The organism is Acinetobacter pseudolwoffii (assembly GCF_002803605.1).
Classification (GTDB): domain Bacteria; phylum Pseudomonadota; class Gammaproteobacteria; order Pseudomonadales; family Moraxellaceae; genus Acinetobacter; species Acinetobacter pseudolwoffii.
In genome coordinates this window covers 402603-452618 of the sequence record NZ_PHRG01000002.1, presented here as the reverse complement: position 1 = coordinate 452618, position 50016 = coordinate 402603, and the positions used below count along the sequence as shown (strand labels likewise).

At 43.4% G+C, this 50016-nt stretch carries 49 protein-coding genes (1 of these 49 cut by a window edge); 34 read left to right on the top strand and 15 right to left on the bottom strand.

Annotated elements, in window-relative coordinates:
- The first annotated feature begins 183 nt into the window (after nt 1–183).
- Nucleotides 184–597, top strand: coding sequence for a TM2 domain-containing protein (locus CWI32_RS06845; protein ID WP_005169598.1), 414 nt, complete (start codon nt 184–186; stop codon nt 595–597).
- A 47-nt stretch (nt 598–644) separates the two neighbouring features.
- On the opposite strand, the gene CWI32_RS06840 is transcribed toward CWI32_RS06845, so the two are convergent.
- From CWI32_RS06840 to CWI32_RS06830, 4 genes are all read right to left on the bottom strand, one after another.
- Nucleotides 645–1253 carry a DUF805 domain-containing protein gene (locus CWI32_RS06840; protein WP_100534929.1) on the bottom strand — a complete coding sequence of 203 codons (609 nt, stop codon included), beginning with the start codon at nt 1251–1253 and terminating at the stop codon, nt 645–647.
- Between the two features lie 201 nt (nt 1254–1454).
- On the bottom strand, nt 1455–2738 hold the full coding sequence (locus CWI32_RS06835) for a ribonucleotide-diphosphate reductase subunit beta (protein WP_004645882.1): 1284 nt from the start codon (nt 2736–2738) through the stop codon (nt 1455–1457).
- Nucleotides 2739–2878: 140 nt separating this feature from the next.
- Entirely contained in the window at nt 2879–3007 is a 129-nt protein-coding gene (locus tag CWI32_RS15550; protein WP_005169615.1) for a hypothetical protein, read from the bottom strand.
- 532 nt (nt 3008–3539) lie between these two features.
- Nucleotides 3540–6377: a ribonucleoside-diphosphate reductase subunit alpha gene (locus tag CWI32_RS06830; RefSeq protein WP_100534928.1), complete on the bottom strand. Its 2838-nt coding sequence runs from the start codon at nt 6375–6377 to the stop codon at nt 3540–3542.
- A 566-nt stretch (nt 6378–6943) separates the two neighbouring features.
- Here CWI32_RS06830 and bfmR point away from each other — a divergent pair.
- Nucleotides 6944–7660, top strand: coding sequence for a response regulator transcription factor BfmR (bfmR, locus tag CWI32_RS06825; protein WP_005097931.1), 717 nt, complete (start codon nt 6944–6946; stop codon nt 7658–7660).
- Between the two features lie 42 nt (nt 7661–7702).
- Complete coding sequence (gene bfmS / locus CWI32_RS06820) at nt 7703–9370, top strand: sensor histidine kinase BfmS (protein ID WP_005097929.1); 1668 nt, start codon at nt 7703–7705, stop codon at nt 9368–9370.
- A gap of 70 nt (nt 9371–9440) precedes the next feature.
- Here the strand turns inward: bfmS and CWI32_RS06815 are convergent, their stop codons facing one another.
- Nucleotides 9441–9797, bottom strand: coding sequence for a hypothetical protein (locus CWI32_RS06815; RefSeq protein WP_005097927.1), 357 nt, complete (start codon nt 9795–9797; stop codon nt 9441–9443).
- A 572-nt stretch (nt 9798–10369) separates the two neighbouring features.
- Here CWI32_RS06815 and ndhC point away from each other — a divergent pair.
- The 17 genes from ndhC (at nt 10370) to CWI32_RS06730 (ending at nt 28046) form a co-directional block, all read left to right on the top strand.
- Nucleotides 10370–10915, top strand: coding sequence for an NADH-quinone oxidoreductase subunit A (ndhC, locus tag CWI32_RS06810; RefSeq protein ID WP_005097926.1), 546 nt, complete (start codon nt 10370–10372; stop codon nt 10913–10915).
- Between the two features lie 6 nt (nt 10916–10921).
- On the top strand, nt 10922–11602 hold the full coding sequence (locus tag CWI32_RS06805) for a NuoB/complex I 20 kDa subunit family protein (protein WP_005097925.1): 681 nt from the start codon (nt 10922–10924) through the stop codon (nt 11600–11602).
- Nucleotides 11603–11692: 90 nt separating this feature from the next.
- Nucleotides 11693–13480 carry an NADH-quinone oxidoreductase subunit C/D gene (nuoC, locus tag CWI32_RS06800; RefSeq protein ID WP_005097924.1) on the top strand — a complete coding sequence of 596 codons (1788 nt, stop codon included), beginning with the start codon at nt 11693–11695 and terminating at the stop codon, nt 13478–13480.
- Nucleotides 13481–13494: 14 nt separating this feature from the next.
- The gene (gene nuoE / locus CWI32_RS06795; protein WP_004280775.1) at nt 13495–14004 is read left to right on the top strand and encodes an NADH-quinone oxidoreductase subunit NuoE; all 510 of its coding nucleotides are present in this window, start codon (nt 13495–13497) and stop codon (nt 14002–14004) included.
- The gene (gene nuoF / locus CWI32_RS06790) at nt 14001–15332 is read left to right on the top strand and encodes an NADH-quinone oxidoreductase subunit NuoF (RefSeq protein WP_074383464.1); all 1332 of its coding nucleotides are present in this window, start codon (nt 14001–14003) and stop codon (nt 15330–15332) included. The genes nuoE and nuoF overlap by 4 nt, the downstream gene beginning before the upstream one ends.
- Nucleotides 15333–15343: 11 nt before the next feature.
- Entirely contained in the window at nt 15344–18022 is a 2679-nt protein-coding gene (nuoG, locus tag CWI32_RS06785) for an NADH-quinone oxidoreductase subunit NuoG (protein ID WP_100534927.1), read from the top strand.
- 3 nt (nt 18023–18025) lie between these two features.
- Nucleotides 18026–19033 carry an NADH-quinone oxidoreductase subunit NuoH gene (gene nuoH / locus CWI32_RS06780; protein ID WP_100534926.1) on the top strand — a complete coding sequence of 336 codons (1008 nt, stop codon included), beginning with the start codon at nt 18026–18028 and terminating at the stop codon, nt 19031–19033.
- A 16-nt stretch (nt 19034–19049) separates the two neighbouring features.
- The gene (gene nuoI, locus CWI32_RS06775; protein ID WP_005097919.1) at nt 19050–19592 is read left to right on the top strand and encodes an NADH-quinone oxidoreductase subunit NuoI; all 543 of its coding nucleotides are present in this window, start codon (nt 19050–19052) and stop codon (nt 19590–19592) included.
- Nucleotides 19592–20110 (top strand): NADH-quinone oxidoreductase subunit J, encoded by a 519-nt coding sequence (gene nuoJ, locus CWI32_RS06770; protein ID WP_171063341.1) that lies wholly within the window; start codon nt 19592–19594, stop codon nt 20108–20110. The genes nuoI and nuoJ overlap by 1 nt, the downstream gene beginning before the upstream one ends.
- Nucleotides 20110–20418, top strand: coding sequence for an NADH-quinone oxidoreductase subunit NuoK (gene nuoK / locus CWI32_RS06765; protein WP_004280769.1), 309 nt, complete (start codon nt 20110–20112; stop codon nt 20416–20418). The genes nuoJ and nuoK overlap by 1 nt, the downstream gene beginning before the upstream one ends.
- Complete coding sequence (gene nuoL / locus CWI32_RS06760; protein WP_100534925.1) at nt 20415–22310, top strand: NADH-quinone oxidoreductase subunit L; 1896 nt, start codon at nt 20415–20417, stop codon at nt 22308–22310. The genes nuoK and nuoL overlap by 4 nt, the downstream gene beginning before the upstream one ends.
- 1 nt (nt 22311) lies before the next feature.
- Nucleotides 22312–23925 (top strand): NADH-quinone oxidoreductase subunit M, encoded by a 1614-nt coding sequence (gene nuoM / locus CWI32_RS06755; RefSeq protein ID WP_100534924.1) that lies wholly within the window; start codon nt 22312–22314, stop codon nt 23923–23925.
- Between the two features lie 3 nt (nt 23926–23928).
- On the top strand, nt 23929–25473 hold the full coding sequence (gene nuoN, locus CWI32_RS06750; protein ID WP_100534923.1) for an NADH-quinone oxidoreductase subunit NuoN: 1545 nt from the start codon (nt 23929–23931) through the stop codon (nt 25471–25473).
- Nucleotides 25474–25596: 123 nt separating this feature from the next.
- The gene (upp, locus tag CWI32_RS06745) at nt 25597–26232 is read left to right on the top strand and encodes a uracil phosphoribosyltransferase (RefSeq protein ID WP_005097912.1); all 636 of its coding nucleotides are present in this window, start codon (nt 25597–25599) and stop codon (nt 26230–26232) included.
- An 84-nt stretch (nt 26233–26316) separates the two neighbouring features.
- Nucleotides 26317–26610 (top strand): cold shock domain-containing protein, encoded by a 294-nt coding sequence (locus CWI32_RS06740; RefSeq protein ID WP_005097911.1) that lies wholly within the window; start codon nt 26317–26319, stop codon nt 26608–26610.
- Nucleotides 26611–26812: 202 nt separating this feature from the next.
- Nucleotides 26813–27172: a hypothetical protein gene (locus tag CWI32_RS06735; protein ID WP_100534922.1), complete on the top strand. Its 360-nt coding sequence runs from the start codon at nt 26813–26815 to the stop codon at nt 27170–27172.
- A gap of 172 nt (nt 27173–27344) precedes the next feature.
- On the top strand, nt 27345–28046 hold the full coding sequence (locus CWI32_RS06730; RefSeq protein WP_100534921.1) for a cold shock domain-containing protein: 702 nt from the start codon (nt 27345–27347) through the stop codon (nt 28044–28046).
- 46 nt (nt 28047–28092) lie between these two features.
- Here the strand turns inward: CWI32_RS06730 and gigC are convergent, their stop codons facing one another.
- Complete coding sequence (gene gigC / locus CWI32_RS06725) at nt 28093–28971, bottom strand: LysR family transcriptional regulator GigC (RefSeq protein ID WP_005169640.1); 879 nt, start codon at nt 28969–28971, stop codon at nt 28093–28095.
- A gap of 85 nt (nt 28972–29056) precedes the next feature.
- Here gigC and CWI32_RS06720 point away from each other — a divergent pair, with 85 nt between their 5' ends.
- Entirely contained in the window at nt 29057–29818 is a 762-nt protein-coding gene (locus CWI32_RS06720) for a ferredoxin--NADP reductase (RefSeq protein ID WP_100534920.1), read from the top strand.
- A 69-nt stretch (nt 29819–29887) separates the two neighbouring features.
- Here the strand turns inward: CWI32_RS06720 and CWI32_RS06715 are convergent, their stop codons facing one another.
- The 5 genes from CWI32_RS06715 to CWI32_RS06695 all read right to left on the bottom strand — a co-directional run bounded on the left by CWI32_RS06715 (nt 29888) and on the right by CWI32_RS06695 (nt 33762).
- A complete protein-coding gene (locus tag CWI32_RS06715; protein WP_171063342.1) occupies nt 29888–30613 on the bottom strand; it encodes an amino acid ABC transporter ATP-binding protein in 726 nt (241 codons plus the stop codon).
- Nucleotides 30614–30627: 14 nt separating this feature from the next.
- The gene (locus CWI32_RS06710) at nt 30628–31311 is read right to left on the bottom strand and encodes an ABC transporter permease subunit (RefSeq protein WP_100329146.1); all 684 of its coding nucleotides are present in this window, start codon (nt 31309–31311) and stop codon (nt 30628–30630) included.
- The gene (locus CWI32_RS06705; protein ID WP_100358013.1) at nt 31311–32054 is read right to left on the bottom strand and encodes an amino acid ABC transporter permease; all 744 of its coding nucleotides are present in this window, start codon (nt 32052–32054) and stop codon (nt 31311–31313) included. The genes CWI32_RS06710 and CWI32_RS06705 overlap by 1 nt, the downstream gene beginning before the upstream one ends.
- 59 nt (nt 32055–32113) lie before the next feature.
- Complete coding sequence (locus tag CWI32_RS06700; protein WP_005169644.1) at nt 32114–33046, bottom strand: transporter substrate-binding domain-containing protein; 933 nt, start codon at nt 33044–33046, stop codon at nt 32114–32116.
- A 293-nt stretch (nt 33047–33339) separates the two neighbouring features.
- Complete coding sequence (locus tag CWI32_RS06695) at nt 33340–33762, bottom strand: hypothetical protein (RefSeq protein ID WP_100534919.1); 423 nt, start codon at nt 33760–33762, stop codon at nt 33340–33342.
- A gap of 567 nt (nt 33763–34329) precedes the next feature.
- Here CWI32_RS06695 and CWI32_RS06690 point away from each other — a divergent pair.
- From CWI32_RS06690 to CWI32_RS15170, 4 genes are all read left to right on the top strand, one after another.
- The gene (locus tag CWI32_RS06690) at nt 34330–34635 is read left to right on the top strand and encodes a hypothetical protein (RefSeq protein WP_005097890.1); all 306 of its coding nucleotides are present in this window, start codon (nt 34330–34332) and stop codon (nt 34633–34635) included.
- Between the two features lie 203 nt (nt 34636–34838).
- A complete protein-coding gene (locus CWI32_RS06685; protein WP_074383455.1) occupies nt 34839–36788 on the top strand; it encodes a mechanosensitive ion channel in 1950 nt (649 codons plus the stop codon).
- A 68-nt stretch (nt 36789–36856) separates the two neighbouring features.
- Nucleotides 36857–37024: a hypothetical protein gene (locus CWI32_RS15175; RefSeq protein ID WP_167381269.1), complete on the top strand. Its 168-nt coding sequence runs from the start codon at nt 36857–36859 to the stop codon at nt 37022–37024.
- A 125-nt stretch (nt 37025–37149) separates the two neighbouring features.
- Nucleotides 37150–37302 (top strand): hypothetical protein, encoded by a 153-nt coding sequence (locus CWI32_RS15170; RefSeq protein ID WP_167381268.1) that lies wholly within the window; start codon nt 37150–37152, stop codon nt 37300–37302.
- Nucleotides 37303–37331: 29 nt separating this feature from the next.
- Here CWI32_RS15170 and CWI32_RS06680 read toward each other — a convergent pair whose 3' ends face one another.
- Complete coding sequence (locus CWI32_RS06680; RefSeq protein WP_100534918.1) at nt 37332–38531, bottom strand: BaiN/RdsA family NAD(P)/FAD-dependent oxidoreductase; 1200 nt, start codon at nt 38529–38531, stop codon at nt 37332–37334.
- Nucleotides 38532–38722: 191 nt separating this feature from the next.
- Here CWI32_RS06680 and CWI32_RS06675 point away from each other — a divergent pair, with 191 nt between their 5' ends.
- Nucleotides 38723–39046, top strand: coding sequence for a DUF4870 family protein (locus CWI32_RS06675; RefSeq protein WP_005169649.1), 324 nt, complete (start codon nt 38723–38725; stop codon nt 39044–39046).
- Here the strand turns inward: CWI32_RS06675 and CWI32_RS06670 are convergent.
- Entirely contained in the window at nt 39043–39924 is an 882-nt protein-coding gene (locus tag CWI32_RS06670; protein WP_100534917.1) for a 1-aminocyclopropane-1-carboxylate deaminase/D-cysteine desulfhydrase, read from the bottom strand. The two genes, CWI32_RS06675 and CWI32_RS06670, sit on opposite strands and share 4 nt — an antisense overlap.
- A 178-nt stretch (nt 39925–40102) precedes the next feature.
- Here CWI32_RS06670 and CWI32_RS06665 point away from each other — a divergent pair, with 178 nt between their 5' ends.
- Both CWI32_RS06665 and CWI32_RS06660 read left to right on the top strand, forming a co-directional pair.
- Nucleotides 40103–40285, top strand: coding sequence for an NF038215 family lipoprotein (locus tag CWI32_RS06665; RefSeq protein WP_005169654.1), 183 nt, complete (start codon nt 40103–40105; stop codon nt 40283–40285).
- A 103-nt stretch (nt 40286–40388) separates the two neighbouring features.
- Entirely contained in the window at nt 40389–41012 is a 624-nt protein-coding gene (locus tag CWI32_RS06660; protein WP_100534916.1) for a LysE family translocator, read from the top strand.
- Nucleotides 41013–41089: 77 nt separating this feature from the next.
- Here CWI32_RS06660 and CWI32_RS06655 read toward each other — a convergent pair whose 3' ends face one another.
- Nucleotides 41090–42070: an MBL fold metallo-hydrolase gene (locus CWI32_RS06655; RefSeq protein ID WP_100534915.1), complete on the bottom strand. Its 981-nt coding sequence runs from the start codon at nt 42068–42070 to the stop codon at nt 41090–41092.
- 268 nt (nt 42071–42338) lie between these two features.
- Between CWI32_RS06655 and CWI32_RS15545 the strand changes: the two genes are divergently transcribed.
- Nucleotides 42339–42455, top strand: coding sequence for a hypothetical protein (locus CWI32_RS15545; RefSeq protein ID WP_086044934.1), 117 nt, complete (start codon nt 42339–42341; stop codon nt 42453–42455).
- A 91-nt stretch (nt 42456–42546) separates the two neighbouring features.
- Nucleotides 42547–43611, top strand: coding sequence for a hypothetical protein (locus CWI32_RS06650; protein WP_100534914.1), 1065 nt, complete (start codon nt 42547–42549; stop codon nt 43609–43611).
- Nucleotides 43612–43917: 306 nt separating this feature from the next.
- On the opposite strand, the gene metG is transcribed toward CWI32_RS06650, so the two are convergent.
- Nucleotides 43918–45978 carry a methionine--tRNA ligase gene (metG, locus tag CWI32_RS06645; protein ID WP_100534913.1) on the bottom strand — a complete coding sequence of 687 codons (2061 nt, stop codon included), beginning with the start codon at nt 45976–45978 and terminating at the stop codon, nt 43918–43920.
- A 225-nt stretch (nt 45979–46203) separates the two neighbouring features.
- On the opposite strand from metG, the gene CWI32_RS06640 reads away from it, so the two are divergent.
- The 4 genes from CWI32_RS06640 to CWI32_RS06625 all read left to right on the top strand — a co-directional run.
- Nucleotides 46204–47007: a hypothetical protein gene (locus CWI32_RS06640; RefSeq protein WP_100534912.1), complete on the top strand. Its 804-nt coding sequence runs from the start codon at nt 46204–46206 to the stop codon at nt 47005–47007.
- Nucleotides 47008–47383: 376 nt separating this feature from the next.
- A complete protein-coding gene (locus CWI32_RS06635; protein ID WP_100534911.1) occupies nt 47384–48214 on the top strand; it encodes a putative sodium/potassium/calcium exchanger in 831 nt (276 codons plus the stop codon).
- Nucleotides 48215–48490: 276 nt separating this feature from the next.
- A complete protein-coding gene (gene apbC, locus CWI32_RS06630; protein ID WP_100534910.1) occupies nt 48491–49750 on the top strand; it encodes an iron-sulfur cluster carrier protein ApbC in 1260 nt (419 codons plus the stop codon).
- Between the two features lie 265 nt (nt 49751–50015).
- Nucleotide 50016, top strand: partial view of a LysE family translocator gene (locus CWI32_RS06625; RefSeq protein WP_100329137.1) — a 1-nt sliver only. 593 nt of this gene lie beyond the right edge of the window; just 1 of its 594 coding nucleotides falls inside the window; only part of the start codon is in view: it crosses the right edge, with 1 base visible at nt 50016; its stop codon lies off the right edge, out of view.

Here is a 50016-nt window from a genome sequence, read left to right as displayed (position 1 = left end):
AATAATAAAAAAAAAAAACCGCCATTAATGGCGGTTTTTTTATTCATAATATTTAATTAAAGTAGAGAAGAAGTAAGTAAATAGAAAATCTTTTTATTTCAATAGTCATTTGAAATATAGTATTTTTTCTATAGTGGAATGCTTATAATTTAACATGTAAATAACACGTAAAAAGAGATAATAATGCAAGGATCTATTTTAGATTATTCAGTGCAGCATAATACCGGTATTATTAGTGGGGATGATCAGAATCGTTATCAATTTACTGGTAGTGAATGGAGAGGCCAAGCGCTACCAGCACGTGGACAACGTGTAGATTTTGAGGTGTTAGGGCAGGGACAAGCCAAAGACGTTTATTTAGTATCGGCTCCTAATCCCTTTACCAATCAAGTCGGGCAAAAAAATCGAATTGTTGCGGCATTGCTCGCATTTTTCTTGGGTGGATTTGGTATACATAAGTTTTATCTAGGTCGTATCGGTTGGGGAATTGTCTATCTAATTTTCTTCTGGACATTTATTCCGGCAATCATTGCATTTATTGAGTTTATTATGTACCTATGTACTTCTGATGAAGATTTTGCACGAAAGTATGGTTAAGTTTTCATTGAGAGAAAGGGCGATATCGCCCTTTCTTTTTGGTCAAGTTATTTGGCAGGCTGCCCCCATTCATTGGTTTCTTGTTTGGTCTCTGTTGCTAGCCAGATAATTAATAAAATACTGCCAATAAGCGGGATAAGTGCAATTAAAAGCCACCAACCGGATTTATTAATATCATGTAAACGACGTATCGTTACTGCTAAGCCTGGAATAAATAACGCTAAAACTACTAAGGCATAAAGTACAAACTCAGTTCCAATGACTGCATCAATAATTTGAGCAATAATTAATAAAATAAATTGGACTAAGGTAAAAAACCAGAATTCTTTACGACGAGCACGCCCTATAAACGTCGCATAACTTTTTAAACACTTTACAAACCAATCAATCATATTGAATTGTTCTTCAGCTTTATTCTGATCAGAAATTTTGTCTAATTGCTTGGAAATATTTTGTACAGGATTGCTGTGACCTAATGCTGTAAAAATTTGAATGGCATTCCCTGTAGGATCGATATCGAAATCCACTTGATCTCCACGAGCAGGCGGGTGCTGTCCACGCCATTCTGCACCGGTGAAATTGTACCGATTTTGGTCGTCGCCACTAATCACACCAGCATTATGCTGCACTGAATAATCTAAAATAACCCCTTTCATTTTCACCCTCTTTCTTTGTGTTTAAATTTATAAATTGTTTTTAAATTCATGTGGAGAATATCATAATAGTATATTTAGGCACTTATTTTTTATAATATTTTTAATGTAGATGGTCGGTTTTTTTATGCATTGAATAGGCTATATTTCATATAAAAAATCCCGCTACTGGGGCGGGATTTCACTAAACTTTTTCTTTTTGACTTACCAGCTTAAAGCACCGCCGGTCTGATAATCCGTAACACGCGTCTCAAAGAAATTCTTCTCTTTACGCAAGTCCATCATCTCCGACATCCACTGGAACGGGTTATTCACACCAGCGAACTGTTCAGGCAAGCCTAACTGCGCCAGACGACGGTTGGCAATAAACTTCAGATATTCTTCCATCATGCCCGCATTCATACCCAATACACCACGTGGCATCGTGTCACGTGCATATTCGATTTCCAGCATTGTGCCTTCAAGAATCATCTGAATGATTTCTTCCTGGAACTCGGTTGTCCATAGACCCGGGTTTTCGATCTTGATCTGGTTAATCATATCAATACCGAAGTTCAGGTGCATGGATTCATCACGCAAAATGTACTGGAATTGCTCGGCAACACCATTCATCTTGTTACGCCGGCCCATCGACAGGATCTGGCTGAAACCGCAGTAGAAGAAAATCCCTTCAAGTACACAGTAGAATGCGATCAGGTTGCGCAGCAGGATTTGATCATTTTCAGGTGTACCGGTTTTGAAAGTAGGATCACTTAAAGACTGGGTATATTTCAGACCCCACGCTGCTTTACGTGCCACTGACGGAACTTCGCGGTACATGTTGAAGACTTCGCCTTCATCCATACCGAGCGATTCGATACAATACTGGTAAGCGTGTGTATGAATCGCTTCTTCAAATGCCTGACGCAAGATGTATTGACGGCATTCAGGGTTGGTAATGTGACGGTAAATCGCCAATACCAAGTTGTTTGCAACCAGTGAATCGGCAGTCGAGAAGAAACCGAGTGAACGCATGACAATGGTACGTTCATCTTCAGTCAGGCCGTTTTCAGATTTCCAAAGTGCGATGTCATGGTTCATGTTGACTTCTTGCGGCATCCAGTGGTTGGCACAACCGTCTAGATATTTTTGCCAAGCCCATTCGTATTTGAACGGAACAAGCTGGTTCAAGTCGGCACGACAGTTGATCATCGCCTTGTCGTCAACCTGTACACGCTGTGCACCCATTTCAAGCTCTTCCAGACCTGGAGCAACATCAAGTTGTTCTAGGGAAGCAGATGCTCTTGCCAGCGAATCGGTTGGATTTGATCCTCGGTTTTGAGTGGCTCTAAGGGGTTGTGCAGCTGCCACATCCGGCGATGCGTTGCCTGCATCAGATACCATCTGTGAATTAGTCGCTTTTTGCGGCTCGACGGGCGCAGGCTGCTGTTCAGGAGCAGCCGGTTTTTGCGAATCATCTTCGAAATCGTCCCAACTTAGGATAGACATATCAATTCTCTCTACGTTGCTTTATATCTTTTATGAGACATTCAGCTTGGCTGAGATGTCTTACTATACGCTTAATTTGTGTAAGCAAAATTAAGTTTTGTCGATGAATGCTGTGAATTTATACAGCAGCACTATCCTCACTACTTATTTTGCTTACGCTGCTGGCGTAGTTTGAACCAGAAATAAGCAAGTGGTGCGTAAAAGGTAATAGCAAAGGAGATCAGCAATGCCGCAAGTCCTAACATGTAGTTGTGGGTCATATGAGGCATTGAGGTTTCCTTTGTTTTTAATTGAGAGGCTTTTCAGCCTCTCAAGTTTTACCATAGGCTTAATTGAGCTTGGTTTGGATAACTTCTGCAATGTGCACGTACTTTTTCCCAACGATTAAATCGAAAACGGGAATAATCACAAACACTTACAGGTTTATCCAATGAGCACATTACTCTCATCAGCATCTCCTTTTTTGAAAAGATACTTTCAGAGGAGTGACTCACACTCTAAATTTTGCTAAAGTAGTCAGCGTTAAGTCCGCTAAAATTTAACACTGATTACCTTTATTACTTTCTAGAGTGTTGCTAACCCTCTGAAAGCTTGGGTTTTCAAATCAATGGTCTGTCACTTGTGATAGGCCATTTTTTTATTGCTTAAAATTTACTTTTTACATCCGCACCTCCTATGATTTTTCGCAGTTAGCTTGGAATCCCCCTAAATCCCTCTTTAAGAAAGAGGGATTTTCACATCTCAAATTATGGGCTGTGATCCCCCTCCTTTTAGGAGGGGTTAGGGGAGGTCAAGCAAAGCTTACTGACAAGCCTCACAATCAGGATTGTCAATTGAACATGCCATTGGCACTGGTGCTGCTTGCGCAAAACCATCTTCCTCTGCAGGAACTTCAGGTTTTTTCGCTTCAACCACCGGAGCAACTGCCGCAGCAGGAGCAGCAACCGTGGTTGCTTTAACCGCATTCAAGGCGCCAGTATTAATAGTCGATTTCTCAGCAGAAGTCGCACCCAATGCACGTAGGTAATAAGTGGTTTTAAGACCACGTAACCAGGCCATCTTATAGGTGATGTCCAGTTTTTTACCATTTGCACCAGCGATGTAAAGGTTCAGAGACTGAGCCTGATCGATCCATTTTTGACGGCGTGATGCAGCATCTACGATCCAACGTGTATCTACTTCAAATGCAGTCGCGAAGATGGCTTTAAGCTCTTCAGGAATACGGGAAATCTTCTGTACAGAGCCTTCGAAATGTTTCAGGTCGTTGACCATTACTGCATCCCAAAGGTCACGTTCTTTCAACGCACGTACCAGGTACGGGTTAATCACGGTGAACTCGCCAGACAGATTCGATTTCACATACAAGTTCTGGAAAGTAGGCTCAATCGATTGAGACACGCCACAAATGTTAGAAATCGTTGCAGTCGGAGCAATTGCCATCACGTTTGAGTTACGCATACCGTCTTTTTGAACTTTGGCACGTAAAGTGTCCCAATCCAAACGTTGAGTGCGGTCTACTTCGAACATACGTTCAGGACGTGTTTTCGCAACCAGATCCAGTGAGTCGATTGGTAAAATACCCTGATCCCACAATGAACCTTTAAATGTCTCATAGGTACCACGTTCAACAGCAAGGTCACTTGACGTTGAAATCGCGTAGTAAGAAATCACTTCCATTGATTCATCAGCAAACTCAACCGCAGCATCAGAACCATAGGCCAGATTCATTTCGTATAAAGCATCCTGGAAGCCCATGATACCCATACCGACTGGACGATGTTTCAGGTTTGAATTACGTGCTTGTGGAACAGCGTAGTAGTTGATGTCAATCACGTTGTCGAGCATACGCACAGCAGTTTTTACTGTACGTGCCAGTTTTTCGCGATCCAGTACACCGCCTTGCACGTGTTGAACCAGGTTGATCGAACCTAAGTTACATACCGCGATTTCTTCTTTGCTGGTGTTCAACGTAATTTCGGTACACAAGTTAGAAGAATGCACTACACCAACGTGTTGCTGTGGTGAGCGTAAGTTACATACGTCTTTGAAGGTGATCCACGGGTGACCAGTTTCAAACAACATCGACAGCATTTTGCGCCACAAATCTTTTGCACGGATTTTCTTGTGCAGCATATTTGTTTCTTTGGCAATACCTTCGTAGTAAGCATAACGCTCAGCGAATTCTGCACCGGTCAAATCATGTAGATCTGGGGTTTCAGAAGGTGTGAACAATGTCCATTCCGCATCTTCGAATACACGTTGCATGAACAGGTCAGGAACCCAGTTCGCTGTGTTCATGTCGTGGGTACGACGACGGTCATCACCGGTGTTTTTACGAAGTTCCAGGAATTCTTCAATGTCCAGGTGCCAGGTTTCAAGATATGCACAAACTGCACCTTTACGCTTGCCACCTTGGTTGACCGCAACAGCCGTATCGTTCGCGACTTTAAGGAATGGAACTACACCTTGCGACTTACCATTGGTGCCTTTGATGTAAGAGTTTAAAGCACGCACTGGTGTCCAGTCGTTACCCAAACCGCCTGCCCATTTAGACAGCATGGCGTTATCACGCATTGCGCCATAAATATCATACAGGTCATCATCAATGGTGGTTAAGTAGCAGCTCGACAATTGTGGACGAAGCGTACCTGAGTTAAACAGGGTAGGCGTCGATGCCATATAGTCGAAGCTAGACAACAAGTTATAGAACTCGATGGCACGTTCTTCACGGTTTTCTTCATTGAGCGACAAGCCCATAGATACACGCATAAAGAACAATTGCGGCAATTCGAAACGTACGCCATCGGAATGGATGAAGTAGCGGTCAAATAAAGTCTGTAGACCTAGGTAGGTAAACTGGTTTGAGCGTTCTGGTTGAATCGCTGCTGCCAGTTTCGCCAGATCAAAGTTAAGCAGTTCTGGTGAAATAAGCTCAAGCTCAATCCCTTTTTTCAGGAAAGTTTCAAGTGCTTCACCTTCATGCGTATCCGTAGGCAGACCCAGGAATTTCAAACCAGTCGCCACCAGATCATCACGCAACAAACGTGCGGTCACATAGGTGTAGTTCGGCTCTTGCTCGATCCGGGTACGGGTCGCCATCATCATGGTGGTAGAGATGTCAGACTCTTTTACACCGTTGTACAGGTTTTTCACGGTCTCATCGACAATGGCTTGTACATCAATTCCTTCAAGGTCTTCTGCTGCTTTAGTAACATGCGCAGTTAAAGCACTTAAATCAAGTGGCTTAAGTTGGCCTTCAGCATCGGTAATTTGCAGGGTCGGGTGATGGTGTGCACCTAACTGTTTACGTGCTTCAGAACGTTGTTCACGGTAAATGACATAAGAGCGTGCAACTTTCTGTTCGCCCGTACGCATTAGCGCAAGTTCAACTTGGTCTTGAATTTCTTCGATATGAATCGTTCCGCCAGAAGGTAAACGACGTTTAAAGGTATTCAGTACCATTTCCGTCAGTTGCTCGATACGATCATGGATCCGGCTCGAGTCAGCGCTTTGCTGGCCTTCAACCGCCAAAAACGCTTTACCAATTGCGACAGAAATTTTTTCTGCATCAAAAGCGGCAACATCACCGGTGCGTTTAATCACCTGAAGTTGACCAGGAGTTGAAGTGATTACGCTCATGTTAGCATAGCTCCATTGTCATCTATTTTTATGTTTATGGACCGTTTGAACTGGGCAAGTTTCATGCACAGTGTTTGAGGAATAAACACAAGACCTAGTGGTTTTAAAATTAATTGAACACAAGATACGGGAAAATTTAGGGTAGATCAATATTGACATTTAGCTAAATATTTTTCTTAAGTTTTGCTTTAATCCTTGTAAAAATATCGCTATTTTTATTGATTTTTGTATAAGCCTTATCAGGCAAGGCATAGCATAACAAAGTCCCGGGAAAGTGCTTATAGATAACATTGTGGATAACTAAAAAGTGCTGAATCAAGCAGTCATATTTTGTCCATGTAATAGTTGTGTAAATCACAAATCAGATCTAAATTACTGTTTCAAGCATAGTCGCCCAAAAAATGCACGATAAAATATTACAAAATGCTATCTTGATGTATCAGTTTGGTGAACGCTATCTTGTTTACAATGTAAACGTGTGTATATTGCAAGCATATTAAAAACGTATCTATTGGATTTCAAAAGGATACGCCTATAGCGTAGATCCACCAAATAAGGGGCAATACATGAGCCAAGAAGAAAAGTTACCCAAGATTTTAATTGTTGAAGATGATGAGCGTCTTGCTCGTTTAACGCAGGAATACCTCATTCGTAATGGACTTGAGGTTGGGGTGGAGCCAGATGGTAACCGGGCCATTCGCCGGATTATCGCTGAGCAGCCAGATATGGTGGTGCTGGATGTGATGTTACCAGGAGCGGATGGTTTGACCATTTGTCGTGAAGTGCGCCCGCATTATCATCAACCGATCTTGATGTTGACTGCGCGTACTGAGGACATGGATCAGGTCTTGGGTCTGGAAATGGGTGCCGATGACTATGTCGCTAAACCGGTACAACCACGTGTATTGCTGGCACGTATTCGTGCATTACTGCGTCGTACGGACAAGGTGCCTGAAGATGAAGTGGCACAGCGTATCGAATTTGATGATCTGGTCATCGACAATGGTGGTCGTTCAGTTACTTTAAATGGTGATCTGGTTGATTTTACCAGTGCGGAATATGACCTGTTGTGGTTGCTTGCATCAAATGCTGGCCGTATTCTTTCCCGCGAAGATATTTTCGAGCGTTTACGTGGCATCGAATATGATGGTCAGGATCGTTCAATCGATGTGCGTATTTCGCGTATCCGTCCAAAAATTGGTGACGATCCAGAGAATCCGAAGCGTATTAAAACCGTGCGTAGTAAAGGTTATCTATTCGTTAAAGAAACTAATGGTATTTAAGCAAATGTACGTTGTTGCTTGAACGAGCGGGATAAACTATAGGTGTTTAAACACAGTATATTTTTGCGTATATACGCAGGACTCGTCATCCTTGTTGTGTTGGTGGCTGTGTTCGGCTATCTGTTGGTACAGATTATCAACTATCAGCGTGCGCAAGAATATCGTGAGTCTCTGACTGATGGTATGGCCTATATCATCAGTGAGGGTGTCGCGCGCCAGCCAAATCTTCAGCAAAAGATGGATTGGGTTTCCGATGCTTCTGATTTGCTGGAATTGCCAATTCACTATGTAGAAGCCAGTAAGGTGGATATCACCCGTGCTGAAGGTCGCCGTATTGCAGATCGTAAAGCCGTGGTGCGCTGGGATGCCAAAACCGGCATTGCCTATATTGTGGTGGGGCTGCGCGATGACCCGAATCATTACCTGTATATAAAGGCCGACAGTATTACCGAGCGCCAGATGAAGGCGCTTCCGGTCTTTATTCTGGATTATCTGGTCTATTATCCGGGTCAGGAAAAAGAATATCTGTCCGCTATTCAGGATCATTTTTCTTATCCGGTATCGATTGAAAACGTACAGAGCTTACCTTTAGATTCCGAGCAGATCGGGCGCTTGCGTCTTGATCACAGTATTATCCTGTATCGGGATAGTGCCTCAATCCGTGGCACCACCATTTCAATTATTTCGCCAATTCCAGGTTCGACCTCACAAGTCTTGGTGATGGGACCGGTGCCATTGTTTAACTGGATGCCATTCCAGTTAGCGACTGGTATTACCTTATTGAGCCTGTTTGTGCTGAGTCTGGGGGTGTATGGTTTGCTGGTGCCAATGCAGCGCAAGTTGCGTGAAGTCAGCTATGCCTTAAACAAAATGAAAACCGGTAATATGTCATTGCGTCTTCCTGTAGAAGGAAGTGACGAAATGGCAACGCTGGCCTCTAGCTTTAACAATATGTCTGATCATATTCAGCGCCTGATTGAAGCCCAACGTGAATTGATGCGTGCGGTGTCGCATGAACTGCGTACACCAGTAGCACGGATTCGTTTTGGTGTGGAAATGATGGCAGATGAAGATGATTACGATTATCGTCTGCAACAGGTCGAACAGATTGATAAAGATATTGAGGCGCTGAATACCCTGATTGACGAGATCATGACCTATGCCAAGCTAGAACAGGGCATGCCTTCGATCGAGTTTGAAAAGGTCAATCTGTTTGAAGTGCTGAATCAGGTAGCTCTGGAAACTGAAGCATTAAAAACCCAGAAAATCATTGAGCTACATTCAATGCCTGATGTGGTGGTTGAGGCAGAACGCCGTTATCTGCATCGCGTAATTCAGAATCTGGTCGGCAATGCGGTGCGTTATTGCGACAATAAGGTGCTGATCAGTGGTGGTCTGGATCAGGATGGTCAGGCCTATGTCTCTGTTGAAGATGATGGCCCGGGAATTCCGGAAGTGGATCGTGCCCGGGTCTTTGAGGCCTTTGCCCGGCTGGATGACAGCCGCACCCGTGCTTCGGGTGGTTATGGTTTGGGTTTATCCATTGTCAGCCGGATTGCGTACTGGTTTGGTGGCAAGATTCACGTGGATCAAAGTCCGAGCTTGGGTGGTGCGCGCTTTATCATGAGCTGGCCTGCACAGCGTTATGTAAAGAAGAGCAAGCGCAAGTTGGCAGAAAAGACTGAGGAAATCAGTGATCATTCAGCTTGATGTTATATAAATGCTTTTGAGTTATAAAAAAACGATGCCTGAGCATCGTTTTTTTTATTGGGGAAGAATTTTATTCCTGAATGGTGGCATCCGGCTCAATCAATGGTTTGCCTTCTTTTAGGCCATGCAGGGCTTCAGGATTGAAGTCGATCATTAGCTTGGTATTTTTTCCATCAATGCTATAGCGCTGGATCAGCCTCTGATCACCAGATAAAGTTTCGACTTTGTATTCATCGGCAATATTCATGATGCCATCCAGATTAATGCTGGAAGAGGCATGATCCTCTTGAAACAGTGCATGGATATCGCGCAAGTCAAAAGCGACCTGACTCATATTGGGGTGTTTCTGAACATAATCTTGGATATGTCGCACCAGTAACTGGGCAAATAAAAAATAATTTGGCTTATGCGAGAAGCGTAGAGACATGCAAGGACTCCTTATTGTTACTTTATTAATGTCATTATGTGGCTTAGAAATACAAATAACATATTCTGAATCAGTCTGTTGGGTGTGTTGCAAAAAGATACAATTGCTTGCCTTGAGTGAGGCTGGGCTTAAAGTGCTTTAATCCAAGTTAAAATGTGAAAATCATGTTAAATATCAAATTAAATCAAAAGCTTTATCCGCTGAAAGTTATGGATAGAATAAGTTTTTGTCTGATTTTTCTTTGCTTTGGTCGTGAAAGGGGCTATATCTAAGCCAGAGGCCAAGCAAGAATGATCTGAAATGGATTTATTTTTCAGGAATACTGTTTATAGAAAAATTAATAGAAAATTAAAACTTAATCCAATAAAACGATTAAATCGGATGTTGAGAGATCAAACGCAAATTAAATGCTGAAATGCCTAAAAAATCATCCCAAAGACTAAGGCTTATAAACTAGCAAGTGAAATCCAAAATCAGGTACAATTGGCGGGATTAATTTTGTGTTTGGTGTATTTGAAGGCCAATACATACATTCTTTGTTAACAAATAGGCCTGCCAGGAGTTATCCCCGCATGAGTGCTATTACTCCATACGAATGGGCAATTATTGCCTTCGTGATCGGCGTTACATTTTTATGCGTCTTTATGCTGACCGTCCCATTACTCCTCGGGGGTAAATCATGGGGCCGTGCCAAGCAGGAGCAGTTTGAGTCAGGTGTTGTTGGTGCAGGTGGGGCTCGTATCCGCTTGTCTGCAAAGTTCTATTTAGTTGCAATTTTCTTCGTGGTGTTTGATTTAGAAGCACTTTATCTATATGCATGGGCGGTTTCTGTTCGTGAAGTAGGTTGGATTGGTTTTGCAACTGCAGCTATCTTTATTTTAGTTTTACTTGTTGGTTTGGTTTACGAATTATCCACAGGCGCACTCAACTGGGCACCTTCAGACAAACGTAAAGCCGCAGGAATTAAAGCTAAGATTGGTTCGCCAAATATGGATCTAGCAGAAATTACGCGCTTTAACTCAATTGAAGAATTGGTAATCGACCCTACAGGTCAAATCCCAGCTCAATCCTCTGGTCGTGTGAAAAGCTCACCGGCTAAATCATCTGATAAGGAGTAAGACGGGATGAAATATACATTAACCCGTGCGAATCCGGATGCTGATCAATATCCACTTCAAGAGCGTATCCTTGTAGAAGATCCGTTACTTGAAGAAGAAGTGAATAAGAATGTATTCATGACTCGTTTAGAGGATGTGGTACATACAGCAGTCAACTGGGGTCGTAAAAACTCAGTTTGGCCGTTTAACTTTGGTACATCATGCTGCTATGTAGAGTATGCGACGACCTTAACCGGTGTGCATGACTTGTCACGTTTTGGTGCCGAGGTGATTCGTGCTTCACCGCGTCAGGCGGATTTAATGATTGTGGCGGGTACCTGCTTTGTGAAAATGGCGCCTGTCATTCAACGTTTGTATGAACAGATGCTTGAACCGAAATGGGTCATTTCAATGGGTGCATGTGCCAACTCAGGTGGGATGTACGACATTTATTCAGTGGTACAAGGTGTGGATAAAATCATCCCGGTCGATGTTTATGTTCCCGGCTGCCCACCACGTCCTGAAGCTTTGATTCAGGCATTAATGCTGTTGCAAGACCAGATTCAACTCGAGCGTCGTCCGCTTTCTGCGGTGATCGGTGATGATCTTAAGCCAGTGTATAAGCCAAAGATGATGCCGGAACGTGACCGTAAGAAAGATCAGCGTGTTGCTGTGAAGAACTTGCGCTCTATGGATGAAATTAAATAATTTAAACGACTGGTCTTTTTTGCTGCACCCGCTATGGGTGTAATTGTCGTTTAGGTTGACTGAATTTGTATTAAATAGGAAGCCAAGCCAATGGCTGAAACTGACATTGCTATGCCAGAATCAACACCAGTTGATTCACGCCCAGCATTTGCCATCATTGAAGAACTCAAAACCAAATTTGGTGAGAACTTCTATGTGCAAACGACTTTCGAGGATTTCCCGACAGTCTGGGTTGAGCGCGCACGTGTACAAGAAGTTTTAATGTTCTTGCGTACAGTATCACGTCCTTACGTGATGTTGTTCGACTTGTCTGCGGTAGATGAGCGTCTGCGTACGCACCGCGACGGTTTACCTGCGTCTGACTTCACAGTGTTCTACCACTTGTTGTCGCTCGAGCGTAATACTGACATTCGTATTAAGGTTGCCTTAGCTGAAAGTGATCTGAATCTTCCGACGGCAACCAACATCTGGCCAAATGCCAACTGGTACGAACGTGAAGCTTACGATATGTTTGGGATCAATTTCGAAGGGCATCCAATGCTCCGTCGTATCTTGTTGCCAACCTATTGGGAAGGTCATCCGCTACGTAAAGAATATTCTGCACGTGCGACTGAATATACCCCGTATTTGCAAGACAAGGCCAAGCAGGACTACGAACAGGAACATCTGCGTTTCGTGCCTGAAGATTGGGGTATGAAGCGCGGTAATGCCGATGAAGACTTCATGTTCCTGAACTTGGGGCCTAACCATCCATCTGCGCACGGTGCATTCCGTGTGATTTTGCAGTTGGACGGCGAAGAAGTGAAAGACTGTGTGCCTGATATCGGTTATCACCACCGTGGTGTGGAAAAGATGGCTGAACGTCAAACCTGGCATTCATTCATTCCGTATACAGACCGTGTCGATTACTTGGGTGGTTGTGCACAAAACATGCCTTATGTGATGGGCGTGGAGCAAATGGCGGGCATTACTGTACCGGACCGTGCGCAATGTATCCGTGTGATGATGTCGGAATTGTTCCGTATCAATAACCACTTGTTGTTTATTGGTACTGCAATTCAGGATGCCGGCGGTATGACCCCAGTATTCTATATGTTCGCTGACCGTCAAAAGATTTATGACGCGATTGAAGCGATCACGGGTTACCGTATGCACCCAGCTTGGTTCCGTATTGGCGGTACTGCGCACGACCTTCCAAACAACTGGCAGCACCTCATTCGCGAAATCCTCGACTGGATGCCGAAGCGTATGAATGAATACTACACAGCTGCATTACGCAACTCTGTATTCATGGGTCGTACCCAAGGTGTAGCGCAATATGACGCTAAATCTGCATTGGCTTGGGGTGTAACCGGTACTGGTCTTCGTGCAACAGGTATTGACTTTGATGTTCGTAAATATCGTCCATACAGTGGCTACGAAAATTACGACTTCGAGGTTCCTTTAGAGTACGAAGGCGATGCTTATGCACGTGTCATGGTTCACTTCCGTGAAATCGAAGAATCACTGAAAATCGTCAAGCAATGTCTAGACAACATGCCGTCTGGTGCGTACAAAGCAGACCATCCACTGGCTGTTCCACCACCAAAAGACAAGACATTACAAGATATTGAAACCTTGATTACGCACTTCTTAAGCGTATCTTGGGGTCCTGTAATGCCGGCAGGTGAAGCATCTGTGATGGCGGAAGTGGTGAAAGGTGCGTCGAACTACTACTTGACTTCAGACAAGTCAACCATGAGTTACCGTACCCGTATTCGTACACCAACCTTCACGCATTTACAGCAAATGCCTTCTGTGATTAACGGCAGCCTCATGTCTGACTTAATCATTTATTTAGCGACCATTGACGTCGTAATGGCTGACGTGGATCGCTAAGGGGTAAACGCATTATGATGATTTTGACTGATAAAAAGCCACGTGTGAACGTTGAAGGAATTTTGACTGCGGACGAAATTCACGATATCGAACATCACATGGGGCACTATCCATACCCACGTGCGGCGTGTCTGGACGCGCTAAAGTGTGTACAACGCCGTAATGGCTGGGTAGATGATGCGCAAATGAATGCCATCGCGCAAATGCTGAGCATGAGCGTTGCAGATCTGGAAGGTGTGGCAACCTTCTATAACCGTATTTACCGTCAGCCGGTCGGTCGTCACGTAATTTTGTTATGTGATTCGATCGCGTGCTTCTTGATGGGTGCGGAAACTTTGGCAGAAGCATTCCAGCGCGAATTAGGCATTCAGTTTGGTCAAACGACTGCAGATGGTCGTTTTACCTTGCTGCCAATTTGCTGCCTGGGCAACTGTGACAAAGGCCCAACCTTAATGATTGATGAAGACACGCACGGTCTGGTTGAAGTGACTTCGGTGAAACAGCTGTTGGAGAAGTATGTATGAATACTGAACCAAAACCAATTTATGGCGACGGTAACCCGGAAACGCATCCACTCACATGGCGTTTAAGCAAACAAGCGAACGTACGTAATGCAGATGATTACGAAGCGCTCGAAGGTTATGCAGGCTTTAAAAAAGCCCTGTCGATGTCGCCTAAAGATGTATTGGACGTGGTGAAAGCGGCGACTGTTAAAGGTCGTGGTGGTGCAGGCTTCCCGGCAGGCATCAAATGGTCACTGATGGCGCCAAATGACAATTCAGGTCCACGTTACCTGATTTGTAATGCCGATGAGATGGAACCAGGTACCTTCAAAGACCGTTTGTTGATGGAAGATCTTCCACATCAACTGATCGAAGGGATGCTGATTGCGGGTTATACACTTGAAGCAACCCACGGTTATATCTTTATCCGTGGCGAGTACATCGAAGCGGCTCAGTACTTAAATGAAGCGCTTGAGCAAGTTCGTGCCAAAGGTTACTTAGGGGATAACATCCTGGGTACCGGCTGGAACTTCGAGTTACACGTGCATACCGGTGCAGGTCGTTATATCTGTGGTGAAGAAACTGCATTGATTAACTCGCTTGAAGGCCGTCGTGCCAACCCGCGTACCAAACCGCCATTCCCGCAAGTTGCAGGTGCTTGGGGTCGTCCTACGATTGTCAACAACGTAGAGACCTACAACAACTTACCCGCCATCATGCTGCGTGGCCCTGAATGGTATATCGGCTTGTCTGCGGGCAAATCGAAAGATCCAGGTACGAAAATCTATGGTGCATCAGGTAAAGTGAAATTCCCGGGTCTATGGGAATTGCCTTTTGGTACGACTGCGCGTGAAGTGATTGAAGATCACGCGGGTGGTATGCGTGACGGCCTGAAGCTGAAAGCATGGTTACCGGGTGGTGCATCAACGGACTTCCTGGCGGCCGAGCATATCGATCTTCCGATGGATGCGGAAAGCATCATGAAAGCCGGTTCTCGTTTGGGAACATGTCTGCTCATGGTGGTTGATGAAACCCAATGTATGGTTTCAGCAACACGTAACCTAGAAGAATTCTTTGCACGCGAATCATGTGGTTTCTGTACCCCTTGCCGTGATGGCTTGCCTTGGGCAGTGAAAGCGTTAAAAGCGCTGGAAAATGGCACAGGTAAACAGGAAGATATCGATCACTTACAAGAGTTAACGCGTAAGCTTTGGATCGGTAAGACTTTCTGTGCCCACGCACCGGGTGCAATGGAACCGCTCATGGGCGCACTCAAACATTTCCGTGGCGAATTTGAAGCGAAGGTGGTGAATGCCGCTGCTCAAGTTAGCTCCGTAGAACAAGCTTAAGGAATTCGACTATGGCTACAATTCATGTCGATGGCAAATCGTATGAAGTCAACGGCTCGGAAAACTTGCTACAAGCATGTTTGAGTCTTGGCATTGATATCCCATACTTTTGTTGGCATCCGTCCTTAGGTTCTGTCGGTTCTTGCCGTCAATGTGCCGTGACTCAATACGCGAATCCGGAAGATACCCGTGGTCGTTTGGTCATGTCATGTATGACGCCTGCATCTGACAATACCTACATTTCGATTGAAGACAAAGAAGCAAAAGATTTCCGTGCTTCGATTGTTGAATTCTTGATGACCAACCACCCGCACGACTGTCCGGTCTGTGAAGAGGGTGGTCACTGTCATTTACAAGATATGACCGTAATGACGCAGCATGACCGTCGTCGCTACCGTTTCACCAAACGTACCCATTACAACCAAGAGCTTGGCTCATTCATTTCTCACGAAATGAACCGTTGTATCGCCTGTTACCGTTGTGTGCGTTATTACAAAGACTATGCAGGTGGTACGGACTTCGGCGTGTATGCCAACGCATCACGTGTGTATTTCGGTCGTCCGGAATCAGGCACTTTAGAATCTGAATTCTCGGGTAACCTGACTGAAGTTTGTCCAACAGGTGTATTTACCGATAAAACTCATTCGGCACGTTATAACCGTAAATGGGACATGCAATATGCGCCAAGCGTATGCCAAGGCTGTTCTTCAGGTTGTAACATCTCTCCGGGTGAGCGTTATGGTGAACTTCGCCGTGTCGAAAACCGTTTCAATGGTGAAGTTAACCAATACTTCCTATGCGATAAAGGCCGTTTCGGTACAGGTTATGTGAACCGCGAAGACCGTCCGCGTCAGCCACAATTCCGTAAAGGTGCGACTGTAGAAACTGTTTCAGTAGATGCAGCACTTGATACGGTCATTGCAAATATCCAGGACAAAAAAGTTTTGGGGATTGGTTCACCGCGTGCATCACTTGAATCAAACTTCGCGCTGCGTGAGTTGGTGGGTCAAGAGAACTTCTCAACAGGTTTATCTCAAAAAGAGCAAAATCTGGTTGAACTTGCAGCTTCAATCATGCAAACCGAGGGTGTTTACAACCCGAATATGCGTGAAATTGAAAGCTATGATGCAGTTTTGATCTTAGGTGAAGACTTAACCCAAACTGCGCCTCGTATGGCTTTATCTGTTCGCCAAGCTGCGAAAAATAAAGGCAAAGAGATGGCAGCGGAACGTCGTACCCAGGAATGGTTGGCTGAGCCGGTGCAACGTATTGCTCAAGATGCGAAATCTCCGATTTACATCCTGGCTGCGACACAAACCCGTCTGTCTGATGTTGCCGAAGGCGAAGTGGTTGCTTCTCCAAACGACATTGCACGTTTAGGTTTTGCTGTTGCTGCGGGCGTGAAGGGCGAAGCAATTCTCGGTTTAGATGACGATGCGAAAGCATTTGCACAAACGATTGCCGACACCTTAAAAGCTGCGAAAAAACCATTGATCATCTCGGGTACCAGCTTACAAGATGCATCAATCATGGAAGCTGCTGCACAAGTTGCACAAAATCTGGGTAATGCAGGCTTGACCTTGACAGTTCCTGAAGTGAACTCGATGGGTATGGCAATCTTCGGTGGTCAAAGCTTAGAGCAAGCCTTTGCACAAGATTATGATGCAGTGATCGTGGTTGAAAACGATCTGTATCGTCGTCTACCTGCTGCACAAGTGGATGCTGCACTGGCAGGCAAAGACCTGATCGTACTGGATCACTCTGAAACTGAAACAGTGAAAAAAGCCGACATCGTGCTTTCTGCTGCAAGCTTTGCTGAAGGTGATGGTACGGTGGTATCGCAAGAAGGCCGTGCACAACGTTTCTACCAAGTGTATGACCCGAGCTACTACAATCCTGAATTGGCAATCAAAGAATCTTGGCGCTGGTTACACGCTTTGGAAACAGGCGTGAAAGGCAAAGCGATTTCTTGGACGTTGCTGGATGATGTGATCGAGTCAGTTGCGAAAAATGTACCTGCTTTAGACGGTATTTTGGATGTAGCACCAGATGCGGGCTTCCGTGTCCATGGTCTTAAAGTAGCACGTGAACCACGTCGTTACTCAGGTCGTACTTCGATGCGCGCACCATTGTCTGTCCATGAGCCAAAACAGCCAGTGGACAAAGACTCTGCATTAACCTTCTCGATGGAAGGTTATGTCGGAACTCAAACACCTTCAGCACTGGTACCATTTGCATGGTCTGCCGGCTGGAACTCGCCGCAAGCCTGGAACAAATTCCAGGACAATGTCGGTGGTCATTTGAAAGGTGGTGATTCAGGCGTTCGTTTATTCGACCGTTTGGCAAAACTTCCGGCACGTACCTTTGTTGCACCGGCACCTGTTTTGGTTAATGCTGAAAGCTTTCGCCTAGTTCCAATGCACCATATTTTTGGTTCAGGTGAATTCACCGTAAAAACACCAGCAATGGAAACACGTATTCCTGAAGCGGTATTTGCGGTCGGTGAACAGGATGCAGCCCGCTTGAATGTTCAAGATGGTCAAACAATGACAGTAAAAGCAGGCGAGACCTCTATTGTTCTGCCTGTACAAGTCATTGAATACTTACCGACAGGTTATATTGGCTACCCAATCGGTCTTGCACCGACGGTATCTCTGGCAGAGCCTGTTTCAGTCGCGGTTGGAGTGTAATTCATGGAACAAGAATTAATCCGTCAAACGCCGTTTTGGGCTGAAAACTGGCCAATCGCCTATTCAGTCATTCAAGCGATCGTGATCTTACTGGTTGTGGTACTGATCGCTGCGTTGATGTCTTTTATTGAACGCCGTTTACTCGGCTTGTGGCAAGACCGTTACGGTCCGAACCGTGTCGGTCCGGGCGGTATGTTCCAGATTGTTGCCGACATGCTGAAAATCATGTTCAAGGAAGACTGGACACCAAAATTTGCTGACAAACTGACTTTCCGTATGGCGCCAGCAGTTGCGATGGCAACTGCTGTGCTGTCGTTCATGGTTATTCCTGTTTCACCTTATCTAGGTGTGGCAGACATGAGCATCGGCCTGTTGTTCTTTATGGCAATGGCAGGTATTGCAGTCTATGCAGTACTGTTCGGTGGCTGGTCATCCAACAACAAATACGCCTTACTCGGTGGTTTACGTTCTGCGGCTCAGACCATTTCTTATGAAGTGTTCCTGGGGATCTCGCTGATGGGTGTGGTGGCAATTGCCGGCTCATTCAACATGCGTGAAATCGTTGAAGCACAACGTGATGTCTGGTTCGTGGTGCCTCAGTTCCTTGGCTTCCTGATCTTCGTGGTTGCGGGTGTTGCGGTGACGCATCGTCATCCATTTGACCAACCAGAAGCAGAACAAGAACTGGCTGAAGGTTATCATGTCGAATACGGCGGCATGAAGTGGGGGATGTTCTTCGTTGCGGAATACGTCAACGTAGTACTGATCTCTGCTTTAATCGTGACGTTATTCTTCGGTGGCTGGCTCGCGCCATTCAACCTTGAAATTCCGTTCCTTCCAGCAGCATTCTGGTTCATTATCAAAACAGCATTCTTTGTAATGATGTTCGTGTTGGCACGTGGTTCATTAATGCGTCCACGTTATGACCAGGTAATGAACTTTGGTTGGAAAATTTGCTTGCCATTAGCTCTAGTCAACCTGTTGGTGACTGGTGCCGTGATCTTGTGGTAAGGGCAGGGAGAACAAAATGTTTAAATTTCTAGCTGGATTTGGATCGATTGTTCGTTCGCTTTGGATGGTGTTTAGCCATGTAACGCGTAAACGTGACACGATTTTATATCCAGAAGTGCCGGCCGAAGAAATCGTGCCACCACGTTTCCGTGGTCGTATTGTATTAACGCGTGACCCTGATGGCGAAGAGCGTTGTGTTGCATGTAACCTGTGTGCGGTTGCCTGTCCGGTAGGCTGTATCTCATTACAAAAAGCAGAACGTGAAGATGGTCGCTGGTATCCGGAGTTTTTCCGTATCAACTTCTCACGTTGTATTTTCTGCGGTATGTGTGAAGAAGCCTGTCCAACCACAGCCATTCAAATGACCCCGGATTTCGAACTCGGTGAATATGTTCGTCAAGACCTGGTCTATGAAAAAGAACACTTGCTGATTTCTGGTCCTGGTAAATATCCTGACTATAACTTCTACCGTGTCACCGGTATGGCAGTTGCAGGCAAGGACAAAGGTCAAGCACAGCGTGAAAGTGCACCTGTTGATGTACGGAGTCTATTACCATGATGTGGCCATTTTATTTAATGGCCCTTGTGGCCATTGTCTCTACGGTTCGCGTGGTGACTAACGCGAATCCGGTACATGCTTTATTAAGCCTGATCGTATCCTTGCTTGCTGTTGCAGGCATGTTCATGATCGTTGGTGCGCCGTTCGCGGCTGCCCTCGAAATTATTGTCTATGCTGGCGCGATCATGGTGTTGTTCGTGTTCGTGGTGATGATGCTGAATCTGGGTGAACAAACCGTTGAACAAGAACGTAAATGGTTAACTTCATCGGCTTGGGCTTATCCGGCGCTGATGAGCTTCCTGATCGGTCTGGTACTGGTATGGGTATTAAACTCTGATTACGCACAGCCTTCACTGGTAATGGGTGTGGAAATGGTGGGCCCGAAAGCCGTGGGTCAAGCACTCTTTACGCAGTACTTGTTGTTGGTTGAAGTTGCCGCGATGTTATTGCTTGCTGCATTAGTAGCTGCATTCCATTTGGGTAAACGTGAGCCAGATGCAGAAGAGGAAAAAGAATAATGGGCAACATCCCTTTAGAGCATGGTTTGATCGTTGCATCTATTCTCTTTGCACTGGGTTTTTACGGTGTAATGGTGCGACGCAACCTACTATTTATTTTAATGAGCCTTGAAATCATGATGAACGCTGCTGCTTTGGCGTTCGTCCTGGCGGGCAGTGCATGGGCACAGCCAGATGGTCAGATCATGTTCATCCTGATCCTGACGCTTGCTGCGGCAGAGGCTTGTATTGGTCTTGCGATCGTCCTTCAGTTCTATCATCGCTTCCATCACCTGGATGTGGATGCTGCTAGTGAGATGCGCGGATGAGTTATTTATATCTAACAATTTTATTTCCGCTCATTGGTTTTGTCCTGTTAGCGGCGGGGCGCAACAAGCTTCCTGAAAATGTTGCAGCGATAATTGGTGTCGGTGCTGTTGGTTTATCGGCACTGTTTGCACTGATTGCAGGTCTGGACTTTGTTAACAATGGTAAAGAACTCTATGTTCAGCACCTGTGGACCTGGTTCAATGTCGGTGGTTTTGCACCGGGCATCAGCTTGCAACTCGACGGTTTGTCTTTACTGATGCTGGGCATGGTGACAGGTGTGGGTTTCTTAATTCACATCTTTGCTTCATGGTACATGCGCGGTGAAGAAGACTTTGCACGTTTCTTCTCTTACTTCAACCTGTTCGTTGCAAGCATGTTGCTTCTCGTGCTTGGCGATAACTTGGCGTTATTGTTCTTAGGTTGGGAAGGTGTAGGTCTGTGTTCATACCTGCTGATTGGTTATTACTACCAGAACCCTGCAAATGGTCTGGCGGCAATCAAGGCGTTTACTGTTACCCGTATCGGTGACGTATTCCTGCTGATTGCCATGTTCCTGATCTTCCAGCAATTCGGTACTTTGAACATTCAGTACATCGTTGAAAATGCAGCGACTGTAATGACGCAAAGTTCTTCACTGACCATCTGGACAGCATTGTTATTGTTCTTGGGTGCGGCAGGTAAATCTGCACAGATCCCATTACAAACATGGTTGGCGGATGCGATGGCAGGTCCAACACCTGTTTCTGCATTGATCCACGCTGCGACCATGGTAACAGCGGGTGTTTACCTGTGCTGCCGTCTATTCGCAGTCTTTGAACTTGCACCAGAAGTGATGGTGTTTATTTCGATCACAGGTGCGGTGACCTTGCTTGTTGCTGGTTTTGCAGCACTGGTTCAAACCGACATCAAACGTATTCTGGCTTACTCAACCATGAGTCAGCTCGGTTATATGTTTATGGCAGTTGGTGCTGAAGCATACCAGGCAGGTCTGTTCCACATGCTGACTCACGCATTCTTCAAGGCCCTCTTGTTCTTGTCGTCTGGTGCGGTAATTCTGGCTTACCATCATGAACAGAACATCTTCAAGATGGGCGGTTTGTTCTACAAGAACAAATTCCTGTTTGCATGTTTCGCGATTGGTGGCGGTGCCTTGGCAGCGATTCCATTCCTGACCATTGGTTTCTTCTCAAAAGATGCAATTCTTGCTGCAGTCTGGACGCAAAGTCATATTGCTGGTTTACCAGTGTATAACACGCTGTACTGGGTCGGTGTTGCAGGTGCTTTCTTAACTTCGATTTATACATTCCGTTTAATCTGGGTGGTATTCTTCGGCAAGGAAAACACGCCTTATCATGAAATCAAAGGTGCAACTTACTGGGGCCCATTAGCGATTCTTGCAGTCCTTTCAACAGGTCTGGCAATCGTACTGAAAGCACCGGTGATGAGCATTCTGGATGCAGCCCAAATTCCAGCCTTCATTATTCCTGAAGCGCTTGAAGCGGGTGCACATGGGGCTGAATATATCGCCATTGCTGTTGCATTGACGGGTCTTGTGGTTGGTGTAGTGCTGTTCGCTTTTGCTTACAATGCAGTCAAACGTTTTGCTGCCACTTCTGTGGGTGCTGGTCTGGTCAATATCTGCCGGAATGCATTAGGTTTCGATAAGCTATACGACCTTATTTTCGTGAAGCCATATTTGCTGTTCGCTAAACTGTTCGGTCGTGATCCAATTGATGGTCTATGGCTGGTACTTCCTGCACTGGTCAAAAGTGGTCACAGCTTTACAAGTTCACGTCAAACCGGTTCATTGCGTGAATATGCATCTAGTATGGGGCTCGGTGTCGTTGTCCTACTGATGATCTTGATCGTGATTCAGGTCGTGGGGAAATAAAATGGAAGCTCCAAACAATATTATTTTGCCGGCTCTGATCCTCATTCCGTTCATTGCAGGTTTCATATGCTGGTTGGTCGATAAACTCGACCAACACTTGCCGCGTTATATCGCGCTGATCGGTATGCTGGTGACTTTGGTCTTGACCATCGTCCTTTGGCAGACTGGTACCTATAACTATGAATTGGGCGCTGCGACACCTTCGTGGGCTGCCGAATTCAAACTGCCTTGGATTCAAACCCTGGGCATTAACATTCACCTTGCCGTGGATGGTTTATCTCTGCTGATGGTTGGCTTGACGGCACTCCTTGGTGTGCTGGCAGTAGGCTGTTCATGGGGCGAGATTCAAAAGAACGTTGGCTTCTTCCACCTCAACCTTTTATGGTCTCTGGGTGGTGTCATCGGTGTATTCCTGGCGATTGACCTGTTCCTGTTCTTCTTCTTCTGGGAGATGATGCTGGTACCGATCTACTTCCTGATTGCCCTTTGGGGTCATAAAGGGGCAGAAGGCAAGTCACGTGTTTATGCAGCAAACAAGTTCTTCATTTACACGCAGGTTGCTGGTCTGGTGATGCTGATTGGTATCCTGGGTCTGGTGACTGTTGGCTATAGCATGACCGGCGAAATCCGTTTCGACTACAACTATTTATTAGGTGTGGCGAATACGCTTGACGCTCAGGCTCCAGCGGTTGCTTATGCATTCATGATCTGTTTATTCATCGGTTTTGCGGTAAAACTTCCAGTTTTCCCATTACACGGCTGGTTACCAGATGCGCATGCGCAAGCACCAACCGCGGGTTCTGTTGACCTTGCAGGTATCTTGATTAAAACTGCGGCGTACGGTTTATTGCGTTTCGTGATTCCGTTCTTCCCGGCAGCTTCGGCTCAGTTTGCAGATATCGCGATCATTCTGGGTTTAATCGGTATCTTCTACGGTGCCTGGTGTGCTTTCCAGCAAACCGACATGAAACGCTTACTGGCGTATACATCTATTTCCCACATGGGCTTTGTTTTACTTGCGATTTACGCAGGTAACATCCTGACCTTCCAGGGTCTGATGATCATGATGTTGGCACATGGTATTTCCTCTGCTGCACTGTTCATTATGTGTGGTCAGGTATATGAGCGTGTGCATACGCGTGACATGCGTTTGATGGGGGGGATGCGTGGTCAGTTCCCGTATCTTGCATTCTTCCTGATGTTCTTTGTTGCGGCGCTTGTCGGTATTCCAGGTCTGGGTAACTTCATTGGTGAGTTCCTGATCTTGATGGGTGCTTATGCACAATTCCCGGCGTTCACTATTCTTGCGGCAATCAGTCTGGTCTTTGCAGGTCTGTACGGTCTAATCCTGATTCACAAAGCCCTGTTTGGTGTGCCAAACGAAGCGCAAAAACAGCACTATACACATCCATTAAAAGATCTGAATGCACGTGAAATCGCGTTATTGTTGATCTGCGCGTTTGGTCTACTTTGGCTTGGTCTATACCCACAAAGCTTCCTTGATGTGTCTAACTCAAGCATGGCGTGGTTAGCGAATAGCTACATTCCAGTTCAAGAAGTGGTTGAAGTTGCTGATCAGGTAACGACTCAACTTGAAAATGTGGAGATCCAATAAGCCATGAACTTCACAATGTCTTTTTCTGAGCTTATGCCGCTCGCACCTGTGATGATCGTGTCGTTAACTGCGATCGTCGTGATGTTGCTGACGGCAATCAAGCGTAACCATAATCTTGTTGCGACGACAACTGTTGTTGGTCTGAACTTAGCAGCGTTCTATATCATTTTCGTTCTGTTGGCAGGCACATTTGCACCTGCCAATGTGATGAATCTGTTCATCGTAGATCCATTTACGATGTTGTACCAGTTTGTGATTCTGATTGCTGCACTTGCCTGTAGTACCTTGTCACACGCGTATATCGAAACTTATAAAGATAACCGTGAAGAGCTGTATATCTTGATGTTGATATCCGTCGCGGGTGCAATGTTAATGGTGGCAAGCTCGCACTATGCATCATTCTTTATTAGCCTTGAGTTGATGTCGATTCCTGTATACGGCCTGTTGGCATATACACATCAACGTTCTCAATCGCTTGAAGCAGGTGTGAAATATCTGGTGCTTTCAGCAACTGCGTCTGCAATGCTGCTGATGGGTATGGCATATATTTATGCCTATACCGGTACTTTAAGTTTCGTTGCTGAACCGGGCAAACTGTTTACTGTATTCAGTCAGCCAGCTGTGGTAATTGGTCTGGCCTTAATTGTATTTGCTGTGGCATTTAAATTATCGTTGGCACCATTCCACAAATGGACACCAGACGTCTACGCAGGTGCACCAGCACCAATCGCGACTTTCCTTGCGACTGTGGCAAAAGTGGCGATGATTGGTCTGTTTGTTCGTTATATTTTGTCTTCAGGTTTAATCCTGGCAGACAGCTTCGTAACGATCATTTCGATTATTGCAGTATTGTCGATTCTTGCAGGTAACTTGCTGGCTGTTCGCCAAGTGAACCTGAAACGTATTCTGGCATACTCTTCAATTGCGCACTTTGGTTATTTGCTGGTTGCCATCGTCAGTTCACGTAATACCGATTTCTTACAGGTTCAAGGTTTTGCGACTTTTGAAAGTGTAAACGTGTATGTGATTACTTATGTATTAACCACGATTGGTGCTTTCGGTGTTGTGACGCTGATGTCGAGTCCGTATAACAATACGGATGAAGCGGGTAGTCTGGCTGAATACCGTGGTCTGTTCTGGCGCCGTCCAGTCCTGACTGCTGTATTAACCGTAATGATGCTGTCTCTTGCAGGTATTCCTTTAACTGCCGGCTTTATCGGTAAGTTCCTGGTGATTAAAACTGCGGTTGCAGGCGAAGCCTGGTTCCTGACTGCAATGGTTATTCTGGGTTCAGGTATTGGTTTGTATTACTACCTGCGCGTGATGGTCGTGCTGTACATGACACCACCTGAAACACCACGTCTAGATGCGGTGAATCATTGGGGTCAAAAAGTCGGCGGTATCATGGTATTACTTGCTGCACTTGCGGTACTTGTGATTGGTGTTTATCCAGATCCAGTGATTGCGATTTCTAAATATGCGTTCTTCGCAATATCACCTGAATTACAGCAATTCATTTTCACTTTGGTTCAAAGTGGTTTTAACTAATATCTGCGAAGATTGACGTTATTACAAAAAAGCCTCCATGATTGGGGGCTTTTTTATTTATACAAATCAATAAAAGCCTTTATAATAGCGGAAATTTATCTTTAACCTTTTAGGTGTTCTCCTGTGGCAATCCATGAAATCCGTCATCCGCTCATCCGACATAAGCTCGGTTTACTCCGTCGTGCAGATATCAGTACCAAAAACTTCCGCGAGTTAGCTCAAGAAGTGACCATGCTTCTGACTTATGAAGCGACTAAAGACCTGCCAATGGTTGAACATGATATTGATGGCTGGAATGGTGCTGTCACAGTTGACCGTATTGCCGGTAAAAAAATCACGGTTGTGCCGATTCTACGTGCCGGTATTGGCATGCTGGATGGTTTCTTAAATCTGATTCCAAGTGCAAAAGTATCTGTACTCGGTTTAGAGCGTGATGAAGAAACCCTGGAAGCCCGTACTTATTATAAAAAACTGGTTCCAGACGTACAAAACCGTATCGCGATGATCATTGATCCGATGTTGGCGACAGGTTCTTCTCTTGTAGCTGCAATTGATGTACTCAAAGCCAGTGGCTGTAAAGACATTCGTGTTATGGTTCTGGTTGCCGCACCGGAAGGTATTAAGCGTGTAGAGGCTGCACATCCTGATGTGATCATGTTCACTGCATCAATCGACAGCGGTTTAAATGAAAATGGTTATATCGTTCCGGGTCTTGGTGATGCTGGCGATAAAATCTTTGGTTCAGTTCAGAAAGACTAATTTTTGAACAGGACGAAAAAAGGGGCTACTACAGCCTCTTTTTTATATAATGTAGATCGGGCATTTTCAGCATAGGACAACAGCATGAAAGATGAATTATATCAGGGCAAAATCAAACAGTACGACCCTGCAAAAGGTTTTGGTTTTATTGGTTCAGCTGAGGGAGATGTGTTCTTCCATATTTCAGACTTTCCTGCGGCAGAAGGCGAGCCAAAACGCAATGAACGCGTGAAATTTAATGTGGTAGAAAATGGCGATAAGTATAAAGCCATTAAGATTGAACGTGTTGAGGATACTTCAAAGAAAGCTAAAAAATCTAAGGTCGCTGCACATAACCAGTCAATTACTTCCGCATTACTATCAAATCTCAAGCGTTAATTAACCGTGAATTTGACTAAATGAAGAGGCATTTTCGCCTCTTTTTTATCTAAAAATTCATGAACTATAGTCTTACCTCAGGTTTTGTAACTTAAAGCTTATACTTCGTTACGCAAACAATAAAACGTCTACCAAAGCGCTACAATCATCTCTATTTCTTCTCACTTAAAATACTATCTGTTGATTTATAGGGATAAATGTCATGTTTAGGAATGGAAAAATTAAAACTTATGATTCCGAACGTGGTACAGGCAGCATTGAGTTAGCAGATGACGCTCAAGAACTAAGTTTTAGGCTACAGGATTTACCTTCACTTGAAATTGATCCTCAAATTGGAGAACTGCTTAAATTTAGAATGATTCCTCATCAGGAAACCATAATATTGGACAATATGGTACGCCTAGATGTCAAAGTACAGGACGAGTTTGTAGCGGAAGTTGTGGCATTACCATCTTTGGCACCCACAATATCTGTTCCGTTAAAGCGTTCAATTCTTTTTAGCCCAACGCTATGGTTGGCACTGGTATCCGCAGTTGGTTTTATAATTTTGGGTGAAGTATAAATTTAAACCAGAAATTTTTAATTTTCTATTTTTAACTCGGTATTTCTCTATTCTTCAATTTAAAAAAGCGCCTATAAGTGCTTTTTTGGTTTTTCTATTAAAGAATTTCATAAAAGCTTTTTGATGTATTTTTTATTACAATTATTAAAAATATCAAAGACAAGAGTGAATTATGTTTCAAGAGGGGAAAATCAAAACCTATCACGAAGCACGTGGTTTTGGTTTTATTCAAATCGAAGGGGAATCTAAAGACTTATTTTTTCACATTAAAGACTTTCCCAATCAAAATATTCCACTAAAAATTGGGGAAAAATTAAAGTTTTTAATGGTTGAAGATAATGGAAAGTTTAAGGCAGACCATATTATCCGGCTGGATATTAAATCAAAATTGGCTATTAAGCAGAATAATGATTTATATGAAGATCCTGAAGCACATGTTTCTCCACGTTATGAAAAGACAAAATTATCAACTCGATCCAAACTAATCACAATATCGGGACTAATTATTATTGCGATTCTTGTTCGGCTTGTTTATAACAAATACCAAAGCTACCAAGTTCAAAAACAGCAGAAGCTTGAACAACTGATAGTAGAGCAGCGAGCGGCACAAGGTGATTTAGCTATGGAGGGATTATCTGAGCAGGGTAGGCAGAATCTAGAAAATCGTGGTGCTGAGTTACCAAGCCAAAGTTACTCTATTAATCCGAAAACTTCAGAGACGGCTTCGCAATCTATATCTCAATTCAAATGTGATGGAAGAGAACATTGTAGCCAGATGGGTTCTTACGAAGAGGCTTTATTTTTTATCCGGAACTGTCCAAATACTAAAATGGATGGTGACGGCGATGGCATCCCGTGTGAAAGCCAATTTTAAGATAGAATAAAAAGCACCTTAAGGTGCTTTTTGATTGAAAACAAATTTAGGCTTCACAGAAATTCATAAAGGCTCTCAGGCCTGGCCCCTGATATTTCTGGCGATGTACCAGCATAAACAATGGACGCGTTAAAGACCAGAACGGAGTATTGAGAATCACCAGTTGACCTTTCTCGCGTAAAGGCTCAATCGCAAGTTTGGAAATACAGGACATGCCGATTCCGCCGGCTACGATTTTCAAAATTGCTTCATTATGGCCAAGTGTCAGACGGATATTGGCATCCGGCACATCTTTCAAAATGGCATTATCAAAGACTTCGCGAGTACCTGAACCTTCTTCGCGCAGAATCCACTCTACAGATTTGAAATCTTCCGCGGTCAGCTCACGGTTCAATTGCGCTAGGGGATGATCCGGTGCACAGCACACCGCCAGCTCATCATCGCGCCAATGGATACATTGCAGTTGTGGCAGATGACAGGAGCCTTCGATCAAGGCCAAATCTAGCTGGAACTGATTCACCGCTTCAATCATTTGACGGGTATTACCAACTTGCAGCTGTAAATGCGCTTGAGGCTGAATTTTTAGAAAATCGGCCATCAGGTCAGGAATCAGGTAATCTGAAATGGTCAGGGTTGCACCTAAACGTAAATCGATACTTTGAAGCTCACCTTTCGCAACCTGTTCAAAAGATTCGCATCGACCTAAAATTTCCAGCGCTTGAGGGAGAAGAAAGCGCCCCAGGTCATTGAGCTGTAAACGTTTGCCTAGACGGTCAAATAATGGAGCACCCAGACCATCTTCCAGATCTGCTAAAGCCATACTAGCCGCACTTTGAGTAAGTTTGACGGCATCGCTAGCCTTCGTTACGGTACCCTCTTGTGCCACTGCTACAAAAACAGCCAATTGGCGTAAAGTCATGCGCATGAGTAGAGCCTTAACATTTAAAAAATATTAATAAATTATATTGCCATGCTACCATGAGCACAGTCTTTCATGCCACGTTGAAATCATGTCAATTGAAAAATTTAGCCAAGAAAAAGTTTTATCTGTACACCGCTGGACCAATACATTATTCAGTTTCACCATGACACGCCCGGCACACTTCAAATTCACTGCGGGGCAATTTGCGCGTATTGGCCTGCAAGTGGGAGATGAACTGGTGGTTCGTGCCTATTCGGTGGTGTCATCTCCTTTTGATGAAACTCTGGAGTTTTTTTCGATTGTGGTTCCAGAAGGTAAATTTACCTCCAATTTACAGCATCTTAAAGTAGGGGATGAGCTGTTTCTGGAAAAAATTCCGTATGGTTATCTGACGCTGGCCCGTTATCAGTTGCCCTTGCCCAAAGACTTGTGGTTACTGGGCACTGGAACTGGTCTGGCACCGTTTCTGTGCATGTTGCAAGACTTTGAAACCTGGAGCAAATACGAAAAAATCAATCTGGTATATAGCGTGCGTAGCCGGGCTGAACTCGCTTATGTGGAACGGATTCAGGAAATTGCCGAAACCTTTGGCGAAGGACATAGCGGATTTAAATTTATTCCGATTATTACCCGTGAGCCTGATGCACCTTTGCACGACCGCTTACCGGTGCTGATTGCCAATGGCGAGCTGGAAAAAGTCGCAGGTATGCAGCTCAATCCGCAAACCACCCATGTCATGCTTTGCGGTAACCCGGAAATGGTCGATGATACCAAAGAAGCCTTAAAAGCCCGCGGCCTGATCATGAACCGGCGTGGTGAAGGCAATATTGCAGTCGAGAATTATTGGTAAGTCTGAATTGCAGATAAAAAAGCTCATCCTTGGATGAGCTTTTTTATCTGCAAGGTGAATAATGACAGCTTAGTGCAGAATCTTGTTCAGGAATTGCTGGGCACGCTCACCACGCGCTGTATTAAAGAAATCATCTTTACTGCAATCTTCCACAATTTTTCCCTGATCCATAAAGATGACCCGGTTGGCAACCTGTCGGGCAAAGCCCATTTCGTGGGTGACACACATCATGGTCATGCCTTCTTTGGCCAGACCGACCATGACATCGAGCACCTCATTAATCATTTCAGGGTCAAGCGCAGAAGTTGGTTCATCAAATAACATGGCAATCGGATCCATGCTCAGCGCACGAGCAATCGCGACACGTTGCTGTTGTCCGCCAGAAAGTTGTGCCGGGAATTTATTGGCCTGTGCACTTAAGCCGACACGATCCAGATAAGCAAGTCCTTTCTGTTTGGCTTCGGCTTCAGAACGACCCAATACCTTGATCTGGGCAATGCTCAGATTTTCAGTAATACTGAGATGCGGGAACAATTCAAAATGCTGAAACACCATGCCCACGCGACTTCTTAGTTTATTTAAATTGGTTTTCGGATCATTAATTTTAATTCCATCGACCAGAATACTGCCTTGCTGAACAGGTTCCAGACCATTGACAGTTTTAATTAGGGTGGATTTTCCTGAACCGGAAGGACCACAAACCACCACCACTTCACCTTGCCGAATCTGGGTGGTACAGTCGGTCAGTACCTGAAAATCTTTATACCATTTACTGACATGCTGGAGGTCAATCATGACTTTGGCTTCGTTCATACAGTTAACCTCTGCTGTAATTTTTTAACAATATAGGTGGCGATCATACTGATGGTGAAATAGACCAAACCGGCAAAAAGAATATATTGGGTGAGTAAACCCATCAGGTCACCACGCACATAATTGGTGCGGAAAAAGTCCAGCAGGCCAATTGCATACACCATGGTGGAATCCTGAAACAAAATAATGGTCTGTTGTAATAATAGCGGTGTCATTTTGCGAAAGGCCTGAGGCAGTACAATCAGGCGCATGGACTGGCCATAGCTCATGCCGAGGGCAGAGGCCGCATCTGTTTGTCCCTTCGGAATAGACTGGATTCCGGCACGGACAATTTCGGAAAAATAGGCGGCTTCAAACAGCATAAAAGCCACAATACTGGACACCAGTGCCGTATCCATGGTCAGATATTTTCCAGTCACCCCAGTATAGATAAAAGGCACAGCGAAGTAGAACCACATCAGTACCAGCAGCAGGGGAATCGAACGGAACAGATTGACATAACCCTTGGCAATCCAGTTCAACACCTTGATTGAAGAGAGCCGCATCAATGCCAGTAAGGTGCCAATAAAGACCCCGCCAATGGTGGCAAAAAATAAGACTTTTAAAGTAATACTCAGACCATGCCATAGGGCAGGTGCGGATAATTGTAAATCCTGAAAAAATGCAGTGAACCATTCCATTATTTAGTCCCCGCAATCAGACCGGGCACCTGAAGGCGCTTTTCCAGAAAGTTCATCAAGCCAATCAGGCAGACATTGATCAGGATAAAAATCAGGGTGACATAGGTGTAAATCTCAATGGTATTTTGCGTATATTCGCTGATGGTTTTCATCTGGGAAATGAGTTCCGCAACCCCGACCAGTGAGGCCACCGAGGTGTTCTTGACACAGTTGGTCAGCTCAGAACTTAAGGGGGGTAAGATCATGCGAAAAGACTGCGGTAAAATCACATAGCGATATAATTGTGTAGTGCTAAACCCCATGGCATAGCCGGCATTGATCTGCCCAGGTGGAATTGCTTCAATCCCGGTACGCACCTGCTCACAAACCCGCGCTGCGGTAAACAGTCCCAAACCAATACTGGCTGAAATCAGCGCCGTGGTATTGGCTCCCAGATCATTGATCCACCAGCTTTGAATGCTGTTCGGCAGAAAATTCGGAACCACATAGAACCAGATAAATAACTGGATCAGTAAAGGCACATTCCGAAAAATGGTGACGTAAGCGCTACCAATTGCCCGGGCCGTTGGGCTGGGCAAGGTGCGCATGATGCCCAGCAGACTACCCAAGAGCATGGCAATCGACCAGGCTACAATCGCAATGACCGCTAACCAGCCGAGGCCAGTCATGATCCAGTTGAGATAGGTGCTATCACCAATCCCGGTCTGTTGTAATAAGACACCCCAATTCCAGCTGTAATTCATGATCACTCCAAAATGGGCTTAAACAATTGATGCTTAAGCAGATGAATAAGATTCAGAGTCTATTGATCGCGGTCATGCGGGGTGCTGATCAGGGCCTTCAAGTCATCAGACATGGCAAAGTTCAGGTTGATATTTTTCGGTGGAATTGGCGACTGGAACCATTTCTGGTACATGCTATTGATTTCACCGGAGCTATATGTGGCTTTAATCGCGTCATCTACCACCTGCTTAAATTCGGGGTCTCCCTTACGTAACATACAGCCATAGATTTCATTGATGGGTGCTGTACCCACAATGTGCCATTGTTGCGGATTTTTAGCCTTGGATTTTTCTCCCGCCAGTAAAATGTCATCCATCATAAAGGCAGCAGCACGGCCACTTTGCAGCATTAAAAAGGATTCTGCATGGTCTTTGGTCGAAATAATTTCACCAATGCCCAATTCTTTTTCATGCTGACGAATATAGCGTTCCGATGTGGTGCCGGCAGTGGTCACCAGTTTTTTGCCTTTCAGATCGCTAAAATCTTGAATACCAGAATTGGTTGCGGTTAAGAGACGAGAACCTACTTGAAAAAAGCCAACAGAGAAATCGACCTGTTGCTGGCGTTCCTTATTATTCGTCGTCGAGCCACATTCCAGATCAACCGTACCGTTGGAGACCAGTGGAATCCGGTTCTGGCTGGTCACCAGGTTGTAGCGGATTTTTAAATCAGGAAGATTCAGCTTTTGTTTGACGGCTTCGACCACTTTTAGTTGCAGGTCATGGGCATAGCCGACCGGCTGATTCGGATTATCAGCGATATAAGAAAATGGAATCGAGGAGTCACGATAACCTAATACAATCGTGCCGGACTGTTTGATCTTATTGAGCGTGCCAGAAGTATTCTCGCTGCCTTGCTGATTGCTTGGTGCCTGATTATCACTACAGGCACTCAGTCCCAAGGTCAGGGCACTGGCACACAGCAGCGTAGCGAATTGAGTCTTTGTTTTCATCGTGAAACTCCATTTTTCATTTTCAATTATTATGAGTACGTCCGTTTTCAGACGCTGCTAAGACAATATTCTGATTATTGCTATAAAGTCTAAGTATTCGTTTATATTCATCTTAGTTGATGATTCAAGCATGACTCAAGCTGAATTTATTGCTGAAATGTTACTGAATCAGAAAAGGAAATCTGTGGGATGCTCAAAGGAATGCAAATAAATAAAGAGATTGAACTACAAGTATAAGAAAGAAAAAGTCACAAAAAAACCTCCAAACTGGAGGTTTTTTTATCGGTTCAAGCTTAATGCACAAACATATCCATCGATTCACGAATTTCTTGAATGGCCGTTTCGACATCGGCGCTGAGCCAGGTCGGTTCAAAGAATCCAGCGTAGTGCTCAAGACGATCCGCAGGGACGACTAAGCGTACCGGACAATCCTCTTCCAATAAACGCCATGGAATAATTGGCACTTCATTGTCGAGCCATGCTGTTACATCTCGGATATCGATAATCATTGCGTTGACACAGTCCGGGAAAGGCATCACGGAAAACTCTTCAGTACGACGACGGAAATACTCCAGGTCTTGCCAGCGCAGTGCAAAACTCGGTTTACTGAATTCGATAATCCCGATCAGATGCTGATCGCGAGTATGATGCAAAGTGCATTGGTGGGTGACATCAGTGTCAAGATCCAACGATACACTTTGTTGACGATACGCCATAGAGCTCGATGAAATAAAAAAATGAGGGACACATTATAGCCCATTTTATAGAAACTGAGCAGTGCTATTGTTTAGCGCAAATTTTAGTGTTGGTTCTGCCCTGAGGTCGCGTACTGAAGCTCTTGAATTTCAAAGGACTGCATATCACTCAGGCAACTCAAGCAAACTGGGATTGGAAAAGAATGGAGAAGCTAAACCTCATTATCAGATTGATTATAGAGCCTTTTTCTTTTCTGATACGCTTTATATAGCTCTATAAGAAGGTTTAAGCGAATAGTGTTGCAATTATTCAAGCGATTAGATGTGTTGATCTGCCAGTAATTTTCTATGTCATTCACATAAGGGAAAAATGAATAGCAGGATAATGCTGAGTTAAACCTGTTCACCATCAACCAGTAGCGATCAGTGAATTAAAAATGAGCACGATTGCTTAAAGATTATTCTAAATATTATTCATACATATAACTTACATCCCGTCACCATCTCACCATGTTTTGTCACAGAAGCTGTTTTAACTGCTTGTTATGCTAAAAATCTACTTATGAATAACAAAGAGTGAGGATGGTTATGGTCGATGATTTCAATAAAAAACCACCTTTAGATCATCAGACAGCAGTGACGCAAAAAAAGCGTATTCCTGTTTATATCTTGATTTTGGTAGGTATCTTTTTACTGGCATTACTGTTCTATATGTTTGCTGACATGAATCCAGACGCAAATGATGCACCTGCTGGACATCCGAACCCTAATGTGCAACCTGCGACACCAAACAATACGACTCCAGTCGGTGAACCTACAGAAGCTACTGCAACGCTAGGTGATGGAACAGAAGCAACAGCAACTGCGACAGATGATGCACAGGCGGCTCGATAACTCAGACATATATCAAAAGCTCTAGTGAAACCACTGGGGCTTTTTTGCAATATATTGTGATGTTTAAGCTAATGATAGCTAGCTGGCTCAAGTCTAAAAACATCAAATCTGAAGGTGAATCCGAAAGAAGAAGGGGCTGAATGTTTCAAGGATAGGCTCCCGATTTCAGATAAATAGCTTAATAACAAAGAGGGTAAAACAACATGAATGATTATATGAGAAGTCCGCGTGGCGGCTTCGACGCCATGTATTATTGGGATCAGTTTCATCCCATTCTGAGTGCAATTGCCATATTAGTCATTGGTTGGATCATTGCATTACTGGTTTCGGCAGCAGTCAAGAAAGTCTTGCAAAAACTTGGAACCAATACACACTTAAATACGGCGACAGGCCATCGCTCTAATATCGAAAGTATTATTGCCCGGGTGGTGTTCTGGATTATTCTGATTATTGCCGTAATTGGTTCACTGAATGTACTCAACCTGACCAGTATCAGTGGTCCTTTCAGTAATATGATTCAGCAATTCCTGTTATTTATCCCGCAGTTACTAGGTGCAATTGCAGTCGGATTCATAGGGTGGATTGTCGCCAACCTGGTGAAAATAGGGCTACAAAAGCTACTTGACCGAACCCAACTAGACGAAAAACTCAGTGCTGAAGTGGGTGTCAGTCCCATTAGTCAGAACATCAGTGAAATTGCTTACTGGTTAATTTTATTACTGTTCTTGCCAATCGTACTGTCTATTCTGGGACTCAACGGTCTGTTGTTACCAGTTCAGAATATGCTGACTGATGTCGTAAGCTACTTACCAAATATCTTTATTGCTGCAGTGATCATTTTTGTCGGTTATATTCTGGCAAAAATTGTTCGCGGTATTGTTGAAGGCCTATTAAACAGTCTGAATGTACAACAACAAGCTGAAAAAGTAGGTATTTTCAAAAATTCCAATGTGGCACAGGTGATTGGTTCATTCATCTTCGCCGTCGTGATCATTACTGCATTGATTATTGCTTTTGAAGCATTGGGTGTCGAAGCGATTTCTCAGCCTGCCACGGCAATGCTGTATGAAATCATGAATGCCATTCCGAATATTATCGCTGCTGCCTTAATTCTGATTCTGGCTTATGTGGTCTCTAAACTGGTCGCACGTCTGGTGGTTGAAGTGGTATCGGGTACAGGTGTTGATGAAATTCCTGCCAAACTGGATGTACAGCGTTTTTTAGGCACCACTAAACTTTCGAGTGTGGTCGGTTATCTGATCGTATTGTTCACCATGTTATTTGCGGTGTCCGAAGCAGCAGACCGTCTCGGCTTTGAACAGGTGAGCGGCCTGATTGCGATGTTTATTTACTTCGGCGCCAACATCTTACTCGGTGCCGTGATTCTGGTGATCGGTTTCTGGCTGGCAAATATTGTCGCGAACATTGTACAACGCGGTGAATATAACAGCTCACGCTGGTTAGCGAATCTGGTGCGTGTCCTGATTATGGGCTTGGTCGTTGCCATGGGTCTACGTGCCATGGGTATTGCCGACTCGATTGTGAACCTGGCATTTGGTTTAACGCTGGGTGCTGTCGCAGTAGCATTTGCTCTGGCCTTTGGTCTGGGTGGTCGTCAGCCTGCGGAGCGAGTTTTAACAGATCTGATTGATAAAGCAAAACGCGAAGCCAAAGAACCGAATCCAGTCAAAGATCAAGCTGAAAACAGCATATTTTCAGGATTAGGTACTCAGAGTACTTCAAGTACAACGGACATGGCAGGCACGACAGGTGCAGCGATGGGGATGGGTTCTACAGATACATCAATGGGACAATACTCCGACCGTTCACAAAACATGACCGGTACTACTGATTCTTCAACCACTACGCCAGGAGCAGGTATTGTGCCAAATCAAGATTCAGACGCAGAGGGTACTACGCCAATGAGTACGGACTTATCGCATACCACACCGGCAATCCTCACCACTGCACCGCAGGATGATGAATCATTGGGTATTGATCCGGTCAATCCGGATGCGGATCAAGCCGTACCTGATTCAGTAAAAGTCGATCCGACTCATCCGCCAGTCAATAATCCATTTGGTTCAACCGGAGAAAAAGAACCAAATGTCGATATTGATCGTTCCACTCAGAAAAAAGATGACCTGAAATAACCTGTCATTTTTAACCAAAATCGGCCACGCTCATGTGGTCGATTTTTTTCAGTCACGAGGAAAAATAAATGAATAGCAAGAAACCCAACAAAGTTCTGGCTCCTTTGGTTATCGCGGGAATTACCATTGGCTTTTTTACCGCGGCCTATCGATTTATTTTTGTGAAGAGCAAACAGGACGAGCTGTCAGAGCGAGCGCTGGATAGGAAAATACCTGATACAGACGAATTTAACTGAAAGAATTCTGCTGAATAACAAACAATAGAATTTGGCCTTTAAGAAATATATAATATTCAGGTGAATACCAAAATGATTTTGGTATTCTTCTTGCATTAAAAATATAAAAAAGGGAGATCAACATCATGTGGCAAACACTATCATATACATTCAAGAACACTTCAGCAGATGAAGCACCGCTATATTTGCGAGAAGCCACTCGAAAAATGCAGCTGACGATTGACCGTTTAGGAAATACGGCCAATCTCAAGCTGTTTAAGACAGATTATCTGGAATGAACTAAATATCAGTCTTGATGATCTATTGATTAAATATATTCCGATGCGGCATGCGCAGATGACCATGCCCATTGGAAATTATAGCCGCCCAAATGTCCGGTAACATCCAGCACCTCACCAATAAAATACAGGCCTTTCTGCTTTTGACTTTCCATGGTTTTTGAAGAAACCTCGCTGGTATCCACACCGCCCAAAGTCACTTCCGCAGTACGGTAGCCTTCTGTTCCGGATGGTTTCACTTCAAAACCATGCAGCCGTGTCGCAATCTGCTCCAGTTGATTATCACTGATATTGCCAATTGCGGTTTCAGTGACGTCAGTCCAGATTAGACTCTGTAATTCAGCCACGACACTTTTCGGTAAAAATTCATTGAGTAAAGTGCGCAATAACACTTTGGGCTGGCTTTGTTTTTTGGCTTTAAAGAAATCCAGCAAATCTACACTTGGTAAGAAATCGACTTGAAAGCTTTGACCGACATTCCAGTAATTGGACAATTGCAGGGAGCTTGGGCCACTTAAACCACGATGGGTAAACAGCAGTGCTTCGGTGAAACTGTTGAGCTCATTGGAGAGTGTCGCTTCTACGGCATTGCCACTCAAACGAGTCGTCACCTCCTTAAATCCATCAGAGAAAGTGAAGGGCACCAAACCGGCACGGGTTGGATAAACATGATGTCCAAACTGTTTTGCGATGTCATAGCCAATGCCCGAACCACCCAGCGTCGGGATGGACAAGCCACCTGATGCCACCACCACAGATTCAACCTCAAAATATCCAATTGACGTGGCGACTTGAAATCCTTGATCATCGACTGGATTGACTGCTTTTACTTCGCAGCTGGTTTTAAGATCGACCAGACCGGTTTTATCACATTCTGCCAACAGCATTGACAGAATATCTTTTGCACCATTGAGGGTAAACAGTTGTCCATGTTTGCGCTCTTCATAAGCAATACCATATTCACAGACCAGGCCAATAAAGTCCCAATTGCTATAACGCGTTAATGCTGAAATGACGAAATGTGGATTATGCGAAATATAATGGCTTGGTTCGACCTCCAGATTGGTAAAATTACATTTACCGCCGCCAGACATCAGGATTTTTTTGCCAACTTTATTGGCTTTTTCCACCACTACGACTTTACGTCCACGTTGTGCAGCCATATACGCCGTCATTAAACCTGAAGCACCGGCACCTATGACGAGAACATCGTATTGCTTGGAAGACATAAAACACTCGAGGGAGAACAAAAGGAAAGCATTATAGACAATTTTATTTCCGCTTTCTCTATTCCTGAACAATCAACAGGCTGATTGCCAATCCGTATTAGAGTTTAAACATAAAATATTTGTAAGTCGGCTTAAAATCATGCATAGTTTTTGTACAGTTTTACAAAAGTCACAATAATAAGGCAGGGCTTATGGCAACGTCAGAGGATCTAAAACAATACAACCTGATCAGTTATATTCTTTATATTCTGGGGTTTTTTCTGGGTGTGACCCCATTTATAGCCATTATCATGAACTATATTAAACGTGATGAAATGCGCGGCACCTGGCTGGAAAGTCATGTGGACTGGCAAATTAAAACCTTCTGGGTCAGTTTGCTGGGTTATATTGTTGGTGGCTTATTAACTATGATCTTGATCGGATTTCTAATCATATTTTTGGTCTTTATCTGGCATATCTACCGCTTGGTCAAAGGGATGATTGCGCTGAATAATAATCAACCGATTCAGGCTTAAGCAATTGTAGAAGTAGTATCCATGTTACGGCCTTGCAACCCACCGCTATGAATCACCAGCAGTCTAGATCCTGCTGGGAAATAATCTTTTTCAATCAAATCAAAGATGCCCATCAACATTTTAGCGGTATAGACCTGCTCTAGTGGAATGGCAAATTCGGTTTCAAAATCCCGAATAAACTGCATGAGGGCTGTGCTGGTTTTGGCATAGCCGCCACAGCAATAATCATCCAGAATAGTCCAGTTGGTTTTGCTGGTTAGTTGCGCGACTTCATCTTTTAAAAATGAGCCTTGCAGCGCTGAAAATCCTAAAACCTGCTGATGAGCCTGACTGGCTTCGATCAGACCGGTGATGGTTCCACCAGTGCCTACTGCGCAGCAAACCACATCAAATTGAGCATCTTGCGGGCTTAAAATTTCCCGACAGCCCTGAATGGCCAAAGCGTTGGTTCCACCTTCAGGAATGAGATAATGCTCAGGAAATTGTTGTGCGATTTCGGCCAGATACTCAGGCTGTTGCTTGCGACGATAGTGTTCACGACTGACAAAATGTAGCTGCATCCCCAACTGCCGTGCGGTGGCTAAAGTCGGATTGAGTGGCCGATGGGCCAGCTCCTCACCCCGAATAATCCCCACACTTTGAAAACCAAACTGCTGTGCGGCAAATGCAGTGGCCGCAATATGATTGGAATACGCACCACCAAAGCTGAGAATCTGCCGATAACCCTGTCTTTGTGCTTCCAGAAAATTGTATTTCAGTTTAAAAAACTTGTTGCCTGAAATTTGCGGATGTACCAGATCCAGACGACGTATTGTTAAAATAATATCGTGAAAATTAATCTGTTGATCGGGAATATTTTGGGCAATCTCTGCAAACATAAAAATTAACACAGTCAGTTATTCGGCCATTATAGCGAAAGCAGTAAAGATCAGGGATTGAGAATAAGTCATTTTCAGGCATGAGATAAAAATTGACGCAGAATGTCACAAATATTCTGCTGATTATTTAAGCAGGGATGCTAATCTAAATACAGGAAACCCTGAGGAGGGTAGAATAATGAAAATATTGTCCTATGCTGTTTTGGTCGGCGTAATGCTCAGTTTGTCGGGCTGTGATGATGCGATGAATAAACCTAAAACAGAGACCCGTACCATGATTATTGGTGGTGTACCGGTACATGATCAGGATTACCAACTGTTAGACACGCAATTCATTGCTCAGGATCAGTTAAAACAGTAGGCCATTACAGTAACTAAAATTCCTGACCAATACTGAAATTTTTAAAGCAAATGATTCGGTTTTTGCTTAAAATAATCCTTCAATTTTTAAGTCAGGTTATCTCGTGGAATCATTCTGGATTTTAAGCTCAATTGCTGTTGCCCTGATGTTAGGTGCGATGAGTCCCGGGCCGACTTCTATTTATGTGGCAAAAAATTCAATTGCGATTTCACGTAAACATGGTTTATTTACTGCACTGGGGACTGGTCTAGGTGCAGCAATTTTCGGTTTGCTGGCAGTACTGGGTTTGCAGGCATTTTTGCTGGCTGTGCCGTCGGCTTATCTGGCCTTAAAAATTTGTGGGGGGCTATATTTACTTTGGCTGGCTTTTAAAATTATTAAGCATGCCAAAGATCCGATTGAGGCAGATTCGAGCATTACCAAACAGATGTCTTTACGTCGCGCTTTTACCACAGGTTTAATCACGCAGTTGTCGAATCCAAAAATTGCGATTGTGCTGGCCAGTATTTTTACCGCCTTATTACCAAAAGAAATTCCGAACTATTTCTATTTTGCTTTGCCCATTTTATGTTTTTTTATTGATGCTGGCTGGTGCTCACTCGTGGCTGTCGCACTTTCTGCTGAAAAGCCACGCCGTGTGTATTTAAAGTTTAAGGCATTGTTTGACCGTGCAGCAGGTGCGGTGATGACCGTGCTCGGACTAAAACTTATTTTCGGAATGAAATAGTTTCAACACTTGAAGTCCTCATCCTTGGAAAGTGATCATTCTTGCTAGCTTTCCAAGGGACAGCTGATCATTTGAAATTAATCTTTAAAATGCAAGGGGATCCATTGGTAGCTTTTAGCATCTTTAGAATAGACATGCCCAATCCCCGGAAATGGTAAATGTGGTGCTGCCACCGTCTGGCCATTCTTTGCATATTCCGCAAAATACTTTAAGCGGGTTTCAACCGCTTTTTTCGGATCGATATCAAAATCTATAGCGGTCTGTGGACGGTCAAACTGAATGGTATGGGAATGTACAATATCCCCAATAAATATCATCTCCTGACCCTTGGATTTTAAGCTAAAACCAAAATGTCCCGGTGTATGCCCAGCTGAACTGATCACATCAAAACCATGGATTTTATCGCTAGCCTTAAAGGTCTTTAACTGACCTTTGGCCTGATAAGGTGCGATGGCTTTCTTGATTTTATCGACTGTACCCAAAAAACCAGCCTGTTTTGCTTTTGGTAATTTTTCTACACTTTTAGGATTCATCCAGAAATCCAGTTCGGCTCGCGATACATAAATATTCGCATTGACAAAATTGGCAACGCCGTTATTACTGATGCCGCAAACATGATCAGGATGTAAATGCGTTAATAAGATTGAATTGACTTGCTCAGGCTTTTGTCCAGATGCCTGTAAATTTGAATAAATAGACCCAAAGTTTGGCCCATTACAGCTAGAAGCACCGCTATCCACCAAGACCAGTTCTTTGCCTGTATTTACCAGGAAAGCATTGACGGAGGTCTGGATGCCTTTGCTTTGGTCAACATAATATTTTTTTAAAATCTGATTCACTTCTGCTTCAGGAATATCCTTAAACAAGGCTTTGGCTAAATAATTGGTGCCATCCAGCAGGGCAGTAATCTGGTAATCTCCAAAGCTGTATTGATAATATCCGGGAACCTGTTTTTGTTGTTCTAAAGTGGAAGGCGTTTGTGCGTGTGTTGGGGAAATACCTGCCAATGAACCTAAAGCAAGGAGTGATCCGACAAGAGAAGAGCTGAGGTATTTCATGGCTATTCTTATGTAATTAAAGTCAACTCTATGTATTAGCATGGATATTGATAAAAAAGAATATGAATATATTTACTATTTTTTTAAATCGAAATGGCGATTTAGCATCTGTACTAAAAATTCAGTGTGAATCTGTATATTGATTTTTTGAAAGTAAAGAATGTGTTTTTTGTAAAAATATTATTATAAATAAAATGCTTAGATGTATTTCACTTTTTATTAAAAGCTCGTTAACATAGGGTATTACGAACAAGCTTTGGGTGTCGCGATGAGTTTTTGGAAAAGAAAAAACAATGCCAGCTTTGTATTTTTCATTATTACCTTATATTCACTACTTGGTTTTGGACTGGGCTATGTGATTTGGGAATTTGTGTTGCAAGGCTAAGTGACCCAGCAATAAAAAAGCCTCTAGAGATAGAGGCTTTTTTGATGGATTATTTCGAAGAAAATAGATAATTACTTAATGAGAGCATTGTATGAGCGAACCAGAGTACTCAGGAAAACCTTTAGCTTATTTAGATCAAAATATTCTAGACTTATTTAGTGAATATAAAGAAAAGCCAATGCTTAGTAGAGATTCAGATTTTTTTAGATATTTAAAAGAAGAAGTACAAGCTGTTTATTCACCCATTACTTTAGAAGAAATTTACAGATCAGTAATAAAGGGGAAAAGCAGTAAATATTGTGTTGAGTTTTTAGATATCTTAAGGGAGTTAAATGCACACTATATCGCCTTAACTACTGATGAGCATGGGACTTTAACAAATACTATTTTTAGATCCTGGGATGATCCACTAGTTCATTTTAATAATTACATTGAAAATAATTTTTTAAACAAAATGATTAATCCATCAACTAAGAATTTATTTGCTTTATATGGTGGTGTAAAGGATTTTAAAACTTTTGAATACGAACAAATTGAAGCTTTTGATAATTTATTACTATTTTTAGAAAAATCTTTAAGTGATCTTAAAAACAGTACATACAAAGATGACTATCTTTTATCAGAAATAGAAAAATTTAAAGTTAAAATTCCTAACCTAATGAATCAGCGAGATGAATATAAATTATATATTCAGAGATCGGTAAGGCATTTAGAAGAGTCTAATAAAGAAAAATCACCTCATAAATTTTTACGAGAATCATTGAATATCAATCATGATAACTTACAAAAAATTAAATTACCAAATGCTTTAAATCAAATATGGAAATTACTTCAAGAAAACAATCCTGAATTGGAAAATAATGAGTTAGATGACTTCTTTCAATTGAAAAATTTAATTGGTTCAGGGCAGGAATACTATATTTTTCAAAAAGTAAATCAAATTTATACTATATTAAATCTGATCGGTTATTATCAAGATGAAGGATTACATAAAGAAAAGCGTTTTATTGCATCATTCAGTGACATGTCACATGCATCTTATGGTTGTTTTTGTGAATATCTAATCACTCGTGATGAAGCCTTTGCACAAAAAACTAATGTTGCATATGAGTATTTAAATATTGCAACTCAAGTTTTTTGGCTCAAATTAAAATGATTTCAAACTAAAAATAGTGTTAAGCCAATACTTTATTTAAAAATCTGGTCTGTTCGATGTAATAAAAAAGTTGACTTAGTGATGGTATTAATTTAGTTGGAGGCGACATGGATGTCGCCGTTCACTTGTGGTACATGGACGTATCATCAAGTGAACAAGAGATTTTTGTTACTTTTGATCTTTCAAAAGTAAGGCAATAGTTTCTGATCTCTCCCTAACCCTCTCCTTTAAAAAAGGAGAGGGAATCTAAAGGCATAAAAAAAGCCCCTACAACGTAGAGGCTTTTCTTATTTTAGATTTAAAATCTTAAGAAACCTTATCACCCGGTTTAGCACCAGATTCAGGTGAAATCACCCAAACGCCGTTGCCATTACCCGCTGCCAACACCATACCGTTCGAAATACCAAAACGCATCTTACGTGGAGCAAGGTTAGCCACCATCACCACCAATTTACCTTTTAGGTCTTCAGGTTGGTAGAACTCACGAATACCACTGAATACATTACGTGGTTCAGCTTCGCCTACATTTAAAGTCAATTGAAGAAGTTTGTCAGAACCTTCAACCGTTGCAGCTTCCAAAACCTCAGCCACACGCAGGTCAACTTTCATAAAATCATCAATATTAATAATTTCAGCTTCGCCGACTTTAGGTTCAGCTTTCTTCTCGACCTTCTTTTCTTTTTTCTTTTCAGCTTTAGCTGGTTCAACAGCAGGAGCAGCTAAAGAATCTTTAGATGCATCCACCATGGCAGCTACCGCTTTTGGATCTACACGTTGCATCAATGGCTGGAACAATGCAATTTCGTGACCGACAAGAATCGTCTTACGAGAAGCGAAATCGAAGCTTTCAAGTTGCAAGAAGTCTTGAACTTGTTTCGCTAAAGTCGGCAATACAGGTGCAAGGTAAACTGCCAATTGACGGAACAGGTTAATACCCACAGAACATACGTCATGAACCTGTGATTCTTGGCCTTCAATTTTCGCTAAAGCCCAAGGCTTTTTCTCGTCGATATATTGGTTGGCTTTGTCAGCAAGCGCCATGATTTCACGAATCGCAGCTGAGAATTCACGTGACTCATATTGCGCAGCGATTGAAGTACCTGCATCAATAAAGCTTTGAACCAATTCAGGCTCTGCACAGTTTGCACTTAACTTGTTATCAAATTTAGTATTGATGAACTTCGCACAACGGCTGGCAATGTTGACCACTTTACCAACCAAGTCAGAATTTACTTTCTGCACAAAATCATCCAGATTCAAGTCAGAATCTTCAACTTTATCCGAAAGTTTCGACGCGAAGTAGTAGCGTAAATATTCAGGGTTTAAATGCTCTAAATAGGTTTCCGCTTTAATAAATGTGCCGCGAGATTTCGACATCTTCTGACCATTGACAGTCAAGAAACCGTTTACAAATAACCCTGATGGCGTACGGTAGTTTGCACCTTCAAGCATTGCCGGCCAGAACAGCGCATGGAAATACACAATGTCTTTACCAATGAAGTGATACACCTCATTTTTAGAATCTTTTTTCCAGTAGTCATCAAAGCTTAAATCAGGACGTTTGGTTTTGATATAGTTTTCAAAACTCGACATGTAGCCAATTGGCGCATCGACCCACACGTAAAAGTATTTGTTGGGTGCGTCTGGAATTTCAAAACCGAAATATGGCGCATCACGCGAAATATCCCAATCATTCAGGCCATTTTCAAACCATTCATCTAACTTGTTGGCAATCGAGACCGGTAAGCGGCCTTCATCACGTGTCCATTTTTGCAGGTATTCACCAAAATTCGGCAACTTAAAGAAGTAATGGTCAGATGATCTTTCGACGGGTGTTGCACCGCTTAAAGTCGAATGTGGGTTCAATAATTCGGTTGCATTATAAGTTGCACCGCAAACTTCACATGAATCGCCATATTGATCTTCTACTTTACATTTCGGGCAGGTGCCTTTAATGAAACGGTCGGAGAGGAACATGCCTTTTTCAGGATCGAAAAGCTGGGTGACAGGACGAACCGCGATATTGCCGGCATCACGGTTTTTGATATAGATTTCAGATGCACGTGCACGGTTGGTATCGCTATGGGTAGAATCATAATGATCGAAGTGCACCGCAAAACCGTCAAAATCACGGATATGTTCCTTTTGCACGTTGGCAATTTGTTCTTCCGGTGAAATTCCGTTGGCTTCAGCACGTAACATGATGGCTGTGCCGTGAGCATCGTCCGCGCAGACATAAGTCACATCATGACCCATTGCACGCATCGCACGTACCCAAATATCAGCTTGGATATAACCGAGTAGGTGACCCATATGAATCGGGCCATTGGCGTATGGAAGGGCGTTAGTGACTAAGATATTACGCACGGATATGACTCTCTCATTCGTATATTATGCAAGGTGGATGATTTTACCTGATGCAGGTCCGAATACAAAGCAATCCTTTAAGCGAATCAATTCCATTTCACCGCGAATTCGTGTCGAAAGGTCTTTGTATTTACAGAATGTCTTGGAAATGTAGATTTCCCTATATTGCGTTGCCAATAACAGTGATAATAGGCCATTGATCTAAAAGCTTTGAGCTAGAAAACCATGATTGACGAAGATGATTTTGATTTTGACCAACCTGTCACGCGTATTAAACAAAATGCAGCGAGTCAAAAACAGTTGGGCAGTCAGATTTTAAAAGATGCAGAAGCTTATCTTGAAGACATCTCGGCAGATGAACATACACTTTTAATCAAAAACTTATCGGGTTTAGTCGCGCAAGATGCTTATTTCCAAGTACTGGCAGATCAGCTCGATCAACCGATTGGCGCGAAGTTTGCCAATGATGCTTTAAATTTGATGCATTTTTGGCCGGCCATTCACCAGCTTGAAGATATTGAGCAATTTAAGCTACTCGATATGATCAATAGCGAATATTTCCAGACTGAAATGCTGAAAGCCTTTGATGCCTTAGAGATTGATGAAGACATCAAAGCCAAGCGCCGTTTGGTGCTGCTTGAAAGCTTGAAAATGTACAAACTTGGCTTTTACAGCGGTTGTATTCCAAATGTTTATGCGCAGCTCGAAGGTATTTTGACAGATATCCTGATCAAAGCAGGTTTCCTCAAGCAAAATGGCACCAAGTTTGTCGATGTCTATAAAATCGTACCGGGTTTAAAAGGCAATGAAATTAAAAGCCTGTGGCATAAGTCTAAAATTGCGATTGAACTGAATCCGTATTTTGCTGAACTTGCTGCCTATAAAATGGATTCAAGCTCGAATGTGACCATGAGCCGTCATAACATGCTACATGGCACAGATGTCGACAACTTCAATCAAGCACGCAGCTTCATTCTGTTGATCTGGTTGTTCTCTGCGGTCAGCTTTATGAGCACCTTGCGTGTCTGACTTGAAATAATATCTCCTGATGCATTTGCATCCTATAAACATCTGATGTGAATTGGCAACACTGACTCTTTGGCTTTGGACATTATGCTATGACGGCATTTGAATTGGGCAGCCAAAGAAAATGTGCTGACAGGCTTACCAAGCCAGACTTTGTCGAAACCCCAAGTAATCGATGGACTTGAATCGCCAGAATCCAAAAGAGTTGGATTATTGATCTTTGCAATACTGATTGGGCGCAGCTCATGCTACAGACTGCAAACAATAGCAACAACATGTACAGGCTTTGTTGCAGTTTGCTTACTGCGCCCGATTTGCCCCACGCTTTGTGCTAAAAAATGGCTGATTGTTTATATGATATGCCTAAGGAGGTTACCTCATGACTCAGCAGAACCAGAGCAATAGTTCAAAGCAAAATCAAGACAAAGAACAACATGAGAAACAATTAAATCAGAAAGCCAAAGAAGAGCAAAAGCAAAACCAGAATGACCAGAAGCACAATCAGTCGCATGATACACAAGACACAAAGCCACACCAGACTGATGAAAATTCTGATAGTAAACAAAACTCTAAAGATACAGGTGCTGACTCGGAATCGAAGGATAAAGCCTCTAAAGAGCAGCCATCTGATCAAAAAGATGATTCGAAAAATGAGCAATCAGATAACAAAACTGAAAGCTTTAAGATGGATGACTTAAAAGCCAAAGCGATAGCGATTGGTGAAGAGCTATTGCAAAAAGGTGAAAAGCTTCTGAATGAGCTGAAACAAGGAAAATCTGACCACCAGCAAAATACTGAGCAAAGTTCAGATGATGCGAAAAAGGCTAAAGCGGATCATGCCTCTCAAGATAAATCATCTAACAAGTCAGATAAACAGCATGCTAAAGATGGTCAGAACGATCAGCAGGCAGGTATGGCAAATTTAAAAGATGAAGCCATGCATAAGTTTGAAGATACCAGACAGAAAATCACAGACTTATTCAGCGAAGCCTCGGTTAAGTTCGCTGAGCTGAAACAGATGGCAACTGATACGATGAATAAAATGAAAGATAATCAATCGAAGGAAAGTGATTCTGATCAGCAGCAAGATGCCAAAGATACAGATTCAGAAAGCGACTCTCAGTCCAAAAAGGACGAATCGAAACAAGATCAGGATAAAAATACCAAGGATCAAAAGGACAAATCTGAAAACAATAAAAATCATAAATAGTCTGTGATCGTTAAGCCACTTTAATCATAGAAGGTTAAAGTGGCTTAACACGCTCGAGATAAATAAAAAAAATTTATTACATCAAAATAGTCCATCTCTCTTTTCTTTCTATTATTTCTATTCACCAAGATTCCATAAAATATTTCACAAAACCGAGTAAAATGGTTGGAAATTGAAGATATCTGTTTCATCTTCTCCAATACAGTGCTTAACCTTCGCCTAAAACCCCGTTAAACTAAGCGATTCAGATGTCGATCTACATTTTTGGAGTAACCTATGTCTTGGCTTTCTTCGCTTAAATCGGTTTTTTCGCCTTCCAAGGAGGTGAACGAAGAAGCTGTGCAAAACGTACTGCAAAACTATCTGTTGCCAAATTCAAATGATCCGCTCAAACAGCGTATTACTCAGGTCAATGTACAGGGTGAGATTCTGCAAATCACTTTGAATACCTATCCAGAAGAAAAAGCGCAGCTGCAACAGATTCATGATGAACTGGCGGAAGCTTTGCAAAAATGTGGTATTCAAGAACTGAATATGCATGTGATTCAGCAGAAAACTGGACATAAGAAAGAAGGGGGTTGCGGGCATAAGCATGCCAAAGGTGAAAACTGTTCAAGCGAGCCTAAAGCGGAAGCAAAACCCAATCTTCCCCCTGTGGTGGATGCGTCAGCACAGCCTGCAAAAACAGAAGAAGCTGACCCGAATAATCCACCGATTCAAAAAGCTGCGCCGCAACAGCGTGATGTACCGAAACACCCACGTATTCAAAATGTGATTCTGGTGTCATCTGGCAAAGGTGGCGTAGGTAAATCGACCACGACTGTCAATCTGGCCTTGGCTTTACAAAAATTAGGCCTGCGCGTAGGCGTACTGGATGCTGATATTTACGGTCCAAGTATTCCGACCATGCTCGGCAATGCCGGCAAAACGCCGATGATCGAAGCGGAACAGTTTGTCCCTATCGAAGCCTATGGAATGGCAGTGTTATCGATTGGCCATTTAACTGGTGATCACAATACTCCAGTGGCTTGGCGTGGACCGAAAGCCACCGGTGCATTGATGCAATTATTTAACCAGACCTTATGGCCAGATCTTGATGTTCTGATGATTGATATGCCACCCGGTACAGGGGATATCCAGTTGACGTTGGCACAGCGCATTCCGGTAACCGGGGCAGTGATTGTCACCACACCACAAAACGTGGCCCTACTCGATGCGACCAAAGGCATTGAACTGTTTAACCGTGTGCAAATTCCGATCATGGGCGTGATTGAAAATATGTCGACCCATATCTGTTCAAATTGTGGTTTTGAAGAACAGATTTTTGGCACAGGCGGTGGAGATAAACTGTCTGAGCAATATCATATTCCATTATTGGGTCGCTTACCTTTAGATGCTGAAATTCGTGAAAATGCCGATGCTGGCACACCTTCAGTCATTGCCGGAGATGATGCAGCCGAAAGCTATATGCTGATTGCAGAAAAAATTGCAGCGCAGCTACCTAAGGCCGAAAAAGATCAGAGCCGAATTTTCTAATTGACCCATTAAATAGAGAGTTCACATATTTAAGCCCTAATTCAAGTTAGGGCTTTTTTATTAATAATTCACGGAAATAAACAGCTTTAAATTAAGAAAATTGACTGAAATGACTGTTGCGTATTGGTTCCCAAAATGATTTCAAGTGATTGAATTAAATTGATTTAATCCAGTGTGAATTCTGATTATATGTTCTCTTACAATTATTTTTTTGCAGCATTGACCGAACTATTCTATGCTACGCGGATTAGAGCGAGGTCAAACTA

What these genes read in the sequence shown, in the direction of transcription:
- nuoK (WP_004280769.1), top strand. Translation starts at nt 20,110, where the DNA reads ATGGGCAACATCCCTTTAGAGCATGGTTTGATCGTTGCATCTATTCTC.
- CWI32_RS06635 (WP_100534911.1), top strand. Translation starts at nt 47,384, where the DNA reads ATGACTCAGCAGAACCAGAGCAATAGTTCAAAGCAAAATCAAGACAAA.
- CWI32_RS15550 (WP_005169615.1), bottom strand. Translation starts at nt 3,007, where the DNA reads ATGCCTCATATGACCCACAACTACATGTTAGGACTTGCGGCATTGCTG.
- nuoG (WP_100534927.1), top strand. Translation starts at nt 15,344, where the DNA reads ATGGCTACAATTCATGTCGATGGCAAATCGTATGAAGTCAACGGCTCG.
- CWI32_RS15175 (WP_167381269.1), top strand. Translation starts at nt 36,857, where the DNA reads ATGAATAGCAAGAAACCCAACAAAGTTCTGGCTCCTTTGGTTATCGCG.
- ndhC (WP_005097926.1), top strand. Translation starts at nt 10,370, where the DNA reads ATGAGTGCTATTACTCCATACGAATGGGCAATTATTGCCTTCGTGATC.
- CWI32_RS15170 (WP_167381268.1), top strand. Translation starts at nt 37,150, where the DNA reads ATGTGGCAAACACTATCATATACATTCAAGAACACTTCAGCAGATGAA.
- nuoC (WP_005097924.1), top strand. Translation starts at nt 11,693, where the DNA reads ATGGCTGAAACTGACATTGCTATGCCAGAATCAACACCAGTTGATTCA.
- CWI32_RS06695 (WP_100534919.1), bottom strand. Translation starts at nt 33,762, where the DNA reads ATGGCGTATCGTCAACAAAGTGTATCGTTGGATCTTGACACTGATGTC.
- nuoF (WP_074383464.1), top strand. Translation starts at nt 14,001, where the DNA reads ATGAATACTGAACCAAAACCAATTTATGGCGACGGTAACCCGGAAACG.
- CWI32_RS06640 (WP_100534912.1), top strand. Translation starts at nt 46,204, where the DNA reads ATGATTGACGAAGATGATTTTGATTTTGACCAACCTGTCACGCGTATT.
- CWI32_RS06815 (WP_005097927.1), bottom strand. Translation starts at nt 9,797, where the DNA reads ATGTCTCTACGCTTCTCGCATAAGCCAAATTATTTTTTATTTGCCCAG.
- CWI32_RS06735 (WP_100534922.1), top strand. Translation starts at nt 26,813, where the DNA reads ATGTTTAGGAATGGAAAAATTAAAACTTATGATTCCGAACGTGGTACA.
- nuoI (WP_005097919.1), top strand. Translation starts at nt 19,050, where the DNA reads ATGTTTAAATTTCTAGCTGGATTTGGATCGATTGTTCGTTCGCTTTGG.
- CWI32_RS06715 (WP_171063342.1), bottom strand. Translation starts at nt 30,613, where the DNA reads ATGATTGACCTCCAGCATGTCAGTAAATGGTATAAAGATTTTCAGGTA.
- nuoM (WP_100534924.1), top strand. Translation starts at nt 22,312, where the DNA reads ATGGAAGCTCCAAACAATATTATTTTGCCGGCTCTGATCCTCATTCCG.
- CWI32_RS06690 (WP_005097890.1), top strand. Translation starts at nt 34,330, where the DNA reads ATGGTCGATGATTTCAATAAAAAACCACCTTTAGATCATCAGACAGCA.
- CWI32_RS06845 (WP_005169598.1), top strand. Translation starts at nt 184, where the DNA reads ATGCAAGGATCTATTTTAGATTATTCAGTGCAGCATAATACCGGTATT.
- CWI32_RS06680 (WP_100534918.1), bottom strand. Translation starts at nt 38,531, where the DNA reads ATGTCTTCCAAGCAATACGATGTTCTCGTCATAGGTGCCGGTGCTTCA.
- CWI32_RS15545 (WP_086044934.1), top strand. Translation starts at nt 42,339, where the DNA reads ATGAGTTTTTGGAAAAGAAAAAACAATGCCAGCTTTGTATTTTTCATT.
- CWI32_RS06700 (WP_005169644.1), bottom strand. Translation starts at nt 33,046, where the DNA reads ATGAAAACAAAGACTCAATTCGCTACGCTGCTGTGTGCCAGTGCCCTG.
- nuoJ (WP_171063341.1), top strand. Translation starts at nt 19,592, where the DNA reads ATGTGGCCATTTTATTTAATGGCCCTTGTGGCCATTGTCTCTACGGTT.
- CWI32_RS06805 (WP_005097925.1), top strand. Translation starts at nt 10,922, where the DNA reads ATGAAATATACATTAACCCGTGCGAATCCGGATGCTGATCAATATCCA.
- CWI32_RS06840 (WP_100534929.1), bottom strand. Translation starts at nt 1,253, where the DNA reads ATGAAAGGGGTTATTTTAGATTATTCAGTGCAGCATAATGCTGGTGTG.
- CWI32_RS06710 (WP_100329146.1), bottom strand. Translation starts at nt 31,311, where the DNA reads ATGGAATGGTTCACTGCATTTTTTCAGGATTTACAATTATCCGCACCT.
- CWI32_RS06675 (WP_005169649.1), top strand. Translation starts at nt 38,723, where the DNA reads ATGGCAACGTCAGAGGATCTAAAACAATACAACCTGATCAGTTATATT.
- CWI32_RS06720 (WP_100534920.1), top strand. Translation starts at nt 29,057, where the DNA reads ATGTCAATTGAAAAATTTAGCCAAGAAAAAGTTTTATCTGTACACCGC.
- apbC (WP_100534910.1), top strand. Translation starts at nt 48,491, where the DNA reads ATGTCTTGGCTTTCTTCGCTTAAATCGGTTTTTTCGCCTTCCAAGGAG.
- CWI32_RS06740 (WP_005097911.1), top strand. Translation starts at nt 26,317, where the DNA reads ATGAAAGATGAATTATATCAGGGCAAAATCAAACAGTACGACCCTGCA.
- CWI32_RS06670 (WP_100534917.1), bottom strand. Translation starts at nt 39,924, where the DNA reads ATGTTTGCAGAGATTGCCCAAAATATTCCCGATCAACAGATTAATTTT.
- nuoN (WP_100534923.1), top strand. Translation starts at nt 23,929, where the DNA reads ATGAACTTCACAATGTCTTTTTCTGAGCTTATGCCGCTCGCACCTGTG.
- CWI32_RS06655 (WP_100534915.1), bottom strand. Translation starts at nt 42,070, where the DNA reads ATGAAATACCTCAGCTCTTCTCTTGTCGGATCACTCCTTGCTTTAGGT.
- CWI32_RS06685 (WP_074383455.1), top strand. Translation starts at nt 34,839, where the DNA reads ATGAATGATTATATGAGAAGTCCGCGTGGCGGCTTCGACGCCATGTAT.
- CWI32_RS06730 (WP_100534921.1), top strand. Translation starts at nt 27,345, where the DNA reads ATGTTTCAAGAGGGGAAAATCAAAACCTATCACGAAGCACGTGGTTTT.
- gigC (WP_005169640.1), bottom strand. Translation starts at nt 28,971, where the DNA reads ATGCGCATGACTTTACGCCAATTGGCTGTTTTTGTAGCAGTGGCACAA.
- bfmR (WP_005097931.1), top strand. Translation starts at nt 6,944, where the DNA reads ATGAGCCAAGAAGAAAAGTTACCCAAGATTTTAATTGTTGAAGATGAT.
- CWI32_RS06650 (WP_100534914.1), top strand. Translation starts at nt 42,547, where the DNA reads ATGAGCGAACCAGAGTACTCAGGAAAACCTTTAGCTTATTTAGATCAA.
- nuoL (WP_100534925.1), top strand. Translation starts at nt 20,415, where the DNA reads ATGAGTTATTTATATCTAACAATTTTATTTCCGCTCATTGGTTTTGTC.
- CWI32_RS06705 (WP_100358013.1), bottom strand. Translation starts at nt 32,054, where the DNA reads ATGAATTACAGCTGGAATTGGGGTGTCTTATTACAACAGACCGGGATT.
- CWI32_RS06830 (WP_100534928.1), bottom strand. Translation starts at nt 6,377, where the DNA reads ATGAGCGTAATCACTTCAACTCCTGGTCAACTTCAGGTGATTAAACGC.
- CWI32_RS06665 (WP_005169654.1), top strand. Translation starts at nt 40,103, where the DNA reads ATGAAAATATTGTCCTATGCTGTTTTGGTCGGCGTAATGCTCAGTTTG.
- CWI32_RS06835 (WP_004645882.1), bottom strand. Translation starts at nt 2,738, where the DNA reads ATGTCTATCCTAAGTTGGGACGATTTCGAAGATGATTCGCAAAAACCG.
- nuoH (WP_100534926.1), top strand. Translation starts at nt 18,026, where the DNA reads ATGGAACAAGAATTAATCCGTCAAACGCCGTTTTGGGCTGAAAACTGG.
- nuoE (WP_004280775.1), top strand. Translation starts at nt 13,495, where the DNA reads ATGATGATTTTGACTGATAAAAAGCCACGTGTGAACGTTGAAGGAATT.